The sequence below is a fragment of the Spirosoma luteum DSM 19990 genome, assembly GCF_000374065.1.
GTDB lineage: Bacteria > Bacteroidota > Bacteroidia > Cytophagales > Spirosomataceae > Spirosoma > Spirosoma luteum.
The window spans coordinates 1-57,671 of sequence record NZ_KB893271.1; the positions used below are offsets into that span (position 1 = coordinate 1).

General features: G+C 50.3%; 51 protein-coding genes (1 of these 51 running past the window's edge). 33 read left to right on the top strand and 18 right to left on the bottom strand.

Features of this window, described 5'->3' with window-relative positions:
* Positions 1 to 83 precede the first annotated feature (83 nt).
* Positions 84 to 515, top strand: coding sequence for an IS200/IS605 family transposase (gene tnpA, locus B156_RS0119950; RefSeq protein WP_018619334.1), 432 nt, complete (start codon positions 84 to 86; stop codon positions 513 to 515).
* Positions 516 to 665: 150 nt separating this feature from the next.
* Positions 666 to 1,088, top strand: coding sequence for an Hsp20/alpha crystallin family protein (locus B156_RS0119955; protein WP_018621547.1), 423 nt, complete (start codon positions 666 to 668; stop codon positions 1,086 to 1,088).
* Between the two features lie 72 nt (positions 1,089 to 1,160).
* On the opposite strand, the gene B156_RS0119960 is transcribed toward B156_RS0119955, so the two are convergent.
* Positions 1,161 to 1,823 carry a phosphoribosylanthranilate isomerase gene (locus B156_RS0119960; RefSeq protein WP_040586063.1) on the bottom strand — a complete coding sequence of 221 codons (663 nt, stop codon included), beginning with the start codon at positions 1,821 to 1,823 and terminating at the stop codon, positions 1,161 to 1,163.
* 54 nt (positions 1,824 to 1,877) lie between these two features.
* On the opposite strand from B156_RS0119960, the gene B156_RS0119965 reads away from it, so the two are divergent.
* From B156_RS0119965 to B156_RS29535, 11 genes are all read left to right on the top strand, one after another.
* Entirely contained in the window at positions 1,878 to 3,143 is a 1,266-nt protein-coding gene (locus tag B156_RS0119965; RefSeq protein ID WP_018621549.1) for an MFS transporter, read from the top strand.
* Between the two features lie 157 nt (positions 3,144 to 3,300).
* Entirely contained in the window at positions 3,301 to 4,164 is an 864-nt protein-coding gene (locus B156_RS0119970; protein ID WP_018621550.1) for an SMP-30/gluconolactonase/LRE family protein, read from the top strand.
* Positions 4,165 to 4,679: 515 nt separating this feature from the next.
* On the top strand, positions 4,680 to 6,764 hold the full coding sequence (gene nadE, locus B156_RS0119980) for an NAD(+) synthase (protein ID WP_018621552.1): 2,085 nt from the start codon (positions 4,680 to 4,682) through the stop codon (positions 6,762 to 6,764).
* 200 nt (positions 6,765 to 6,964) lie between these two features.
* The gene (arr, locus tag B156_RS0119985; RefSeq protein WP_018621553.1) at positions 6,965 to 7,381 is read left to right on the top strand and encodes an NAD(+)--rifampin ADP-ribosyltransferase; all 417 of its coding nucleotides are present in this window, start codon (positions 6,965 to 6,967) and stop codon (positions 7,379 to 7,381) included.
* A gap of 124 nt (positions 7,382 to 7,505) precedes the next feature.
* Positions 7,506 to 10,790, top strand: a complete 3,285-nt coding sequence (locus tag B156_RS0119990; RefSeq protein WP_018621554.1) for a DUF1553 domain-containing protein — start codon at positions 7,506 to 7,508, stop codon at positions 10,788 to 10,790.
* A 6-nt stretch (positions 10,791 to 10,796) separates the two neighbouring features.
* Positions 10,797 to 12,311 carry a DUF1501 domain-containing protein gene (locus B156_RS0119995; protein ID WP_018621555.1) on the top strand — a complete coding sequence of 505 codons (1,515 nt, stop codon included), beginning with the start codon at positions 10,797 to 10,799 and terminating at the stop codon, positions 12,309 to 12,311.
* Positions 12,312 to 12,412: 101 nt separating this feature from the next.
* Positions 12,413 to 13,348: a ThuA domain-containing protein gene (locus B156_RS0120000; protein ID WP_018621556.1), complete on the top strand. Its 936-nt coding sequence runs from the start codon at positions 12,413 to 12,415 to the stop codon at positions 13,346 to 13,348.
* Positions 13,349 to 13,387: 39 nt separating this feature from the next.
* The gene (locus B156_RS0120005; RefSeq protein WP_018621557.1) at positions 13,388 to 14,824 is read left to right on the top strand and encodes a Gfo/Idh/MocA family protein; all 1,437 of its coding nucleotides are present in this window, start codon (positions 13,388 to 13,390) and stop codon (positions 14,822 to 14,824) included.
* Between the two features lie 82 nt (positions 14,825 to 14,906).
* The gene (locus B156_RS0120010; protein WP_018621558.1) at positions 14,907 to 16,286 is read left to right on the top strand and encodes a c-type cytochrome domain-containing protein; all 1,380 of its coding nucleotides are present in this window, start codon (positions 14,907 to 14,909) and stop codon (positions 16,284 to 16,286) included.
* Between the two features lie 106 nt (positions 16,287 to 16,392).
* The gene (locus B156_RS0120015) at positions 16,393 to 16,731 is read left to right on the top strand and encodes an L-rhamnose mutarotase (RefSeq protein ID WP_018621559.1); all 339 of its coding nucleotides are present in this window, start codon (positions 16,393 to 16,395) and stop codon (positions 16,729 to 16,731) included.
* A 72-nt stretch (positions 16,732 to 16,803) separates the two neighbouring features.
* Entirely contained in the window at positions 16,804 to 18,288 is a 1,485-nt protein-coding gene (locus B156_RS29535; RefSeq protein WP_018621560.1) for a tagaturonate reductase, read from the top strand.
* 49 nt (positions 18,289 to 18,337) lie between these two features.
* On the opposite strand, the gene B156_RS0120025 is transcribed toward B156_RS29535, so the two are convergent.
* The 5 genes from B156_RS0120025 to B156_RS0120045 form a co-directional block, all read right to left on the bottom strand.
* On the bottom strand, positions 18,338 to 19,450 hold the full coding sequence (locus B156_RS0120025; RefSeq protein ID WP_018621561.1) for a hypothetical protein: 1,113 nt from the start codon (positions 19,448 to 19,450) through the stop codon (positions 18,338 to 18,340).
* A 107-nt stretch (positions 19,451 to 19,557) separates the two neighbouring features.
* Positions 19,558 to 22,527 (bottom strand): S9 family peptidase, encoded by a 2,970-nt coding sequence (locus B156_RS0120030; protein ID WP_018621562.1) that lies wholly within the window; start codon positions 22,525 to 22,527, stop codon positions 19,558 to 19,560.
* A 235-nt stretch (positions 22,528 to 22,762) separates the two neighbouring features.
* A complete protein-coding gene (locus B156_RS0120035) occupies positions 22,763 to 23,680 on the bottom strand; it encodes an NAD(P)/FAD-dependent oxidoreductase (protein ID WP_018621563.1) in 918 nt (305 codons plus the stop codon).
* Between the two features lie 113 nt (positions 23,681 to 23,793).
* A complete protein-coding gene (locus B156_RS0120040; RefSeq protein WP_018621564.1) occupies positions 23,794 to 24,327 on the bottom strand; it encodes an SRPBCC family protein in 534 nt (177 codons plus the stop codon).
* Between the two features lie 108 nt (positions 24,328 to 24,435).
* On the bottom strand, positions 24,436 to 25,506 hold the full coding sequence (locus tag B156_RS0120045; RefSeq protein WP_018621565.1) for a glycoside hydrolase family 130 protein: 1,071 nt from the start codon (positions 25,504 to 25,506) through the stop codon (positions 24,436 to 24,438).
* 279 nt (positions 25,507 to 25,785) lie between these two features.
* Between B156_RS0120045 and B156_RS0120050 the strand changes: the two genes are divergently transcribed.
* Both B156_RS0120050 and B156_RS0120055 read left to right on the top strand, forming a co-directional pair.
* Complete coding sequence (locus tag B156_RS0120050) at positions 25,786 to 26,046, top strand: hypothetical protein (protein WP_018621566.1); 261 nt, start codon at positions 25,786 to 25,788, stop codon at positions 26,044 to 26,046.
* Between the two features lie 74 nt (positions 26,047 to 26,120).
* The gene (locus B156_RS0120055; RefSeq protein ID WP_018621567.1) at positions 26,121 to 26,300 is read left to right on the top strand and encodes a hypothetical protein; all 180 of its coding nucleotides are present in this window, start codon (positions 26,121 to 26,123) and stop codon (positions 26,298 to 26,300) included.
* A gap of 52 nt (positions 26,301 to 26,352) precedes the next feature.
* Here B156_RS0120055 and B156_RS0120060 read toward each other — a convergent pair whose 3' ends face one another.
* A complete protein-coding gene (locus B156_RS0120060; RefSeq protein ID WP_018621569.1) occupies positions 26,353 to 27,684 on the bottom strand; it encodes an isochorismate synthase in 1,332 nt (443 codons plus the stop codon).
* 211 nt (positions 27,685 to 27,895) lie between these two features.
* Here B156_RS0120060 and corA point away from each other — a divergent pair, with 211 nt between their 5' ends.
* The 4 genes from corA (at position 27,896) to B156_RS0120080 (ending at position 32,834) form a co-directional block, all read left to right on the top strand.
* A complete protein-coding gene (gene corA, locus B156_RS0120065) occupies positions 27,896 to 28,846 on the top strand; it encodes a magnesium/cobalt transporter CorA (RefSeq protein WP_018621570.1) in 951 nt (316 codons plus the stop codon).
* A 92-nt stretch (positions 28,847 to 28,938) separates the two neighbouring features.
* Positions 28,939 to 30,084, top strand: a complete 1,146-nt coding sequence (locus B156_RS0120070) for a YncE family protein (RefSeq protein WP_018621571.1) — start codon at positions 28,939 to 28,941, stop codon at positions 30,082 to 30,084.
* A gap of 104 nt (positions 30,085 to 30,188) precedes the next feature.
* A complete protein-coding gene (locus tag B156_RS0120075; RefSeq protein ID WP_040586056.1) occupies positions 30,189 to 31,727 on the top strand; it encodes a TolB family protein in 1,539 nt (512 codons plus the stop codon).
* Positions 31,728 to 31,838: 111 nt separating this feature from the next.
* Positions 31,839 to 32,834 carry an aldo/keto reductase gene (locus B156_RS0120080; protein WP_018621573.1) on the top strand — a complete coding sequence of 332 codons (996 nt, stop codon included), beginning with the start codon at positions 31,839 to 31,841 and terminating at the stop codon, positions 32,832 to 32,834.
* Positions 32,835 to 32,917: 83 nt separating this feature from the next.
* On the opposite strand, the gene B156_RS0120085 is transcribed toward B156_RS0120080, so the two are convergent.
* From B156_RS0120085 to B156_RS0120095, 3 genes are all read right to left on the bottom strand, one after another.
* Entirely contained in the window at positions 32,918 to 33,637 is a 720-nt protein-coding gene (locus tag B156_RS0120085) for a YqjF family protein (RefSeq protein ID WP_018621574.1), read from the bottom strand.
* 58 nt (positions 33,638 to 33,695) lie between these two features.
* Entirely contained in the window at positions 33,696 to 34,418 is a 723-nt protein-coding gene (locus B156_RS0120090) for a 3-keto-disaccharide hydrolase (RefSeq protein WP_018621575.1), read from the bottom strand.
* Between the two features lie 249 nt (positions 34,419 to 34,667).
* Positions 34,668 to 35,276, bottom strand: a complete 609-nt coding sequence (locus B156_RS0120095; protein ID WP_018621576.1) for a hypothetical protein — start codon at positions 35,274 to 35,276, stop codon at positions 34,668 to 34,670.
* Positions 35,277 to 35,682: 406 nt separating this feature from the next.
* Between B156_RS0120095 and B156_RS0120105 the strand changes: the two genes are divergently transcribed.
* The 6 genes from B156_RS0120105 (at position 35,683) to B156_RS0120130 (ending at position 40,584) form a co-directional block, all read left to right on the top strand.
* Entirely contained in the window at positions 35,683 to 36,012 is a 330-nt protein-coding gene (locus B156_RS0120105) for a hypothetical protein (RefSeq protein ID WP_018621578.1), read from the top strand.
* Positions 36,013 to 36,201: 189 nt separating this feature from the next.
* On the top strand, positions 36,202 to 37,530 hold the full coding sequence (locus B156_RS0120110; protein WP_052635780.1) for a family 1 glycosylhydrolase: 1,329 nt from the start codon (positions 36,202 to 36,204) through the stop codon (positions 37,528 to 37,530).
* A gap of 12 nt (positions 37,531 to 37,542) precedes the next feature.
* Complete coding sequence (locus B156_RS31480; RefSeq protein ID WP_018621580.1) at positions 37,543 to 37,704, top strand: hypothetical protein; 162 nt, start codon at positions 37,543 to 37,545, stop codon at positions 37,702 to 37,704.
* An 86-nt stretch (positions 37,705 to 37,790) separates the two neighbouring features.
* On the top strand, positions 37,791 to 39,137 hold the full coding sequence (locus tag B156_RS0120120; protein WP_018621581.1) for a sensor histidine kinase: 1,347 nt from the start codon (positions 37,791 to 37,793) through the stop codon (positions 39,135 to 39,137).
* A gap of 181 nt (positions 39,138 to 39,318) precedes the next feature.
* Positions 39,319 to 39,732 (top strand): response regulator, encoded by a 414-nt coding sequence (locus B156_RS0120125; protein ID WP_018621582.1) that lies wholly within the window; start codon positions 39,319 to 39,321, stop codon positions 39,730 to 39,732.
* Positions 39,733 to 39,750: 18 nt separating this feature from the next.
* On the top strand, positions 39,751 to 40,584 hold the full coding sequence (locus tag B156_RS0120130) for a LytTR family transcriptional regulator DNA-binding domain-containing protein (protein WP_018621583.1): 834 nt from the start codon (positions 39,751 to 39,753) through the stop codon (positions 40,582 to 40,584).
* A gap of 15 nt (positions 40,585 to 40,599) precedes the next feature.
* Here B156_RS0120130 and B156_RS0120135 read toward each other — a convergent pair whose 3' ends face one another.
* Positions 40,600 to 41,088: a response regulator gene (locus B156_RS0120135; RefSeq protein ID WP_018621584.1), complete on the bottom strand. Its 489-nt coding sequence runs from the start codon at positions 41,086 to 41,088 to the stop codon at positions 40,600 to 40,602.
* Positions 41,089 to 41,332: 244 nt separating this feature from the next.
* Between B156_RS0120135 and B156_RS0120140 the strand changes: the two genes are divergently transcribed.
* Positions 41,333 to 42,574, top strand: coding sequence for a glycosyltransferase family 1 protein (locus B156_RS0120140; RefSeq protein WP_026260943.1), 1,242 nt, complete (start codon positions 41,333 to 41,335; stop codon positions 42,572 to 42,574).
* Positions 42,575 to 42,640: 66 nt separating this feature from the next.
* Entirely contained in the window at positions 42,641 to 43,369 is a 729-nt protein-coding gene (locus B156_RS0120145) for a DUF72 domain-containing protein (RefSeq protein ID WP_018621586.1), read from the top strand.
* 105 nt (positions 43,370 to 43,474) lie between these two features.
* Here the strand turns inward: B156_RS0120145 and B156_RS0120150 are convergent, their stop codons facing one another.
* From B156_RS0120150 to B156_RS0120170, 5 genes are all read right to left on the bottom strand, one after another.
* A complete protein-coding gene (locus tag B156_RS0120150) occupies positions 43,475 to 44,071 on the bottom strand; it encodes a cysteine hydrolase family protein (protein WP_018621587.1) in 597 nt (198 codons plus the stop codon).
* 158 nt (positions 44,072 to 44,229) lie between these two features.
* Entirely contained in the window at positions 44,230 to 44,385 is a 156-nt protein-coding gene (locus B156_RS31485; protein ID WP_018621588.1) for a hypothetical protein, read from the bottom strand.
* Positions 44,386 to 44,713: 328 nt separating this feature from the next.
* A complete protein-coding gene (gene glf, locus B156_RS0120160; protein ID WP_018621589.1) occupies positions 44,714 to 45,835 on the bottom strand; it encodes a UDP-galactopyranose mutase in 1,122 nt (373 codons plus the stop codon).
* A gap of 375 nt (positions 45,836 to 46,210) precedes the next feature.
* Complete coding sequence (locus B156_RS0120165) at positions 46,211 to 46,723, bottom strand: hypothetical protein (RefSeq protein WP_018621590.1); 513 nt, start codon at positions 46,721 to 46,723, stop codon at positions 46,211 to 46,213.
* Positions 46,724 to 46,734: 11 nt separating this feature from the next.
* Positions 46,735 to 47,886, bottom strand: a complete 1,152-nt coding sequence (locus B156_RS0120170; protein ID WP_018621591.1) for a zinc-dependent alcohol dehydrogenase — start codon at positions 47,884 to 47,886, stop codon at positions 46,735 to 46,737.
* 736 nt (positions 47,887 to 48,622) lie between these two features.
* Between B156_RS0120170 and B156_RS0120175 the strand changes: the two genes are divergently transcribed.
* The 3 genes from B156_RS0120175 (at position 48,623) to B156_RS0120185 (ending at position 51,391) form a co-directional block, all read left to right on the top strand.
* Positions 48,623 to 49,381, top strand: coding sequence for a succinate dehydrogenase/fumarate reductase iron-sulfur subunit (locus tag B156_RS0120175; protein ID WP_018621592.1), 759 nt, complete (start codon positions 48,623 to 48,625; stop codon positions 49,379 to 49,381).
* 460 nt (positions 49,382 to 49,841) lie between these two features.
* Positions 49,842 to 50,426 carry a hypothetical protein gene (locus tag B156_RS0120180; protein WP_245563791.1) on the top strand — a complete coding sequence of 195 codons (585 nt, stop codon included), beginning with the start codon at positions 49,842 to 49,844 and terminating at the stop codon, positions 50,424 to 50,426.
* A gap of 419 nt (positions 50,427 to 50,845) precedes the next feature.
* Positions 50,846 to 51,391 carry an RNA polymerase sigma factor gene (locus B156_RS0120185; RefSeq protein ID WP_018621594.1) on the top strand — a complete coding sequence of 182 codons (546 nt, stop codon included), beginning with the start codon at positions 50,846 to 50,848 and terminating at the stop codon, positions 51,389 to 51,391.
* Positions 51,392 to 51,521: 130 nt separating this feature from the next.
* Here B156_RS0120185 and B156_RS0120190 read toward each other — a convergent pair whose 3' ends face one another.
* On the bottom strand, positions 51,522 to 51,926 hold the full coding sequence (locus tag B156_RS0120190; RefSeq protein ID WP_018621595.1) for an Hsp20/alpha crystallin family protein: 405 nt from the start codon (positions 51,924 to 51,926) through the stop codon (positions 51,522 to 51,524).
* Between the two features lie 279 nt (positions 51,927 to 52,205).
* Here B156_RS0120190 and hemC point away from each other — a divergent pair, with 279 nt between their 5' ends.
* From hemC to B156_RS0120205, 3 genes are all read left to right on the top strand, one after another.
* Positions 52,206 to 53,132: a hydroxymethylbilane synthase gene (hemC, locus tag B156_RS0120195; RefSeq protein ID WP_018621596.1), complete on the top strand. Its 927-nt coding sequence runs from the start codon at positions 52,206 to 52,208 to the stop codon at positions 53,130 to 53,132.
* On the top strand, positions 53,129 to 53,566 hold the full coding sequence (locus tag B156_RS0120200) for a GNAT family N-acetyltransferase (RefSeq protein WP_018621597.1): 438 nt from the start codon (positions 53,129 to 53,131) through the stop codon (positions 53,564 to 53,566). The genes hemC and B156_RS0120200 overlap by 4 nt, the downstream gene beginning before the upstream one ends.
* Before the next feature lie 303 nt (positions 53,567 to 53,869).
* A complete protein-coding gene (locus B156_RS0120205; protein WP_018621598.1) occupies positions 53,870 to 54,610 on the top strand; it encodes a nuclear transport factor 2 family protein in 741 nt (246 codons plus the stop codon).
* Positions 54,611 to 54,661: 51 nt separating this feature from the next.
* Here B156_RS0120205 and B156_RS0120210 read toward each other — a convergent pair whose 3' ends face one another.
* Positions 54,662 to 57,671: the 3' portion of an AAA family ATPase gene (locus B156_RS0120210; protein ID WP_018621599.1), read on the bottom strand. Its footprint extends 80 nt past the window's final position; the window shows 3,010 of its 3,090 coding nt (coding positions 81-3,090); its start codon lies beyond the right edge, outside the window; it ends in the stop codon at positions 54,662 to 54,664.

A 57,671-nucleotide genomic window follows, 5' to 3' on the forward strand; every position in this document is an offset into this window, starting at 1 on the left:
TTTGACTTTTCACGTACGCTAGTTCAAGCTATGCCCTTTAGGGCAAGACTTTAGTTGCTACTCAATTTTGGTAATTTTGCTTGATGAAGCAGCAACGGTCTGGTAGTCATTCGGTTTATAATTTACAAGTCCATTTGGTGTGGAGTACTAAGTATCGCTACCATGTGCTGACAGGTGATGTACAGTTGCGTTGTCGGGACTTATTGCGGCAGACCTGCAATGTGCTGGACGTGCAGATTCTGAAAGGCGTTGTGAGTAAAGATCATATTCATCTGCACGTATCGTATTCGCCCTCGTTAAGTTTGAGCGATTTAGTCCGGCGGCTAAAAGGCCGCAGTGCGAAGTTGCTTTTGCACGAGTTTCCTGAACTGAAGCGTCGGTATTGGGGCGGTCACTTCTGGGGTGTTGGTTACGGTGCTTGGAGTGTGGGTAGTATCACCGACGAGTTGCTGCAATCGTATTTAGATCATCACAAGGATCATCCTAATGGGGATGAGAATTTCATTCTGGAGTAGGTCACTTAAAGTGGTATACCTTCAGTCGGCTTCAGCCGAAACAAACGAATTCCATTCGTTTTTAAACCTATGGACTTCCAGTCCATAGTCGTTTAGTTAAGGTGTATTGTGTTTGAACAGTAAACAACAATTTAGACATTAATAGAAATCATGGCAACCTTAGCTCGTTACAACCAACTCCCCGCTTTTTTTAATCCGCTCTACGGTCGTCCGGTAATCAATCGGTATTACAACACGACGCCCAATGTACCGGCTGTGAATGTAAAAGAGACCGAAACCGCATTCGTTCTTGAACTAGCCGCTCTTGGCCTGAAAAAAGAAGATCTGAAAATTAACCTGGCCAAAAATACCCTCACGATTGGATACGAGTCGGAGCAGAAAAACGAAGAAACGACGGACAAATTCACCCGTCAGGAGTTTTCCTTCAACTCGTTTGAACGGAGTTTCCGTCTGCCCAAAAACGTGAACGCCGACGAAATCAAGGCGGCTTACACCGATGGTATTTTGACAGTTGAACTACCAAAAATTGAAGCAAAAGAAGAAAAGTTAGTGAAAGAAATAGCCGTTGCTTAATGGCTTCTTTCCTTTATCAGAAAGCCCGCGCTACTCAGTGCGGGCTTTTTTGTTTTGCCGCAGGCCATGTATTTACCGGACCAACTGCATGAATGCTTCCAATTTGTGCGCATTCAGGTGCCCATTGGTACGAACGCCACTACAAATGTCGAGCCCATAGGGTTGCACGGTATCCAATGCCTCCTGCACATTTTCGGGATTCAAGCCGCCAGCCAGGAAAACCGGCACCCGCGATTGTACGACAATCTGCCGGCTCACCTGCCAGTTATGTACCCGTCCCGTTCCGCCCAGTTCCTTTATGGCAAGAGTAGGATTACCGGAATCCAGCAACAGGGTATCGACTCCGAGTTCAACTGCCTGTAGCGCTTCATCGATGCTTCGTTCGTCGATAATGTGAATGACCTGTACCAGTTTTATAGCGGGCAAAGCCGCCCGAAGCTGCGCGTAGGTCCCGGCGGGCACGGTGTCTACCAGTTGAATAGTATTGGCTCCCACCCGTTGCTGGTGCGCGATAATGCCGCCGACGGTACTTTCGCTAGTGAGCATAAACGTGGCTACGGGCGGAGGAGTCATTCCGGCAATCTCGGCCGCCACATCATCCGACACCACGCCGGGGCCACTGGGCATCTGGCCGACCAGCCCAAGGGCATCGGCGCCGAACCGGATGGCTAGCCGGGCTTCTTCCAGGCTGCTGATGCAGCAAATTTTAACCCTTGTCCGGAACGGAGGTTCCATTGTTTTCGGTTGAATAAGCAAAATATACGTCGTAAACATACGATTTGTGTCTGAATGATTCCACTGACCCCTCCTGATGCGTTTGCTTCGTTGCGCATCCCCGATTTTCGTTACTTCGTTATGAACAGTTTCCTGATCACGGCCGCGCTGCTGATTCAGGAGGTTACGCTGGGTTACGAATTATACAAAATGACACATAACCCGCTCGCACTGGGTCTGGTAGGTTTGGCCGAAGCGCTACCGTTCATTGCCATTTCGCTCTTTGGCGGGCATCTGGCCGACCGGCGCGATAAGAAACGTATCTTGCAATGGAGTCTGCTGGTTATCCTGCTTGGCTCCGTTATCCTGTATCTTGCCTTTCAACCGTCCATTGTCTCCGGCCTTTCGCAAACCACGCAGTTGGCTACTATCTACGGAACAATCATGCTGATTGGCACGGCCAAAGGGTTTTACTCACCGGCCAGCTCCTCGCTGAAACCGTTTCTGGTCCCCCGTGAACTATATACCAATTCGGCCACCTGGAGCAGTTCATTCTGGCAGGCCGGGGCCATTGCCGGGCCTGGTATCGCCGGGTTTTTGTACAGTTGGTTTGGCTTCGACAATACGTTGGTTTTCGTCATCATTATGCTGGCCCTCTGTTTCCTGCTGCTTTCGCTGGTTGAGAGCAAGCCCGTACCGATGAACAATCAGCCCGCCAGGAGTTTTCTGGAGAGCCTGAAGGAAGGCTTTCGCTTTGTATTCGACACCCAGATTGTATTCTACGCCATCTCGCTCGATTTGTTCTCGGTACTGTTTGGGGGCGTGGTGGCTATCCTGCCGGTTTTTGCCGAGGATATTTTAAAAGTAGGGGCCGAAGGACTTGGTTTCCTGCGGGCAGCTCCGTCCATTGGTGCCCTGCTGACAATGGCGTACATGACCAAGCACCCACCAACGCATAATGCCTGGCGCAATATGCTGTTAGCTGTGCTGGGTTTTGGGGTGGCTACGCTCGTTTTTGCGCTGTCCACTAATTTTTACCTGTCGCTCCTCATGCTTGCCCTGACGGGAGCATTCGACAGTATCAGCGTCATTATCCGGCAAACGATTCTACAGATTTTCCCCCCCGACCACATGCGTGGGCGTGTCGCGGCTGTAAACGGTATTTTTATTAGTTCATCGAACGAAATTGGCGCGTTCGAGTCGGGGTTGATGGCTAGTTTGCTCGGCACCGTGCCGTCAGTAGCACTGGGCGGTCTGGTTACGCTGGCGGTGGTGAGCTATGTATACGCCAAATCGAAGGCATTGTTTTCGGTTCGTCTGGACGATACTATGACCAGTTGATAGGTAAAACAGGTAGGTCTGCTATGTTGAAACGTGCGCTGTATATGGCTGCTTAGTTAGAAAGTCCGCATTTACTCTTTTACATAAACCTGAAACAGCTGATTGTCCGGTTGCTAGGCGTAGCCAATTGGCAAATGAATCGAAAACCAGTCAAACCATGAAACATCCGTACTTATTGATTACCGCCGTTTTTGCTGCTTTCAGCTTCATTGCCCTGACACCGGCCACAGCACCCAAGCCGATGAAACTGCTGAAAGCGTGGGAAACGGACACCACGCTTCGTACCCCGGAGTCGGTGTTGTACGATGGCCGCAACACGCTGTACGTAGCCAATATGGACGGACAGGCGGACGCGCTCGATGGCAGTGGCTTTATCTCGAAAGTATCCCTCGATGGTAAAATTGAAAACCTGCGCTGGACATCGGGCCTGAACGCGCCCAAAGGAATGGGTCTGTACAAAAAACGGCTGTACGTAACGGATGTGTACCGGTTGGTAGCCATCAATACCGAAACGGGGCAGGCTGAAAAGACGTGGGATGCGATTGGGAAAGGCTCCTTCCTGAACGATGTAACAATAGCAAAAGATGGTACGGTCTACGTATCGGATAGCCGCATTGATAAAATTTACCGCCTGAAAGACGACAAGTGGGAGGTTTTTATGGAGGGCGAACAACTCAATAAGCCCAATGGTCTGCTGGCCGTTGGTACCGGTAAACTCATGATAGGAAGTGGGAAAATCGGTGCGCTGCGGTCGGTGGATGTAGCGACGAAGGCTATCACCACCCTGGCCGACGGCATGGCCGCTACCGATGGTATCGTGCCCGAGGGCAAGGGTAATTATTTCGTTTCGGACTGGAACGGGCAGATTTTCCACGTCAATGCCGATGGGACTAAACAGCAACTGCTGGATACCCGCGCTGGAAAAGTAAACTCGGCAGACATTGAATACGTCGCGAAGAAAAAGCTGCTGGTTGTTCCTACGTTCTACAAAAACAGCCTGGTTGCTTACAAGGTGGAGTAGGGGATTGTATTAATCGGGTGAATAAAGCAGAGTATGTCCCTCCCTCGCCAGTATAGGTAGATTCTTGTTGATTACGTCCCAGACCACTGTTAGATCGACAGCATCGTAGGCAGGACAAATTGTTCTGTATAGACCAACCCGAAGGCCTGCGCCCGCTTCGCCTGATTCCGTTTTAGAGTCTGCGTAATTTGGGGAAGGGTATGGGTTAGGCTGGAGTATCATGAATTTATACGTTGGTATCTATCATAGTACCTTTAACGCAGGGCTGCCAGACCGAACGGCTGGGTTTGAGCTGATGTATTGCCAGTGGTCGTTTATAGTCAAAGATCCCAAAAATTCTGCCCCTGGTATTAACCAGTATCCGTTTCAGTTTGTCGGCAACGATAGTGAATAAAACCCTTTTCCCCTTCATCTTTGTTATCCTGATAGTACAAGCAAGCATTGAGCTATGAGCAGCCAGCCACCGGCTGAAAAACCATTTGCTCATTCGCTCTTTCACTCATTCGTTATTAGAAATGAAACTTCTTAAAGTAGCCGCTGGCGTTCTTAACCAAATTCCCCTTGCCTGGGAGCACAACAAGCAAAACATTATCAACGCCATCGGGGAAGCGCAACGGCAGGAAGTGAGTCTGCTCTGTCTGCCCGAACTCTGTATTTCGGGATATGGCTGTGAGGATGCATTTTTTGCCCAGAATACGATGGACCAGTCCCTCGAATCTTTGCTGGACATTGTACCGTATACCAACGACATTACCGTAGCCGTGGGTTTGCCGATGCGCCACAACAATCGCACCTTCGACGTAGCCTGTCTGATGGCGAATAAACGGATTCTGGGCTTTGTCGTAAAACAATACCTGGCCAATAACGGCGTCCACTACGAATCGCGCTGGTTCCAGCCCTGGAATCCGTATCTGCGCGATGAAATCAAAGTGGGCGAATTCTCTTATCCGTTTGGCGACGTCGTGTTCGATTTATCGGGTATTCGGATTGGTTTTGAAATCTGTGAAGATGCCTGGGTGGCCAGCCGGCCGGGCCGGATGCTCTATGAACGGGGCATCGATATTATCCTGAACCCCACGGCCAGCCATTTCGCCTTCCTGAAATCGCAGGTGCGGGAGCGGTTTGTGGTCGATGCGTCGCGGTCGTTTGGGGTGAGTTACGTGTACGCCAACATGCTGGGCAACGAAGCGGGGCGGATAATATATGATGGCGATGCCATGGTGGCCTCCAATGGCGAACTGCTGGTGTCGGGAAACCGGCTGAGTTACGAAGATTTTCTAATCGTTCCGGCGGTGGTCGATGTGGAAATTACCCGCCTGAATCAAACCCAGAATCGGGCTAATCTCGCCCTAGTGTACCCAAATTTACGCGTGTCGGAGCGGTTCGACTGGCCCGATATTGCACCCGTTATCCAGAAGGCCGAACTCGAAGCCTGGGAGCGGGGCGGCTATCTGAAAGAAGAAGAATTTGCGCGGGCCGTAGCCTTGGGACTATTCGATTACCTGCGTAAAAGCCGGTCGCACGGGTACGTACTGTCATTGAGTGGCGGTGCTGATTCCTCGTCCATCGCGGCCCTGGTCTTTCTGATGATTCGGATGGCGGTGGAGAACATCGGCATCGACGGCGTGAAGAAAAAGCTTGGACATATCAACGCCATTCAAAAATGTAAAACGCCCGAGGAAATGATGGGTAAATTGCTGACCGTCATGTATCAGAGTACCGAAAACTCATCCGACGATACGTTTGGTTCGGCCAAAGAACTCGCTGATGACATTGGCGCAACATTCCTGAACATCAATATCAACGGCCTGGTGGAAACCTATCGCGGACTGATTGAAGGGCAACTGGGCCGGGAACTGTCGTGGGATACCGACGATCTGGCGTTGCAGAATATTCAGGCGCGGGTTCGGGTTCCGGGTATCTGGATGCTGGCCAACATTAACAACGCGCTATTGCTCAGTACGTCTAATCGCTCCGAAGCGGCTGTTGGCTACGCCACCATGGACGGTGATACAGCGGGGAGTATTTCGCCCATCACCGGTATCGATAAGCATTTTTTGCGGGGGTGGCTGCTCTGGCTGGAAACCGTTGGACTAAACGTCAAAAACGAGCAAACCCCCGCCGACCGGACGGGTGAAGTAATCAGTTCAATAGGCGATAATGACCTCATTAAAGTGAAAGGACTGCACGCCGTTAACAGCCTACAGCCCACAGCGGAGTTGCGCCCGCTGGACAGAAAACAAACCGACGAGGACGACCTGATGCCGTATGATGTGCTGAACTCCATTGAAGAGGCCGCTATCCGGGATAAGCAGCCACCGGTAGAGGTGCTTAAGTTGGTAGAAGTTCGGTATGCCAATGTGTATGACCGTGACCGGCTGGCTGGTTGGATCGAGCGGTTTTTTAAACTGTGGAGCCGCAACCAGTGGAAGCGTGAACGCTACGCCCCCAGTTTTCACCTGGACGACCATAACCTCGACCCCCGTTCCTGGTGTCGTTTCCCCATCCTGTCCGGTGGTTTCGAGAAGGAACTCGCCGAAATGCGCGATTGGGCCGCCGAACAGAAGCCAAACGGCCGAAAAGGCAAAATTGGGTTTTAGGATTGCCTGTAGCACATTAGGCTAAAGATTAGGATTTTGTGAAGGAGTAATGAAGCTGGTAACAAGGTGAAGGTAATTCGGCGGTTGTAAAGGCAGGAGGGTGGCTGGTGCATCTGAAGGCAGGCTTACATAGATTCCACGAAGAAACTTTTGCAGATAACGTAATGCTAATGGAAGCAGACAGACTTGGAGGTGAGTCAATGGGGGCTACCCATGACCTGGGTTCACAGACGTTCTATCATGGCACGAAAGCCAATTTGAAACCGGGCGACCTGATTGAACCCGGCTTTACCTCAAACTACGGTACTGGAAAGAAGGCATCTTATATCTATCTAACCGCCACCCTGGATGCGGCTACCTGGGGAGCCGAACTTGCCTTGGGCGAAGGACCGGGCAGAATTTATATAGTAGAACCGACTGGCCCATTTGACGATGACCCTAATCTGACGGACAAGAAGTTCCCTGGCAATCCAACAAAATCGTACCGCTCCCGAAACCCGCTTCGAATCTGTGGTGAGGTTACGGATTGGCAGGGCCATTCCCCCGATAAGCTCGAAGCGATGAAGGAACACCTTAAGCGACTGAAGCTACTTGGTATTGAGGCAATCGAGGACTGAGTTGACTATGACAATCAAGCTGACACGTCAAATGACAACAACGCCAGGTCGAAAAAGGTAGAATTATATAATTCCCGTAATTTGTTGTGCTTTATCTTTGTTAAGATGAATCAAACGAGTTGGGATGCGCTACGTAGGCTTTTTGTGCGGATTAGCATTTCTGGGGATAGTCAGTTGCCAGCCTGACCTTCCGCAGGAGGTGAACAGTGCCCTGACCTTGCTGCCCGCCGAGTTGGATTATAATCAGCACGTAAAACCCATATTATCGGATAAATGCTTTGCCTGTCATGGTCCAGACAAAGCCAAACAGAAGGCAGGTCTGCGCCTTGACCTGGCCAGTAATGCCTATGATGACCTGCCCGAAAGTCCCGGCAAAGTGGCCATCGACCCCGGCAGTTTGAGAAATAGTGAGGTATTCCGGCGCATCCTTTCTACCGACCCCGACGTGATGATGCCCACGCCCGAATCGCACCTGAGCCTGACTGCCTACGAAAAAGCGGTGCTGGTCAAATGGATTCAGGAGGGAGCCGAATACAAACCTCACTGGGCGTTCGTAAAACCCGAAATGCCAAAAACCCCGTCCATCGATAACGAAGACTGGGCCGTAAACCCCATCGACAATTTTGTAGCGGCCAAACTGGCCGAGAAGAAACTACGTCCGGCCCCCCAGGCCAGTCGCGAACTCCTCATCCGGCGGGTAACCTTAGACCTCACCGGCTTGCCGCCTACACTGGCGGAAATCGATGCGTTCCTGGCCGACAGGAGTGATAACGCCTACGAAAAATTAGTGGACAGGTTGCTCAAGTCGCCCCACTACGGCGAACGTATGGCCGCCGACTGGCTCGACCTCGCCCGCTTTGCCGATTCGCACGGCTACACCGTCGACCGGCTGCGCGATATGTCGCCCTACCGCGACTGGGTCATCAACGCATTCAACAAAAACCAGCCTTACGACCAGTTCATCCACCATCAGTTAGCCGGTGATCTGATGCCGGGCCACGAGAGGCCGGGCCACGACAGGCCGGGCACGAATGGGGCAAAGCCTACAAAAGCGATGCTAGTTGCCACGGCTTTCAACCGCAATCACCAGCAGAACCTGGAGGGGGGGATTGTGGAGGAAGAATTCCAGCGGGAGTATGTTTTGGACCGTACCAACACGCTGGGAGATGCATTTCTGGGCCTGTCGGTGGGGTGCGCCCGGTGCCATGACCACAAATACGACCCTGTTTCGCAGAAGAATTACTATCAGTTATCCAGCTTTTTCAACAACGTAGAAGAGGCCGGACAGATTTCGTGGGATGATGCCATGCCTTCACCTACCCTGTTGCTGCCCACCAAAAAGCAGGAGCAGTTAATACACTTCATCCAAACCAAGATTAGTCAGCAGAACACACAGGTAGCAACAGTCCAGCAGCAGGGAGCGGCCGATTTCAGGCAGTGGCTGGATAAGGGCGAATATGCTGCATTAAAAGATGAAAGCTTCCCCGCAAAGGGACTAATGGCCCGGTACACCTTTGAGGGTAAGAAGCTGTTTAACGAGGTCACCCGAAAGGATACGGCCCAGACCAAACGCGAAACCGGCAAAGAACCAGAACAGTGGACTACCGGCCACCACGGGCCGGGCCTGAAACTCAACGGCGATGCCTGGCTGGACCTCGGTAAAGTCGGTATTTTCAGGAAGTCAGAGCCGTTTACGGTGGGGCTTTGGGTAACTATTCCGAAGGACATGACCGAAGGTGTACTGTTTCATAAATGTCAGGCCGAACGGCTCTACAACTTCCGGGGCTACCACGTGTACCTGCGAAACGGCAAACTGGAACTCAGCATGGCGCACGTAGCACCGTCTAACGCCATTACCAAAATTACGACCCGGCTCGTTCCCCGCGACCAGTGGCTGCAACTCACTATTACGTCCGATGGGTCGGGCCGGGCAGCCGGGCTGAGGTTGTACGTAAATGGTACCGACCAGCCCATGCGAACCAACATGGACCAGCTGACCAAAGATATTCTGTTCGACAGTACAAAAGTTAAACCTGAACCGGGTTTGCAGATTGGCGGCTGGTATCGCGGGACGGGTTTTAAAGATGGTATTATCGACGACATCGTAGTCTATAACCGGACCCTCACGCCCTACGAGATTGCCGTTCTGGCCGAACGTTCTAACTGGCTTGCCATAGCAGCTAAACAGCCCGCCCAACTTACCCCCACTGACCAGAAAATTCTGAGCGATTACTACTTCTCCGCCGTTCATGCGCCTACGCTTCTGGCCCGAAAAAAACTGACGGAAACTCGCAACGTGCTGGCCGACAGTACGGAGAAAGTACAGGAACTGATGGTGATGCGTGAGTCGGCTACGCCCAAACAAACCTATGTGCTGGAACGGGGCGTTTACGACTCGCCAGGCGAAAAAGTGTACCCTAACACGCCGGAGCGTATTTTTGCCTTTCCGGAAAACCTGCCTAAAAATCGTTATGGGCTGGCGCAGTGGCTTACCGATGCTGATAACCCGCTTACGGCCCGGGTAGCCGTCAACCGCTACTGGCAACTGTTTTTTGGTACCGGCATTGTCAAAACGACCGAAGACTTCGGCAATCAGGGCGAACTGCCCTCGCACCCCAAACTCCTCGACTGGCTGGCCATCACCTTCCGGGAAGGGGGTGGTTCCCGGTCGCATGGATGGGATGTGAAGCGGTTGGTGAAAATGATGGTGATGTCGGCCACTTACCGGCAGGACTCCCGCGCCAGTCGCGAGTTGCTCGAAAAAGACCCGCAAAACCGGCTGCTGGCCCGCGGCCCATCCCGCCGGCTGTCGGCAGAAATGATGCGTGACAATGCTTTAGCCGCCAGTGGGTTGATTAATTACGCTATTGGCGGGCGTAGCATCAAACCGTACCAGCCCGACGGGTTATGGCGCATCAACTCAGCTACTTACAAACCCGACAGCGGGGCCATTGTCTATAAACGGAGTGTTTACGTGCTGGTCAAACGCTCGGTACCGAACCCTACGCTGGGCACGTTCGATGCACCATCGCGGAGTTTCTGCACCGTCCGACGGCAGAAGACCAACACGCCGTTGCAGGCGCTGGTTACGCTGAACGACCCTACGTTTTTAGAAGCGGCCAACGTACTGGGCGAGCAGATGACCCGCCAGAAAGACGAGAAACAAGCTATCATGCTGACCTATCGAAAGCTGACCGGCCGCCGACCCACCCGCCCTGAAGTAGACCTGCTGACCAAAATGCAGCTCGCCCAACTGAAGCGTTTCAGCCAGGCACCCGGCAAAACGAAAGGCTGGCTGGCAACGGGTCAGTACAGAATAGACAGTACACTAAATGCCGCGCAGGTAGCCGCCAACGCCGTAGTAGCCAGTACCATCATGAACTCCGACGCAACCCTTACGAAACGCTAAACGCTTATGGAACAGCACCACGACGATGAGTTTCGGGTTAATACACCGGATTTCGCCAGGCTCAATGAGAAACTGGACCGGCGACGGTTTCTGACCAAAACCACGCTGGGTCTGGGTGCGCTGGCGGCTGGCACGCTGTTCGGTGGTCAGCGGCTGTTTGGCGGGGCCGCTGCCAAAGCGCCTGATGAACTTAATGAAGACACGCAGGAAGCCATCTTGCGCGCTCTGCCACACTTTGCGCCCCGCGCCAAACGCGTGGTTTACATGTTTATGAGCGGAGGGCCGTCGCAGTTTGAAACCTTCGACTACAAACCAAAACTGGCTAACATGTTTGGTCAGCAACTGCCCGATTCGGTGCGGAAGGGGCAGCGGCTCACGGGCATGAGCGCCAACCAGAGTAGTTTACCCATTGCGCCGTCGGTGTACAATTTTAGCCAGTACGGCAAATCGAATACGTGGGTGAGCGAACTGTTGCCCCATACGGCAAAGGTGGTGGATGAGTTGTGCATCATCAAATCGCTGTATACCGAGCAGATAAACCACGATCCCGCCATCACGTTTTTTCAGACGGGTAATCAACTTCCGGGTCGCCCGTCTATTGGCTCGTGGGTGAGCTACGGGCTGGGTTCCGACAATGAGAACCTGCCGACGTTTATCTCCATGATTTCCAAAAATGGCAACGGTCAGCCCCTATACTCGCGGTTGTGGGGCAGCGGTTTTCTGCCCACACGCCACGAGGGTGTTCAGTTTCGGTCGGGAAAAGACCCGGTGCTGTTTCTGAATAATCCCGAAGGGTACGACGGCGCCGACCGGCAGGAAATGCTTACCTACCTTAAGCAGCTCAACGAGCTACAGCAAAGCGGCTTCGGTGACCCTGAAATTGAAAACCGCATGGCGCAGTACGAAATGGCCTACCGGATGCAGACTTCCGTGCCGGAGGTAATGAGCGTGGCGGGCGAACCCGACGAAGTGTTTGACCTTTACGGCCCCGACAGCCGGGACCCGGGTACGTACGCGGCCAACTGCCTGCTGGCGCGCAAACTGCTGGAAAAAGACGTGAAGTTTGTGCAGTTGTACCACCAGGGCTGGGACCAGCACGGCGGCTTGCCGGGTGGCATCAAAAACCAGTGCAAAAATGTAGATCAGGCTACCGCAGCCCTTGTTACCGACCTGAAACGAACGGGTTTGCTGGAAGACACACTTGTAATCTGGGGTGGTGAGTTTGGCCGGACGGTTTATTCGCAGGGGAAGCTGACTAAAGATAACTACGGACGCGACCACCACCCGCGGTGTTTCACAATGTGGATGGCCGGGGCGGGGGTGAAAGCTGGTATTAGCTACGGCGAAACCGATGATTTCAGCTATAACATTACGAAGAATCCGGTGCACGTCCACGATTTTCAGGCTACGCTGTTACACCTGCTGGGTATCGATCATGAGCGGCTCACCTTCAAAAGCCAGGGCCGGCGTTTCCGCCTGACCGATGTACAGGGTAAGGTAGTACATGATCTCCTTTCCTGATGCCTACTTTGAAGGCCGTTATGACTGTATGGGTAAGGTATTGTGATCAAATTATTCGAGCTTGTTTGAGTAAATCGGGAGCGAAACTGACTATACTATACATGAAGAAGACCAGCTTACTCATTCTTACTGCCTGCACCGTACTGCTCAGTGTTTTCGCTCAGGCACAGAGCCTGGATGGTTTTGCAGCCGATGCTGTCTGGAAGGCAAAAATCGAACAGATAGCCCCGGCAAAAACCACGTATCCTGCAAAGAAGAAGCACAAAGTTTTGCTCTTCTCGCTGTTTACCGGCTTCGACCATTGGGTAGTGCCCCATACTAACGCGGTTATTGAGATTCTGGGCCAGAAAAGTGGTGCCTTTGAGGTTGTTCAGAGCAATGATATCAAGCTATTCCAAAAGGATAAGCTGAAGGACTTCGACGTGGTCGTGCTGAACAATAACTGCTCAATTGGTACCAACCGGGATTTGTTTCGGGATAAACTGAGCGAAGATAAATCACTGACCGAAGCCCAGGCCATTGCAGGAGCTAAAGAACTGGAGCAGAATCTGCTGAATTTTGTCCGAAAAGGGGGTGGGCTTATGGCTATGCACGGCGGTATTGTGATGCAGAACAAGTCGGCTGACTTTAGCGAGATGATGGGCGGCAGCTTCGATTACCACCCTAAGCAGCAAATGCTCCACGTAAAACTCGTCAACCCGCAGCACCCGCTTGTGCAGGCTTTCGGAGGTGAGGGTTTTGACCATATTGACGAAGCGTACATGTTCAACATGGCCTATAGCAAGCAGAATTTCCGGCCCCTGCTTTACCTCAATACCAGCGAAGTAGAGGGATTAAAGGGCGAAAATCCTGAACCGGTAATATATATTTCCTGGATTAAGCGATACGGTAAAGGACGTGTTTTTTATACCTCTCCGTCCCATAATGCCCAGAGTTTTGACAACCCCAGGCTGCTACAGTATTTTCTGGACGCCATGCAGTATGTGGCGGGCGATGTGAAAGTAGACGATTCCCCCATTGGCAATAACACACCCTAATCCTGACTGATACTCCTGAACCAATAAACGGATAAATCCATGAAAAAAACAGACGAAACAACGGACCAGAGCCGCAGGGCATTTATTAAGTCAACCGCTGCCGGCACTGCCGGTCTCATCGCTACAACGGGTTTCCCAACCATTGTGCCATCGAGCGTATTCGGAAAAAATGCCCCCAGCAACAAAATCAACATCGGCCAGATTGGTTTTGGCCGTATTGCCTCCGGCCACGACCTGCCCGAAATACTCAAGAACGAAGTTGCCCGCGTCATAGCAGTAGCCGACCTTGATAAAAACCGGCTGGCGATGGGCAAAAAATGGATTGAGAAAAAGTACGCCGACAAAACCGGCAAGGATAACTACGTCGACGTGCAGATGTTCGACGATTACAAGGAACTGCTGGCCCGTAAAGACATCGACGCGGTCATTATCAGCACCCCCGACCACTGGCACGCACAACCCGCTATGGAAGCTGCAGTGGCTGGAAAACACATTTACATGCAGAAGCCTACTTCCCTTACTATTCAGGAAGGCCGTATGCTCAGTGATATGGTTCAAAAGAAAGGGATAAAGTTCCAGTTGGGTAGCCAGCAGCGTTCTGCCAGTCCCTGGCCGCAGTTCAAACGAACCTGCGAACTGGTCCGTAATGGTCGTATTGGTCAGCTCAAAAAGGTGTACGTGGGCCTGCCCGGCGACCCCGCTGGCGGGAGTACGGTTAAGACACCCGTGCCTACAAACCTTAATTATGATATGTGGCTCGGCTCCACGCCGGAGGTCTATTATACCCCGGACCGGGTGCATTCGCAAACCAGCATCAACGACCGGCCCGGCTGGTTACGCCTGGAGCAGTTTGGCGCGGGAATGATTACAGGCTGGGGGTCGCACCACGTAGACATAGCCCACTGGGGTATGGATACTGAATTGACCGGCCCCGTTGAACTGGAAGGGCTGGGTGCTTTCCCCCTGCCTGGTTCGGGATTATGGGATGTGCATGGCAACTTTCTGGTCATGGCGACGTACGCAAACGGGGTGGTGATGGAAATAGGGGGTAACAACCCCAACGGCGTGATGTTCGAGGGCACCGATGGCTGGATATTTGTATCCCGGGGTAATGTGGGCGTTACGGCTTCGGACCCCGGCGCAGCACAGTCAGCTAAAGAAAATGAGGCTTTCAAGGCAAGCGATAAGAAAATTCTGGGGTCGGTGATTGGCCCCGACGAAATTCACCTGTACGATAGTCCCGAACAGCACCGAAACTGGCTGGAGAGCATCCAGAACGATAAACAGACCATCAGTCACGTAGAAATTGCCCAGCGTTCCTGCTCGGCCTGCTTGCTCGCCCATACTGCTATGAAGTTGGGCCGCAAGCTGAAATGGAACCCTGAAAAGGAGCAGTTCCTGAACGATAAAGAGGCCAACGCTACATTGTCAAGACCACAGCGCGCCCCTTACGGTACTACGAACGTAAAAGGATAGTTGCTTTTAGCTGCCCCAACCTGTTGCTTCGGCTGAGCACCAGGTTGGGGCAATAGTTTGTGGTGAAGCTAATTCACCTGACATGATCCTGTTAACTATCACCACGTTTTTTGGGCGAATGCACCCATTGGTAGTGCATTTGCCCATCGGCTTTCTGGTTCTGGCAGCTCTGCTGGACTGGGCTTCGTATTGGCCGAACTATAAAAACGTTCAGGCTGCGGTACCGCTGGCGTTGCTGGCCGGGGCCATTTCGGCGGTGGTGGCCTGCGTGCTGGGCTGGCTTCTTTCTACCACCGGCGATTATGCCCCTATTCTGCTGGATAAGCACAAATATTCAGGGATTGCCCTGGCCGGAGTGGCACTTGTACTGTACGCCCTGACTACTCCAGCGTTTGTTCGCTACGTGGCTCTGCCCCGGAAGGTTTTTTCGGTCGCGTTCGTGGTCGTTTTAGGATTGATGAGTTACGTCGGGCATCAGGGAGGAAGCCTGACGCACGGCAGCGATTACCTCTCGCTGGCTACCCTGACCAAAACTGAGCGGCCTAAACCAACCCGTATAGAGCAAGCCTTTATCTTTGAAGATATAGTGCAGCCCCTGCTGGAGAAACGATGCGTACAATGCCACCGGGCGGGGAAACTGAAGGGGAATCTGCGCCTGGAAACCCACGGCGATTTGCTGGAAGGGGGCAAGCACGGCCCGGTCGTAGTAGCGGGTAACCTGACAAAAAGCGAGTTGTACCGGCGTATTACACTCGATCCTGCTCACAAGGAATTTATGCCGACTGATGGTAAAACTCCCCTTACCAAAACGGAGATTACCCTCATCAAGTGGTGGATTGAAAAAGCCGCTGCCGCCGGTACTATTAAACTGACCGAGGTGAAAGGGTATCAGAATGTGCAACCAATAGTGGCAAGCGTGCTGGGTTTTGCCGGGCCAACTGGTGGCATTGTTGCCGAAGAAGGTAATCGCAGTCGTCCTGTCAACCCAGACATTCCCCCGTCGGGCGATACTGCGCAGATCACGGTAGTCCGGCGAGAAGGCTTCGTTGTTCGGATAATGAACTACCAACCCCTGATGCTCGATGTAACGCTGCCCCCAAAAGCAGGCAAGTCGGGGGTCAATCTGTCTGTGTTGAAACCACTGGCCCGGCACATTATCTGGCTTAACCTATCCGACCTGAACCTGACCGATGGTCAACTTAGTATCGTTGCTACGTTCAGCAACCTCGAAAAACTCCGGGTGGAGAAAAATCCCATTAGTAACGAAGCCCTGAAAAGCATCTCGGGGCTGACACACCTGCACGCCCTGAATATTTACCGCACAAAAATTACTCCCACCGGTTTGGAAACGCTGAAGCACATGAAGCAACTTGAAAACCTATACGTCTGGCAAACGGGTATAACGGCCAGCGACGTGAAAAAGGTATTTGGCGACAGCACATCAATCCGGGTTGCTTACTGACGTATTTTTCTCTGGGCGTCAGGGTATCCAATCGATTAAAACTACTCTTAACTTTTTGTTGACAACGCGGCTGAGCCTGCGCTCAGTCGTCCAACTGACTCACCACATGAAACGCTATTGCCTCGCCCTCGACCTTATTGACGAACCAGCCCTGATTGAAAAATATAAATGGCACCACGCGCCCGAAAATCAGTGGCCCGACATTAATCAGAGTATCCACGATGCGGGTGTAGTCAGCATGGAGATTTACCTGTTTGGCAACCGGATGTTCATGATTATGGAAGTAGACGACACCTTTTCGTTTGAGCGGATGCATGCCATAAACCAGCATCCCAAATCGGTAGAGTGGGAAAACCTGATGTGGGGGTTCCAGCAGGCCGTGCCGGGCGCAAAACCCGGCGAAAAATGGGTGCTGATGGAGCAGATTTTCAATCTGCCAAAGTGAACCTGTTACCATGGCAGATGATGGACGTTCATAAACAGAAACAAATTCCTGATAGATAACACGTACCAATTGATGACTTACCTTACGACCAAAAATTACCCCCATCCAGAAGTACTTGATTACCCGGAAAAAGCACTGTTCTTCGGTACCGGTGTGTTACTTCGTGGATTGCCACTCTTTTTTATCGAAAAAGCCAACCGGCAGGGCGTTTTCCGTGGCCGGGTAGTGGTGGTAAAGTCCACGACGCGGGGCGACACGACGGATTTCGATAGGCAGGAAAACTGCTTCACCACGCTGGTTCGGGGTATCGAAAACGGGCGGGAGGTCAACGAAGTATCCATCAACTGTGCCATCAGCCGGGTACTGACGGCATCGACCGCTTGGGCACAGGTGTTGGCGGTAGCCGAAAGTCCGGCGTTGAGTCTGGTCGTTTCCAATACCACGGAAGTAGGTATTCAATACGTCGAAGAATCCATCTTCGCTACGCCACCCGCGTCATTTCCGGCTAAATTGCTGGCCGTTTTGCATAAGCGGTACGAGACTTTTAGTGGTGACCCGGAGAAAGGGCTGGTTATCGTACCCACCGAACTCATCTCCGAAAATGGGGATAAACTGCGGGCTATTGTGCAGCAACTGGCCCTATTCAATAACCTCAGTGCATCCTTTATCATCTGGCTCAACGAAGCCAATGATTTTTGTAATTCGCTGGTCGACCGGATTGTACCCGGGCTGGTTACGGGTGCGTTGAAAACAAGTATGGAAGCCGAGTTGGGTTACCAGGATGATTTAATGATCATGGCTGAACCGTACCGCTTGTGGGCCATTGAAGGCAACGAACGGGTCAGGCAGAAACTGACGTTTGCAGCGGCCGATGCCGGGGTTAAAATTGAGCCATCCATCACGAAATTCAAGGAGCTTAAACTGCGGCTACTCAATGCCCCCCACACGTTATGTTGCTCCATTGCCCATTTGATGGGGTTCGTTACGGTGAAAGAAGCCATGAAGAATGTGGAGTTCCTGGCCTTCATGCGAGGGGTTATGTTCGATGAAATTAGTCCCTGTCTGGGTGAATCCATTGAACAAGATGAGATTCATGCCTTTGCCAATGCCGTGCTGGATCGCTTCCGAAACGAGAATCTGGATCACAAATGGCTGTCCATCAGTATGAACTACACCGCGAAAATGGCCATGCGCTGTGTGGGGCTGCTTGAAAAATGGTACCAGCAGCATTCTACCGTTCCGGCACACATGGCCTTTGCGTTTGCCAGTTATCTGTATTTCATGCGGGTTCATAAAACGGACGATGGCTCGTACGCCGGGTTTACCAACGGGGCTTCCTATTCCCCCAACGACCCGGATGCCAACGTGTTGGCGTCGGCCTGGGAAACGGCTGCCAATAGTGATGAACTCACTCGTATGGTGTTAACGAACAGCGATTTATGGTCCGTAGACTTAAGTGCCCTACCTGGTTTTTCGGGGGCTGTGTCGCAATATCTGAACACTCTGCTGACGTCTGACTCCTTTACGTTACCCGACTTTACTCCGGCTGTTCACTGAAATTCATTCTGCTGAGGATAATTTTATCAGACCCCGATTAAATCAGGGTTCAATGAAGCGTCAGAATCATATACGCGGCCTGATTGGGCTGGCGGGTGCGGGTGCCAATGGTTGTTGGGACGCGGTCATCATCCGCAATTAACAGAAGCTGGTTGTTGGGCAGTACAGTAAGGTCTTCTGCTTTGTGCCCTATTGTGTGCAGCGGTTTCCCCTGCGAATCGCGGATGAGGGAAAAGGGTTTACCAGCGTATACATCGCTGAGGGGCGCGGCCCAGATAAAGGTATCCAGCTTGTTGTCGACTTCCTGCGAGGTAAGCATCCAGACGAGCTGACGGGCGGGGTCGTATTCCAGGCTGGACAAACCCAGCGGTTGTGGTAATGTGGTATCGGCTTTGGCAATCACGAAGTCGTTGATAACCTTCCAGTCATTCTCAAGCCGCATTCGTTCGCCATCACCCGTTTTATCAACCCGATATGAAACGCTCACTATCTGCGCCTGGTAGCTGAAATCCTTGTAATCTTTGCCCACCTCCCGAATTCCGAACAGTAACTGACGATCGGTAGCAGCCAGCCCTTCCACCTTGAAATACGGCATCCCGCCCGGAAATTCATTGTTCGCTAGTACTTTGGCAAGCTGTTGCCGATACCCCATCGAGGTTCGGCTGGTATCGTCGGGAGCCAGTACGTGCGGGTGTTGCTCATCGCCGGTGCGCCAGTACAGAATCGTGTTGTATCCGTCCCAGTCGCTGCTTCCGGGCTTTACCCGGTCGAAGGCGGTAGTGAGTAATACAAAACGCCGGTCGGGCGTCTGGGCAAAATCCTCGTACTTATGAGCTGCCGAAAAAACGGGCTGCGTCAGATAGGACGGGGGCTTTGTCGAGCCGCCCAGCGCAGTAGATGGCTTCATGAACACCGGACTCAACCCATCGGGCATGTCTTTATCATTGGCAATAAGGATATTTTTACCATCGAATGCCACCGCCGACGCTTCACACCAGACGGTCTGCCCATTCAGGCTCGTGCCCGGTGTAAAGCAATCGAGAAATCCTGCTTCTGTGAGGGTAGCAGTGGGCAGTGTTTTCGTAGCAGGAAGTTTCGCTGTTTTGCAACCAAAAAACAGCAACAGACTAGTTACCGTAACAAGCGATAATCGGCAGTACATAGTTGTTCAGATTTGAAAGGCCCTAAGAGAAAAGGGGCAAGATACATACTAGCTGTATTGCGCCTTTTCTCTTTGGGCATACTATCTTCTTTCTATTTAGTTATCGGCTATTTGTCCGATACGCCATACTTCATTTCGCCCCGGTCTTTCTCCACGGCGGAGCGGCCATCTTTCATCCAGACGGGTTCCGGTGCATCCTTGAGGTAATAATCAAAGAACTGGTACATACGAATGCTCAGGTCTTTGGCATTGTGCCGCCCGGTCAGGTTGTGGGCTTCGCCGTTGTATACCACCATCCAAACGGGTTTATTCAACCGGCGCAATCCCGTAAACAGCTCGATTCCCTGCTGATGCGGCACAGCCCCGTCGGCATCGTTACTCATGATGAGCAGCGGGGTTTCTACCCGGTCCGCGTAGAAAAGGGGTGAATTTTCGATGTAATTCATCGGCTTCTCCCAGAGCGTACCCCCAATCCGACTCTGTGTTTTTTCGTACTGAAACTGGCGTACCATGCCCGTTTCGCCCCGGATGCCGCCGTAGGCCGAGGTCATATTGGCCACGGGTGCACCTGCTTCGGCCGCCCGGAACAAATTGGTACGGGTAATGATAAACGCTGTCTGGTAACCGCCCCAGCTTTGGCCCTGAATGCCCAGTCGGTTACGGTCAACAAACCCCCGGTCCAGCAGGCTCAGTACGCCCGGAACAATACAGTCGTACGCATCTGGTCCCGGCTGCCCAACGGTGTAGACGATGTCGGGTACGAAAACCAGGTAGCCATTCGATACACAGTAGGGAATATTAATCGTGGAGCGACTGGGAGCCGGTGCCCGGTAGTCATTCAGAGTCTCTACGTTGCGCTCGTAGAAGTACGTCAGCATTGGATACTTCTTTGTGGGGTCGAAACCTTCGGGTTTGTACAGCAGCCCCTCCAGTTTGGTACCGTTGGTGCCCGTCCATTTTACCAGCTCTACGCTCCCCCAGCGAATGCTATCCTGTTGTGGATTAGCTTTGGTGAGTTGTTTTGGATTGGCCAGGGTAGTGTCTGTAATAAACAGGTTGATTGGTTCCTGAAAATTACCCCGGTAAAAAGTCATGGTCGGGGCGTTTTTCGCTTTGCTCAACCCGGAGTACCGGTGGTTGCTCTGCTTCAGAACCGTGGGAGCCAGTGCCGAACGCCCATTCGTGCTTTTTAAGATTCCGGTCGATTTGTCACTCTCCCAGATTCCGGTCAGGAATAGTGCGGCTTTGGGGTCAATGGCTTTCTCGGTGCTCAGACGGCCGCGGGTGTTGTCGTCGTCCAGTTCCGCGCGACGGAGCCGGACGTTATTTTTACGGCCCCAGCCAGCGGTCAGGTTAACGGGTTTCTCTTTGCCGGTGGGGTCAATCTGCCAGATGTCGTAGCGGTCATAAATCCAGACGTAACGGTCGCCGGTGGTCCAGCCCGCTGAGCCATAGGAGCCGGGAAGGCTGGGCGTATCGTGTTCTTCATCGAAAAACTTACTGGGTAGGCCACGGGTCAGGTCAATATGTTTGCCAGCGGCCACATCCCACGCCCGCCAGAGTGAATCGGCCTCATCGAACCAGTAAGCATACTGGCCGCCGGGCGATAGTTTCGGCTGCGAGGCCATCACATCACGGGCAATGCGTTTTTTGTCACCCGTCTGGCTATCAATCAGGTATAAGTCCGTGTGGCCGGGGTCCCAGGATGACTGCACTTGATAGGGCAGGTCGCTCAGGCCCAGCACATAACGCGTGGTGACTTCGGGATCAAAGGCAACCGTGGGAATCTCCCGGTTGGCCAGCGGAATGATTTTGCCGGATTTAAGGTCATAAACGGCCAGAAAACCCCGCTCCTTTTCTTCCTTGAGCCGCTTTTGCTGCATGGGCTGTAGCCGACTGTCGGTCCAGGTCCAGATGTCCATTTTTACCTTCTCATCATCGGGCGTCAGGGTGTCTTTCGTCGGTTTGGGTGGAATGGGCGAGGTGGAGAAATAAAGTCGGCTGCCATCGTCGGCAAACTTCGGTTCGCGGAACTCATTCACCGACCAGCCTTTGGGCAGGGCCGCCGTTGTGGTATCGGCAATAATAGTGAACGGAGATTCGGGGGCTGTTGCTTTTGCCCGTTTGCCTTTGGCCGGTGTAACTGGCAACCTATTTTTGTAATAGAGCGAAAAGACCTTTACGTCGGACCCGGCACTGTCGGCCGATGCCATCCAGGCCATTTTTTGCCCTGTTTTGTCGATGGCCAGTCCTTTGTAAATTTTACGCGTCGAACTGGTATCCACTAAACTTACCTGGCCATTCTCCGTATTGAACAGAAATACTCCCGGAATGGCGTTCGTACCCGCTTTCAGCGAATCGTTGGCTGATTCCCGGCTGTAAAAAACGGCTTTCCCATTGTCGGACATCACCATATTTGACACGTACCGGACCGTTTTTCGGGTGCCATCGGCCAGATTCAGCAGTGTCATATTATCACCCTTTATTTTCTTTATCGGCCCCTTCCGGGTGGCTACCGTTGTGGTCGAAACGGCGGGCGTTGGGGTAAGGGTGTCACTCTTTGACTGAGCCGGTGTTTTGGCCGCTCCCTTCTCTTTTTCGTCCTGACTTGTCTGAAGCACAGCCAGCCAGGAACCAGCCTCTTTCCCAAACGAAAACGACTTCACATTAGGAAGTTTCGTCGTTTTGCCGGTTGCCAGATTGAGGGCCAGCATGCTATCTTTCGGCATCTCGTCGGGCTTCTTCTTTTTGAGTTTAGCCTTCCGGGTGTCGGCAAGCGGTACTTTTAGACGCATCACCAGAAATTTACTGTCGGGCGTAAACTGCGCCATGTAGCCGCGCTGAAAAACGTAGCGCGTTGGGGTGCCGGTCGGACTGTTACTGACCACTTCCAGGCGGCCATCGCCTTCCTGCGGGTCAACCTGATAGGCCACCCAGCGGCCATCGTCGGAGATTTTTTCGGACCGTACCGCTTGCCAGCGGTCGTAATCGGATGCATTGAGCGGTCGTTTCTGAGTTTGCGCGAAAAGCGACGTTGAAACAAGCAGCGCGAGGAGAAATGGATACAAACGAGTCATTGATGAGTGAGATTGAGACTTACCAAACCACTAAATTACTCATCAAATCTCAATACTGACTGTAAATTCACCGCTATTCTGTTGAAGTAACTCTATTTCACCGTAGTTTATGCTAGGAAAAGCCTGAAAGGCCGATTTTTAAGGTAGCTTCTCACTACTACGCCTTTTATGTTCCAGCCACACACCCAGGTTATAAAATTAGTTTGTGGAGTAGGCAAAACAAGCCGTCAGGTGGCTAGTATACGGCTACTTCTTCGGTTACAAGTTCCCGATTGATGCCAGCCCCGGCCGCTACGCCATTCGCACTGGCAACCGCTAACTGACGCATGGGCGAACTGTTGTCGCCAGCGGCAAACAGGCCCGGCACATTGGTTTGGCCCACGATCGTAACTTGAATTAACCCGGTTGAGGTAAGTGTGCAGCCTAGCTGCTGGGCCAGGTCGGAGTGCTGCCGAAAAGGCACCGGAGCAAACAGGGCCGTCAGGTCGACCTGGCTGCCATCCTGCAACATAACGGCGTTCATCAAGCCCTGCTCGTGCTTAATCTGCGCAATCGGTGTCTCTATAATGGGCACGTTGAGCCGGCTTATCGTGCCGCGTTGGTCATCGGTCAGTGTAGCGCTACCATTAGTGAACAGGGTGAGGTTTTGACTCCAGTGATGGATTAAGCCCACGTAATCAGCTGTATGTTCGCCGGTTATCAGTACACCCAACGGCTGGTTGCGCACCTCGTATCCATGACAGTAAGGACAATGCAACACCGAAACTCCCCAGCTTTCGGCAAATCCATCGATAGGGGACATAATGTCCTCCAGACCGGTGGCTAGCAAAACTTTACGAGCCTTGATACGAGTCTGGCTGTCGGTGGTCAGGGCGAAGCCGTCGGCATTTTTCGATAACGTAGTAACCCGGCCGTTCAGGTACTGGACTGTTGGGTAGGCGAGGGCCTGCTCCCGGGCAAGGCTGGTTAGCTGAGCCGGTGTTTCGCCGTCACGCGTCATAAAACTGTGCGAGTGAGGGGTTTGACGATTGCAGGGCTTGCCGCTATCGACTACCAGCACCCTGCGTAATGACCGGCCTAATACCAGGGCGGCACTCAGCCCAGCCACACTGCCACCTACAATTACGACATCATACTCTGTTTGTGTATCCATCTAAACCAGTTAAAATAAAATGCGGGGGTTATATATGCAACATAGTTGCATATATAACCCCCGCATGCTGGAAAGGTTCCGCAAAACGGTATGACTCTGGTACATACAAAAGCTTACTCAGCTTCTGCTACTTTTTTGAGTGCCTCCAGCCAGCGGTCGGTAGCCTCATCCAAGTTTTTTTGTAAAACAGAGCCTAATACGCTTACTAGCCAGCCTTCCATGCTTTCTTCGACCCGCACTTCGGTCGTGCCATCGGTGAGGGGGTTGAAATGCCAGTTGTGAACCGCAAAAGCACCAAAAGCTTCACCCGACCAACCTAGGGCTTCCGGAGGTGTAACCGTGTGTAGTGTCGAATGAATAGCCATACCACTGGTGTTCCAGTCGAAGGTAGAGCCTGCCTGAAGTGGACCGTTTAGCTTAGCCTTGCTGATATCGGGTTGCCAACCGGCCCACTGGTCAATCTGGCTCATTGCCTGCCACACCCGTTCGGGCGGGGCTGCAATCCGGGTTGTTTTATCCGTGCTGGCCGGAGCATTGGGATTAAGCCTGGAAGACCCCGGACGTTTGATGAATTTTTCGGCGATGATAACGGCGGTTACGACGGTACCCAGCAGGACAGCCCCGTATAGTAATGGTTTCTTGTTCATGGATTTCAAATTGATTTACAAACAGTTAACTGGTTTTTAAACTTGGCGGTTATCACGATTAAGTTCCGGGTGGTATAGTAATCGTTCAATCACTTTTGTTTACGCTAGTCAGCGTGCGTCGGGCACTGTTACCAGTTCTGCCAACCCTACGCCCGAATCGGCGGCCCCATAATATACCCAGATTTGTCCCGCTTTTGGATGACCCTCCGGCCACTGAATCCAGCCGTTTGAGAAAACTACGTTCGGGAAAAAACCTTCGCGCTCCCAAAGTAACTCAGGCGTAAGCAGGGGCAGGGTCGAGCGGTCCAGAACGACCGACGGATCATTCTTATCCAGCAGGGCAAGAGCAAGTGCGTAGGCGTGGGTGGCACTGGCCCCGTGGTAGCAAACCAGCCAGCCCTCGTCGGTCAGCATTGGCTCCGGCCCGGCCCCAATCTTGGCCCCTTCCCAGGCGTATCGGTCATCCGTCAGTGCACGACCTCCGAACAGAAAGCGATGCTTTCCCCAGTGGATACCATCTTCCGACTCTGCCAGCCAAACGGATGGTTTGCCAATGTCCGACACCATTGGCCGGTGCAACAACCAGTATTTGCCGTTAATCTTTTTGGGGAATAAGGCTACGTCTTTGTTCGGTGGCGGTAGTATCATACCCACCCGCTCGACGTTTACAAAATCAGTCGTGACGGCCAGCCCGACGCCGGGTCCATGCTCCGACACTGCCGTGTAAGTAATCCAGTATTTACCTTCCAGAAACGTGATCCGGGCATCTTCAATACCAAATGATTCATCCATCCGGGCCGGAAACAGGAATGGTTTATCGTCAATAGTGAAGTGAATACCGTCCCGGCTGCGGGCCAAACGAAGGTGGCTCATTGACGTTAGGTAGGTGTTGCCTTCAATGGTAACGACGCGCGGATCGTAGGGTTGCGTTGGTTCTGGAAGGTACTGGATGGTGAGGGTTGGTACGCCTTCCTGGTCCACCAGCAGAGGAATCGCTAACTGCCCCAGCGTTGGGGTTGGGGCTTCGGCTACGCGTATCAATAGAATAACCTCATCGCCAAAAAGACAGGCTGCCGGATTGAAAGCCCCAAGCACAGTAAAACCGTCGATGGCTGGTTTTACATCGTTCGTTTTCAGAATAGGCTGGTTAACCAGTCGGCGGAGTTGATAATTTTTCATTGTAAAATAAACCCGTGGGGCTGGTGATTTCCTGGTGAGTAATTAGGGTAAGCCCTGTAACGCTGTGTCAACTGCCTGATTGCAAAGGTAAAGAGAGCAGGGAGCCGATAGGTACGAAAGAAAACAGCCTGATACCGGTATGATCAATGAATAAAATAACCATTAATTTGTTTCGCTTACGTTCACTGGATACCTATTTCCATTAGTTTTGGCGCAGGCTAAACCTTCCGGGAAATAGCCGAGTTATGACGATCAAACCAATTATACTACCTTTTAGCCATGATTTACCAGCCAACGTTTGATCAGGACGAAGACGTGCTGATGCTCAACCCCGATCCGGAAACAGCTTCTATGGACGATGATGAAGATGACTTCGACAACGATGGGGCAGAATTCGATGATTTGGGTTCAGGAGCCGCCAGTGGATACGGAGCCGATGATATTGACGACATCGACGAAGAGTTCAAAGACGATGATATCGACGACGACTTAGACGACGACATTGTGGATGATTTGGACGATGACGACGACAGTCTATAATATATTCTTTTTCGTGGAGTCAACGGGATCGACCATTAGCTGATTTACTGTACCCTTTAGCAAAACCACTAATTATGAAAAACTCGGAACAGAGTACCGATCCTGAAGATGAGCTGTACGTTACGACCGAAGACACCGTGACGGAAGGCACTGCACCCGATGCCGATACCCAGTCGTCGGCCGCCAGCGAAGCCGGTGATCGTATGGCAGAAGAGGGTTCCCGCGCCCCCAGCGCCCCCGCCGAAGGAGCTTAAAAAAATGATGAATTATAAATGATGAATGAGTTCACAAAACATAATTCATCATTTATAATTCATCATTCATAATTACCTTCAGTAGCGTCTGGCATTTCATTTCGGTTTCCAGCCATTCCCGCTCCGGCTCCGAATCCTCCGTTAGTCCGGCTCCGGCGTAGAGAGTAGCCAGCCTTCCTTCCAGCTTCATGCAGCGGATATGAACAAAAATGCCGGTTTCCGGCCCTTTGCCATCGGCATCTATATTCACTGGTCCCAGAAAACCGCTGTATAGTTCGCGGTCGTGGATTTCATGTTGCCGGATAAAGGCGAAAGCAGCATCGCGCGGGGTACCACAAACCGCCGAGGTAGGATGTAAAAGTTTCAACATCACCGTGCCCAGTTGTGGGTATCGTACTGCCTGGGTATCCACTGTGAAGGAAGTGCCTAAGTGCATCAGATTACCAGCCACAACGGTTTTTGGACCTTCTTCAATGTATTCGCGCAGCCTGATTTTTTTAAAACATTCAATAATGTAGCGGCTAACCAGTGCCTGTTCTTCAATTTCTTTCTGGGCCCACATCGCCTGAGTCGGGCGTTTCGACGTTCCGTCCGGATGCGTAGCCGACTGGGTGCCCGCCAGAGAAGCCGTTCTGAAAATACCGTCGGCATCCACGCTCACCAGTCGTTCGGGCGTGGCGCTAATCCATATCTGGCCCCGTTCCGGAATTGAAACCGCCGATACAAACGCGTTCGGATACGCTTTACAGAGTTTGTCGAACAAAGCAACCGCATTCGGTGCATCGGCAAACTGCACCCGCCTGGTGCGGGAAATGACTACTTTTCGCATCTCCCCCCGCTGTATCGCTTCAACGGCCTGGGTAGCGTTACGAACATAAATAGCCTCCGCTTCTGGATCGGATAAGGGCGTGGGCGGAGTCGAAACCGCTTGCGGATGGTCGGCATATCGAGGTGACCGATCGAGTGTTTTCCAAAATAGGTCAGCCTGTCTGGTAAAATCAGGGGAAACGTCGCCTGGCGTTGATTCGACCCGTGTGGTTACACTCTGGTCGGCTTCTGACATAACGGCCTGAATGTCGGCGCGTATGAACAGCGTACGGGCCGTATGACTCGCTTCATCCGATAGGGGGGCGAGGTTATCGAACGGACTAACCAGGAAACCCGCCGGTAATTCGTCAAAATCAGCCGATACGCGGGGCAGCACCTCATCGAAGGAAACGATCAGGTGTTTGTCCCGCTGGGCGGGAAGTCGCCACAAAGCAGCCGGAAGACCAAGTGTGAATGCCGTCTCCCACAGATCGGTGCACCGGGGTTCGGGTAACAAAGTGCCTGGCCCGGTAAAAGGCGCGGCTAAATCGGTATGACGCTGAGCGGATGAATACATAAAGCATAAACAGCCGGATTCGGGCTGCCTGAACAGATAACAAGTATGACTGCTAATTTGTGCTTGATGACCTAAAACACTTTTCCGGGGTTGCTGAGTATAGCTTAATCAGACAGGGCAATCCGGACACAATGGGAAATAACAGACTCTGTATTCGTCAGTGCCCGTATTTTCTGCGAACTTTACGGCTCGACAAACTACTCGTCATTGTATGATTCGTATCTTTCAGCAGGACGAAACCTCCGTTCGCAAAGTCCGTGATATTGACTCCTTCTCCCACTCAGCCCGTACCCTCTGGGTGGACCTCCAAAATCCAACGGCGGCCGAAATCAAAAGCGTGGAAGAGAAATTCGATGTCGATTTTCTGAGTCAGCAGGAGCAACTGGAAATTGAAAGTAGTTCGCGCTATATTGAAGAAGATGACTTTTTGATTGCCAACTCCAACTTCCTGGTACCCGACTCCGAGCATCGATATGCCAACGTGCCGGTTAGTTTTCTGCTCAAAGACGAAATGCTCTTTACATACCGCAATGCGGACCTGAAATCCTTTGCCGATACCGTCAAACGAATCAAATCTAAACGGGCGGTATTCAGTGACGGGGCACAGATTATGATTTCCATCTTCGAATCGCGGATTGATTATGATGCCGACCTGATCGAAATGGTATCGGGCGAAATTAAGGCCATAAACAAAATGCTCGACCTGGATGCTAATCTGGACAAGGAAATGCTGCTGAACATCAACGACTACCAGGAACTGACCATGTCTATCCGGGAAAACGTGGTGGATAAACAGCGGGTAATATCCTCCATGATTCGTTCCGATGGGTGGTTCAACGACCTGGAACAGCAACGGCTGCGAACCCTTATCAAAGACATCAACTCCCTGATTGACCACACCAACTTTATTTTCGAGCGGCTGGAATTCCTGCAAAACACCTACCTCGGTCTGATCGACCTGGAGCAAAACCGGGTCGTGAAGATATTTACCGTCGTATCACTGGTTTTCCTGCCGCCAACCCTGCTGGCCAGTATCTGGGGCATGAACTTCGACGTGATGCCGGAAATGCACTGGCAGTATGGCTATGCCTTCGCCCTGGCTATGATGCTCCTTTCCTCCGCCCTGACGGTCTTTGTATTCCGGCGCAAAAACTGGCTGTAGCCTTCGGGCATAGTATTTTGGGTAAGATTAGTTGCTGTTCTGCTTCATAAAGTATGGGCTGCTCCCATCGCAAACGATAAAGCGTATTACCTATGAAAGCCGGAAAAAACACCCTCTTACTACTACTTAGCTTCCTGGCTGTTGCTCTGACAACGGCCTGGATTTCTTCCCCCAACGCTACCCCGACCATTCCCAAACCCGCTCCCAGCGTACAACGATACCTATACGTAGTTACGCCGGGCGTACGTAATTACCTGGGCTATGGCGGGCACGGGATTCAGGTGTTCGACATGGCTACTAACCACCGGTTTGTGAAGTTCATTAAAACGGGTGGCTTTAGTAAAAATGGCAAACCGTCTAATGTGAAGGGTGTAGATGTGAGCGTGGCTTTGAACTGTATTTACATCAGTACGCTCGAAGCCATCCAGTGCATTGACCTGACCACAGAGAAACTCCTGTGGGAAAAGCAGTATGAAGGAGGTGTGGATCGTATCTCCATCTCACCGGATGGGAAAATAATTTATGCCCCATCGCTGGAAAAAGAATTCTGGACCGTCGTTGACGCTAGAACGGGGGATGTTATCAAAAAAATAGTGACTAACTCCGGGGCGCATAACACCATCTACGGACCTGATGGAAAGTACGTGTATCTGGCCGGGCTAAAATCAACCATGCTGAACGTGGCCGATGCCAAAACCCACACCATAGCCAAACAGGTTGGCCCATTTGGTGCCGACATCCGCCCGTTTACCATCAACGGGGCACAAACGCTGGTGTACGTGAATGTAAATGGGTTGCTGGGCTTTGAAGTGGGTGATCTGGTAACGGGTAAATTTCTACACCGCATAGTGGTAGAAGGCTTTAACATTGGGGAGGTGAAGCGGCATGGGTGCCCCAGTCACGGTATTGGCATGACCCCGGATGAGAAAGAAATATGGCTGTGCGACGGAGCCAATAACCGGGTACACATCTTTGACAATACGGTGATGCCACCCATACAGAAAACGTCTATTCTGGTGCGGGACATGCCCGGCTGGATCACGTTCAGCCGGGACGGTAAATACGCCTATCCCTCAACTGGCGACGTAATTGACGTAAAGACCCGAAAAATTGTTGCGACGCTGGAAGATCAGGATCACAACGCCGTGCAGAGTGAAAAAATGGTTGAAATTCAGTTTAGCGGAGGCAAAGCCGTAGCCGCCGGAGATCAGTTTGGTATCGGTCAGGTGAAAAAGTAGCCCACCCAGGTACCGTTGTGAATGGTAGAATAACGCGATTGTCACTTTTGTCAGTGAACCAACGCTCGGGTTGTTACCTGACCAGTTACTGATTTCTTACACAAATGATACACGTAAAACGTACTCTTCTGACCTGTTTGACAAGTCTGATGCTGACCGCCGGTTTCTCGGCACTGGCGCAAAATCCAAATCTGGGCATATTTGCCGGGCAGGGTGATATTGGCGATGTGCTGAAACCAGGCTCGGCTCGTTATAATGCCCAGAACCACACCTACGAACTAGCCGGTTCGGGCTACAATGTGTGGTTTGATCACGATGAATTCCATTTTATGTGGAAAAAGATGACCGGCGATTTTATCCTGTATTGCCGGGCGGAATTAGTGGGTAAAGGGGTTGACCCACACCGTAAAGTGGGCTGGATGGCCCGCACCAGTCTCGATCCTAAATCGGCCCATATTAACGCAGTGGTGCACGGCGATGGCCTCACATCCCTGCAATTTCGGAAGACGACCGGTGCTAATACTGAAGAAATTCGCGCCAAAATTACTCATGCTGATGTGATCCAGCTGGAGCGTAAAGGCAATACCTACACCATGCGGATGGCTAAATTCGGCGAACCGTTCGTAACCGAACAGGTAACTGACCTGAGTTTGGGCGATGAGGTATACGTGGGCTTATTTGTTGGGTCGCATAATAAAGACGTGCTGGAAAAGGGTGTTTTCCGGGATGTCCGCATCAGTGTACCGGCTACCGACGCCCAGGTTCCGTACCGTGATTATCTGGCCAGTAATCTGGAAATACTGGACGTATCAACGGGCAACCGGCAGGTTATTTTCAACCATCCCAAATCCATTCAGGCACCCAACTGGATGCCCAACGGGAAAACGCTGCTTTACAACGGCGATGGTAACATCTACACCTTTAACATGGCCAAAGGACAACCGACTCTGTTGAACACGGGTGAGGTGAAGAATAATAACAATGACCATGTACTGTCTTTCGATGGTAAAATGTTGGGCCTGAGCAGTGGCGTTAAGGAGTTGGGAGGCTCTATTGTGTACACCGTTCCGGTAACGGGTGGCAATCCAAAACAGATTACGCCCAAGGGGCCTTCGTACCTGCACGGCTGGTCGCCTGACAGGAAAACACTGGTGTTTACCGGTTCCCGCAATGGTGATTACGACATTTATAGTGTCCCATCGGCGGGTGGTCCCGAAGTACGGCTCACCGAAGCAAAAGGGCTTGATGATGGCCCGGAATATAGCCCCGACGGGAAATACATTTATTTCAACTCCGCCCGTACCGGTACCATGCAGCTCTATCGGATGAAAGCCGATGGCAGCGAAGAGGAAGCCATTACCAACGGCGAATTTCACGACTGGTTTCCGCACATCTCGCCCGATGGAAAATGGATTGTGTTTCTCTCCTTCCTTAAGGAAGAAGTAAAGGCAGACGAACATCCATTCTACAAACACGTGTACCTGCGAATGTTGCCCATATCGGGACAGGGAGAGCCTAAAGTAATCGCCTACATCTACGGTGGGCAGGGCACCATTAACACCCCTTCCTGGTCGCCGGACAGCAAGCGGGTGGCGTTTATCAGCAACACAGCGGAGAGCAGCATGAGTCCCGTTGAGAAATAAGGAAGCTAGTAGCAGCTCCGAAAATCAGTTGCCGGGCAACCGCTTAATGATAGTGCCAAAACCCTGATCATATACCAGCGGTTGTGACACTGTATTTTACCAATCAATTTTATGGAGTATAGAAAGTTAGGTGATTCAGACCTTACTATTTCAGTAATCACCTTTGGGGCCTGGGCGGCTGGTGGCTGGATGTGGGGCGGTACCGAACGGAGTGAAGCGGTGAAGGCTATTCAGGAGTCATACCACGTTGGTGTAACCTCCATCGACACCGCACCGATTTACGGGCAGGGCCTGAGCGAAGAAATTGTGGGCGAAGCCATCAAAGGTTTTCCCCGCGATAAAGTACAGATTCTGACCAAGTACGGGATGCGGTGGGACCTTGCCAAAGGGGATTTCGCCATGCACAGCAAAGACAATAGCGGCAGGGACATCGATATCTATAAGTACGCTGGAAAAGAAAGTATTATCGAGGAGTGCGAGAACAGCCTGAAACGCCTGGGTACGGATTACATCGACCTGTATCAGATTCACTGGCACGATAAAACGACGCCCATAGACGAAACGATGGAAGCCGTGACGCGGCTCATTGAGCAGGGGAAAGTGCGTTATGCGGGCGTTTGTAACTACAGCGCCGAGCTGATGCGGGAAGCGGCAAAGACTATCAACCTGGTTTCCAATCAGGTGCCCTACAGCATGGTAAAACGGGATATCGAAGCTGAAACGGTTCCGTACTGCATTGAACATAATAAAGCCATTCTGGCCTATAGTCCACTGGAGCGGGGGTTACTGACCGGTAAAATGAAACCAGGACACGAATTTGCTCAGGACGACCACCGGGCATCGCTCTATTTTTTCAAGGATGAAAACCTGAAACGTGTCGATGCCTTCCTGGATAAAATCAAGCCGATGGCGGATGATAAACAGGCAACGGTAGGTCAGTTGGTCCTGCGGTGGACGGTAGAGCAACCCGGCATCACGATTGCCCTGGTAGGGGCGCGGGATGCCACGCAGGCACTGCAAAATGCGGCATCTATGGACATAAAATTAAGCGCGGAAGAGATCGGTCAGATTACGGAAGAACTGAACAAACTGGAACTGGTCAAGTAGAGTGAACCGTCTGTGTGGTGCCGGTTGCTCACAACCGGTGCCACACAGACGGTTTGATAAAAGTGCGATGGGAGGGTGCCCCGTTATCGAATAGCCGCCCCCGACTTAATGACTACCGGTGAGCCTTCGGCCAGAAATACTGACGTGGGCGGGTGCTTGAAAAAAGGCGCAAACGCAGTACCATACAACTTGGTTATACTACAGCGAACATCGTGCGTATGTACCGGGTAAATCAGCCAGGGCGGGTGTACGACTTCGTATTCTGACGTACGATTCGAACCCCGGCGGGTATAGCCCCAGTAATGCTCCGTAATAAACGCTTCTTCGCTGGCTGGTACTAACGGGTGGCCGGTCTGGTCGGCCGTGACGCTGATGTGGTTCCAGTCCGAACCAACTTTCCACTCGTACCGAATTTGCTGTGTTTGGGCTTCCTGTTCAAACCGATGCCGCATGGGATGGGTAGCGTATGGTTCGCCGTAGAGGGTATTAGCGACCAGCGTAATGGCAAATTTTGGCACAATTTCTTTGATGAAGACAACGCCCCGTTTCCAGCCATCCGGCGTTTTTCGCCGAACGTAGAACCGCAGGTTGAATTCTTCAAATTCGGTGTGAAAAGGCACCGGTAGAACACCGAACATCTTTACGCGTTGAAAATAGAAACCAACTAAACTGCCGTAACAAACGCCATTAAACTCATCAAGTTCGGTGCCGTAAGGGAGCAGTGGCTCCAACACCCGGCGGTCAATTGCGTAGTTGGCAAAAATAAGCTTTCGCCATTCGGCGCTTAGAAAGGTGGTGGCCATTGGCAGGGGCTTAAACGGTTTGTTGGCAGTTAACAGACTGTTTAAGGGCAGTGTTACCCTATTTTTTGGCCAGTGGTTTTACCGAAACCTCTTTGAAATAAACTACGTCAGAATCGCCGTGATTCTGCAGGCCGATGTAGCCAGACACGGGGCGCAGGCCACGGTAAGGCTCGAAATCAAATTTACGGGCGGGAACGGCCTCGCCTTCCCGGTAGTCGGTCACTTTCACGCCATTTACGTGAACAAGCGTGCGGGTGCCATCCAGCGTAATATCCATTATGTTCCACTGTGGGCCGGGTTTCCCCGGTTTTGCCAGTGGTTTGGTCAGCGAGTAAAGCGTTCCGGTATAGTGATAGTCATCTTCCTTTGATGTTTCGGGGTGGTTATCAATCTGCACCTCGTAGCCGTAGTGAACGGGCATCCACTCTTCGTGCGGTTCAACGGGAATCCGGATAAACACGCCCGCATTGCTGTTTTCTTTCTGCATCCGGTACACTACATGGATGACGCAGTTACTAAATTTCTCCTTTGTCCAGTACAGCAGCCCCAGTCCACCGTGGCCCCGAATCATACCGTTTTCCACAGACATGCGCCCCTTACCCACGTGTTTCCAGCCGGTTAAATCTTTCCCATTGAATAGCTGTCGCCAGCCATTGGCCTGACCGGGTTCATCGCTGCGAGGCTCGGTAGCGCTATTAAAAGCAATAGCCGTCATTGGCCGACTCAGGCTGCCTGCCAGCAGAAGACTGATGCCGACCAGCCAGTTCGTTAGTTTTCTCATAGGATTGTGAAAATGGTCACTTTAGCCTCAAGCATGACACGGCAATGTACAAAGTGAATGCACTAGTACAGGACAATTTTCCTAATCTTTTGATAGGTGATGATAAAAATTAAGCTAGGTTAAATTACGCTCAACGACTTGTTAGACCACGATACTTTTTCATCCATGAATTTCGAGCAGACATGCTAGCCTGGATTTGCTCTATCTCTGAAGGAATAATCCTGGATTTGCTGGGGACCAAAAGCTGATTTACAGGTGAACCAGATAATCGGTCAGGAGTTTCCACTGCATTTTTTGATAAAAAAGCCAACCCGCTTCCGCAATGAGTGTATTGATCAGGCCCCGTTCTTCGGCCTGAGGTTGTTGGTTGTTAATGGATTCCTGTTGGCCAATTTCAAACGCGCTGATTGTACAGCCGGATACGTCGACCCGAAAGATGCTGCGCGCGTGTTCAGTGAAAAAATGCTCAATCTGATTCGGGTTATCTGCCAATGGGTCCGGGCAGGGTTGAACCGTAAACTCAGCTCGTGTTTCGCCTGTCTCCCGGTGAATGACCTGTACCCAGTTTTCTGGCGTTGGACCAGGTAAATTAATCTGGATGAAATCCCCGATTTCGGCTGGTCCAGCGGGTTTGGGCCTGCCAACCGGGTCATACAGCATGAAATCAGCGGAAAGGCCGGAAAGATTCGACCATTCGTTCACATTCAGCAGTTTGGCTACCGACTTGGCAAAGGCTTCTACTGCCGCTGATTCGTCTGGATACGTATGGTGACTTTCATAGATCTTATCCTTAGTAGCCTCGCCCTGAACGACTTTACTTTCGTGTTGAATCTGCTCAACAATAGCCTTGAGTTTCATAGGGATTCATGTGTTATAATGTGCCTTACCCGTCCTGGAGAGACAATTCTTTATTTCAGAATAGCAGGGGTTCGACATGGCGTAACCGCCACTTTTGCAAGTATATTTTTATACAAACCCACTGAGTCACTGAGTTGATTTAGCTTGATGACCGTCCTTCCAACGTAAACTGGCCTATCAACGGCAGGAGAATGGGAAGTGAGGGAACGGTACTCAATCTGCTGATCTGTTCCAAATCGGGGCCATTCCGGGAAGTAGATTTCACTGACGGAACTGCCTTTTTCGTATCGGGCTGGTTCGGGAAGCCGATTTATGACTGACGGTGCGTATCGATCTGACTGGAACCACTGCCTCACACCCTTCGTGTCTGTAAACACATCAGAGGGCTATAGGCTGTTTTTGGAACATGAAGTTTTTTGTTCCCTTTACCGTTGGCCGTCTACAAGCCGAAGAGACCTACGACCTTAGTAAAAGAAGGCTGGAGGAGATTGGTTTTCGGGTAAATGATGTACGTATTGAGCAGCTTCTCTACCTAAAAGAAGGCGAACTGATTAATCAGCAGGTTGGTGACGGGGCACCAAATGGAGAGATCATTGCTGCTATTCTCCACAGTGATGTAGGTTATTTTGTGTGTACGTTTACGTCGGCCGACGAACCGACCAAAGCAATCCCCATTCGGTATACGCAATTGATTACGGATGCCAGTATTGTGGCCGTTCGCTATTTTGATTACTAAGCATGCACGCTTTACCCATTATTAGTGTGCGGGTACCGTTTCCTCACTGGGTACAGCCTTAATCAGTCCGTTATCTATGCAGGCAGTAGTAGTATTGGCGAGTTGTCAAAGGTGGGCCAGTATAAAAAACGCTATGTACTAAACTGCCATTATACGAATGCATTGAGATTCCATCTGAACTAATTTCTTATGTCATACCCAATACATGGAGATCATATGCCACTAACCAGGCCTGTAAATCTGGAAATATGGGGTGGCATCGAATGTACAGTAAACCGGGTAAATAATGAGTATCAGGATCAGGTAAGACGAAGTGGCCACCATAACCGGGTGGAGGATATGGATTGTATTACTTCGCTGGGTATCAAGTCGATTCGGTACCCCGTATTGTGGGAAAGAGTAGCCCCTGAACACCCGGAGCACTTGGATTGGAACTGGACCGATGAGCGGTTAAACCGGTTGCGAGATGCAGGAATCAACCCTATTGTCGGGTTGATTCATCATGGTTGTGGGCCCCGATATGCCACTTTCGACGGCCCGGCTTATGCAACCGAACTGGCCCGCTATGCCCGGCGTGTGGCAGAACGGTATCCCTGGGTGACAGACTATACACCCGTTAATGAGCCGTTGACAACGGCCCGTTTTGCCGGCTTGTATGGGCACTGGTACCCACACGGACAGTCTGATGCGCATTTTGTGCGGTTGCTGCTACGGCAGGTGCAGGCTACAATCCGGGCTATGGCCCAAATCCGGGCCGTTCAACCGGCGGCACGACTGATTCAGACGGATGATTTAAGTTATGTACATAGTACGTCTGGCGTTCGTTATCAGGCTGATTTCGAAAATGAACGGCGCTTTCTAACCTGGGATCTACTTTGTGGGTGTGTCGTGCCTGATCATGCCCTCTGGAATTACCTGCTGGCGTCAGGTGCTACGGAAGCGGAGCTGTGGGCCTTCGTCGAAAATCCGTGTCCGCCTTCGATAATTGGTGCGAATCACTACGTGACCAGCGAGCGCTTTCTGGATGAGTATACCACAGGATACCCCGACTGGATACCTGGCACAAATGGAACGCATTATTATGTCGATACGGAAGTGGTTCGGGCGTCTCCTGAGCAGCGGTTGGGTGTAGGTAAACTGTTGATGCAGGTTTGGGAACGGTATGGGCTACCAATCGCGGTGACCGAAGCCCACCTGGGCGATTGTGTGGAGGAGCAAAAACGTTGGTTAGGTGAAGTATGGCGGCAAGCCGAAGAGGCTAAGCGCGCTGGCGCCGATGTGCGGGCCGTTACGGTCTGGGCACTATTCGGCTTGTACGATTGGCACTGCCTGCTGACGCGCCAGGAAAATAGATATGAACCTGGCGCATTCAATGTTAGCAGCGGTCGGGCAATCCCTACGGAGCTGGTTGAGATGATCGTTCAACTGGGAAATGGAAGGCCAGTAGAAGAATTGATGCCGCCGGGAGAAGGCTGGTGGCAAATGAAGCAGGAGGCTTGTCATCCGATGCTTGTTTAAAGCTACTTAAAAATGCTTACCCTAAAAATAGCTATCAACCTTACGTTAACAGCGGTAAAACAAGGCAGCATCGCCGGAAAATTAATCGAGAGTAAACTGGCCGATGTCAGTTTGTCATTTGAACAAGCCACTTTTCTGCCGGTTAATTCAGGGCGCCTAAAAATAAGCTATTGACTGTCTATCAATTATCGTTCTGTATGCCAGACTTCACTGTTTTCTTAGGGAAACCAACCAATCGGTAAAAGGCCGGATATACGTCTATGGAACCCACTCACGCTGACAATCCTCAACCCTTATCGGCCATTACCGCCTATTTATTCGCGCAACGGGAAACCATCCTGAATAGATGGCGAACGGTTTGTCAGGAAGATGCCACGTTAGCGAAAGGCCTTACGCTGAGTCGTGAGGAGTTTAATGACTTACTGCCGCTGATTTTAGATATGCTGGAAGCGCGGCTGCTGGAGAAAACGCCCCAGGCGGATCCGGCTCTGACGGCCCAGGCGCATGGCCTGCATCGCTGGCAGAAATCGTTTACCCTGATTGATACGATGCGGGAGGTTTCCTACCTAACCCAAATTCTGTATAGCGAGCTTAAGCGCTTTCAAACGCTGTTTCCTCAAACAGATGCTCAACTGTTACTGGACGTTAACCAGCATATTTCTCAGATTATGCAGGAGGCTATGGAGGGCAGCGTCATAAAATATGACGAACTGCAACGCTTGGAGGCCATTCAACGGTCTGCTACGCTCCAGCAGGTTGTGGAGAAAATGACCGCCTTATCTCAGGAGCGGACCACTATCCTGCGGGCGTCTGCTCACGACCTGCAAGGGGGATTAGGTATTATCAATGGAGCCGCTTACATGCTGAAGCTGGAAGGGTTGCCTGATGACCAGCGGGAGCAGTATCTGGATATGTTAAGCCGTAATCTGGCGAGCGTTGAGGGGATGCTGACAAACTTAATGGACCTCTCCCGCCTGGAAGCAGGTGAAGAAAAACCGGAGTTTAAGTCCATGGACGTAGCACCTCTCCTGCATGAGATGGCCAGGAGTGGGCAGGCACTGGCGGCTGAACGAAAACTAGCACTCCGGGCCGAGGGCCCTGCTTCTCTACTCATTGAAACAGATCCCATCAAACTACAGCGGATAGTACAGAATTTATTGCTGAACGCTTTAAAATATACCGCTGATGGATTTATTTCGATTTCCTGGGCATTGGAAAATGATGCCCGCTGGATCGTGAGTATTCAGAATTCAGGACCGGGGTTGCCCTCCACGCTGGCCGGCGTATTGGGTGATCAACTCAAGCCGACCGTTGAAGCAACCAGTGTATTGTCCGTTGATGCAGCAGAGCCAGTGAGTGCTCTGCCGCTTAACGTGCCCACCGTTCCCCCGACTGAACAACTGAGTGAAAGGGGTCGGCAGACTTATCAGGGAGAAGGAATCGGGTTGCAAATCGTTAAGCGCTTGTGTGAACTACTAAGTGCCAGTATGGAAATTGAAAGCATTACAGGGCGGGGTACCTTGTTTCGTATTCGGCTACCCATACGGTACACCACTAAACAGATAGAGGGTGAACAAATCAATGCTGGTAAAGACCGGCAGGGTTAAAGTACGTACCATGATTTGTACTCGAAGGTCTGCGGAATTCTATACTGACGGTTGACGGTGAAACGGGCTGGTTATGCAGGTGAATTTTAAAATGGCTAGTAGGTGCTGTTGCCTGCCCGTAAAATGGCTTTATACGTTTGACTACTTATTAAAAAGTGTTCTGTAAGAACAATCAGCCTTCATGAATAAGCCATTGATTTACATAATCGACAACGAAGCCGACTATCTAAAACTGGTTCAGTACGTATTTGCTGAATCCTTTCCGGAGTATACGGTCATATTGTTTTCAAGCGGTGAAACAATGCTCAATAGCTTGCAGACGAGTTCAGAGCGACCGGCTTTACTGTTACTTGATTTGCACATGCCTGGTATGAGTGGTCAGCAGACCTTATTGCAACTCAAGGCCAGACAGGACTGGAAACAAATTCCGGTAGTTATGGTAACCAGTGAAACAGCAGAAGGCGAAATCCAGGCCTGTTACCAGGCCGGAGCGAATTCCTGTCTGGTCAAGCCTATGGGTATAGCGCCGATGAAGAAGCTATTTAAACAGGCTTGTGCCTATTGGATTGAAACTAACAGTTCCTTAATGCCTTGAGATGGGTGAAACAATCGAATGATTTCTTATCCAACGCTCATTCGACTAACAAAACGAAACGAAACAAACGTGCTACTCATTCACCAACTTCTTGAACAGCCATCTTTACTGGCCTATTTCATCGGAGCTGATAATTATGCCTGGCTTCAGTTTCGTAGTGGCGAACGACGATTGTTGGCCAAACCCTTGGTTTATTTTGAAGAGCGGCTGCCGACCTTTATTCGCATTCACAAAACAGCCCTTATCAACCCGACTTATGTAGCCTGTGTACACCAGCCTCCCCGGCCCAAAATGGCGGGATCGGTGCAGTTAATGGATGGAACCGAACTACCCGTGAGCCGTCGGCGATGGAGGGAAGTATCTCATTTACTACAAACCGATTTTGTTACGGTTGATATAGCCAAATCAGCGGAGTCCAGTCTGCCCAATGTGAGTCAGGAAGAGGTAACCTCACCACGTATACAGGCAATTATGGATGGTGATACGTTGCTGCTGACTGAGCAGTGCCTTCGTGAACTGACAGTACCCTACATGTTGCAGTCAAACAAAACAGGTGCTGAGTTGGCCTCTGCGTTGCTGCTTAGTCCTCCTGCCGAATGGCCCGTCCTCATTCTTATTGACTCACGCCGAAACCGGGTTGATGGGCTGCTGACTTTGCAATCAATTAAGGGCCATGCACAGTTGCGGGCAATTCCGGTAATTTATCTGGCATCGCCAAGCGAGAATATGATGCAGGCTTACCTAATGGACGCTAATTCCGTAGTAGTTGTCCCGGATGATCCAACGGCATTGGTTCGCATCCTGAAGCAGTTGTTCGACTATTGGTTAATGACCGCTCAGCTGGCGGCTTAGCTAAACTACTTGCGACTAAAACAAAGAAATCTCAATCTTGGGTAAGGTAACGGTTTCCCACCAGTACGTGCGCAGGCTTTGAAAATAACGCAGCCAATCGGCTTGCAGACGGGGTTTAACCACATAGGAAGAGCAGCCACGCTGGTAGGCTTCGGCAATATCGTGCTGGCTACTCGATTGACTTAACAGCACAACTGGAATTTTACCCATTGCGGCTGGCATTGCTTTAATCTGCTCCAGTATTCGCCAGCCATCCTGGCGCTCTGGCAGGTATAGATCCAGTAGAATTAGTTTGGGATAATTCCATTCTTCGGTGCGGCACTGGTCTAAAAAGGAAAGGGCTTCCGCTTCGGAGGAAACCAGCGCTGTTTTTACTTCCGGTAAACACTGGTCGATTGAATCTTTCATTAGTTGCCCCTGATCCGGATTATCTTCAATAATCAACAGGTTGGCATTTTTGAAGTTACCTCGAAGGACTGGGTTAGTAATCAATTGACTTTTCATGAACGTTGATTGGGTATGTTATCAATCAAATATACAAATATACTAACCAAAACACAACGCCTTACCAGGTGAACCGGTAAGTTTTTGGGTATGTCATTTTACTGGGTAAGCGGGCCGTTCCCTCACTCTTAAAGCGATGGAATCGTTAAAATTTTGGTTGGCAGGTTAGGCTTATATACACTCTTTACTATAAGACAACTACTCAATTAATAGGCTAACCCCTACGCGCTTAACTATCAATACTATGTCTGAACCAATCTCGACTTTACCATACAAGGCGAAATCAACCCAGGCCTTACTTCATGAATGGCCAACCCGATTGACTACCTCCACATCGGCCGGTAGGCCAATATCTGACCAGGGTTTTACCGATTTACTTTGCTTCGCGCACCTGCGCTGGAATTTTGTTTATCAACGGCCACAGCATCTGCTTAGCCGGGCGGCCAGCCAATGTCGGGTTTGGTATATCGAAGAACCAATCTGGCATGATACGCTCTTTCTCGACGTAAGGAAAGTAGCTGAAAATCTAACCGTCGTGGTGCCTCACCTACCCCGGGGAATCGATGAACAGTCGGCCATTCGGCTTCAGCGGCAATTAATCAATCAATTGATTGAGCAGCAAGCGATAACCGATTTTATTACCTGGTATTATACACCGATGGCACTTCCCTTTACGGACCATCTTAAACCCAGGCTGGTTTTATATGACTGCATGGATGAACTTTCGGCCTTTTTGGGAGCGTCCTCACAATTAATTGAACAGGAACAACGGCTTTTAAAAAAGGCTGATGTCGTATTTACCGGCGGGTACAGCCTCTACGAAGCTAAGAAAGAGCGTCATTCAACCGTGTATGCCTTCCCAAGTTGTATCGACTACAATCATTTTTGTCATCCCAGTGCTAGTGCCTCGCAAGCTGATTCAAACGATCCTGCCGATCAGGTAGCTATCGCTCACCCCCGAATTGGTTATAGTGGCGTTATCGATGAGCGCTTAGACCTATCCTTACTACGTGAGCTGGCCAACCGGCGACCCGACTGGCAATTTGTGCTATTGGGTCCAGTGGTTAAGATAGATCCGGCAACATTACCAGCCGGACCTAATCTGCATTATCTGGGCATGAAGGATTACAGGGAGTTACCTGCCTATTTTGGCAACTGGCAGGTCGCGATGATGCCCTTTGCAATCAATGAATCGACGCGCTACATCAGTCCGACTAAAACACCCGAGTATTTAGCAGCAGGATTACCGGTCGTCTCTACCCCCATCCGCGACGTAGTACGGACTTATGGTAACTGGAGCCGGGTCACCATTGCCGATACGGTATCTGCCTTTGAATCGGGCATCTCGGCCAGCCTGCATCGGTCCGTTGGAAGTGATGAATCTGAACTCAATCAATTTTTACGTGCGCAATCCTGGGATCAAACGTGGAAACAGATGCATTACATTCTAAATGAGCAGCTTGCCCCTGTGCTTCTGCAGGAATAAGGGTCGACTTACATCCACTCATTACGACTTGATTTCGTTCAAAATTTTGCACTAATTAAGTCCACAATGAGCGGTACAATACAAATCGGCACCTGTGGTCTAAGCGGTTCAAAGGCTACTTATGCTGAACTGTTTCCCAGTGTAGAGATTCAACTTACTTTTTATCAGCCTCCCCGGCTAACCACCCTGGAAAAGTGGCGAAACGAAGTGCCCGTTGACTTCGAGTTCGTACTGAAGGCCTGGCAACTTATTACGCACCCGGCAAAAAGTCCAACCTACAAACGATTAAAACGAAAACTATCCGAATCCGAACGATCAGAAGTGGGTTACTTTAAACCCACTTCGATTGTTGAAGAAGCCTGGCAAATCACGCTGGCCAGTGCCCGGAAGCTACGCGCTAAAACGATTCTGTTTCAATGCCCCGCTAGTTTTACCCAGACACCGGAGCACATCTCGGATATGGTTCGGTTCTTTAGCCAGATTGAACGCAACGGGCTAAACTGCTGCTGGGAGCCGCGTGGCTCATGGGACAAGGAAGTGGTGCAAACTTTGTGCGAAGACCTGGCCTTATGGCACGTTGTAGACCCGTTTGCCCAGTCGACAACGACACCGGAACAGTGTTACTTTCGGCTTCATGGCCGGCACGGCTGGCGGTATCAGTATGAGCCGGATGAATTAGCTGACCTGGTAGAGCTATTACCAACCGAAAAAACCGGATATGTTTTCTTTAATAATATCCACATGAAGCAAGATGCCCTGACGTTTAAACAGCTGTTCGAGTCCACGTCTGATTAAGCGAAACCTTCGCAAAATTCTTACGCCGAATACACTTATGTCCAAACTGCGTAAGGTAGCAGCCTTCAGAATGATTAAATCAGGGACGTTACTTTTCCGTGTTGGCTACAGGAAGCGTTGCAAATCAAGCTCGGTGGTGGGGGTTGTGTCAGCCCGAAGCACGCGCTGCATATAAGCCAGGCTAGACTGGGTCTGTTCCATACAGGCAGATGCCACGCAGTTTGATGGAACCGATATATCCAGGTCCCGTAGGTAGGCATCCTGCGCCGTAAACTGGACACAGACGTCTGTGCTGAGCCCCGTCAGAATTAAGCGCTTCGCACCCAGGTAGGTCAACAAAAGGGCTAATGTCGTTTCAAAAAAAGCTGAGTTCTTGGGCTTTAAAACGACATAATCAGTGGGTTCGGGTTGCAACAGCTTCACAAGGGGTTGACCACGCACGTTCGTCTGCAGGCAATGTTGAACCAGAACGGATAAATCCGAACGCCAGTGGCCAAAATTATCATTTGCATAAATGACGGGGATACGCAGGTCTTTTGCCTTCTTTTTTAACTCAGCAATACAACTTGCGGCTTCGATAGCGGGCTGTAGTATCTGTGGACCTTCAGGAAATTCCAGGTCATTGATCATGTCAATAATCAGGATGGCGACCGGGCATGTATCAGGGGCGTTTCCGTGTAAGTCAGAACTCTCTTTTTCCATTGGCTGGCACTGATATAATGGATTTGTTAGCCTATTTCGACGTGCAGAGTGGCTTTTTTACAATCGTTTCTTACCTGTTTTATTTTGGAGTCAGGGTAGAAGTTGGACAACCACTGCCTGGCTACCATCCGTATTGGACTGGTGCCAGGCAGAGAGAATCAGCGGTACATTTCAACCTCCAGCACCAATTGGCCATAGGCATAAGTACCCGTGCCCCAGGAACTATGTTCGGTTATAAATAAATTTAAGTCGGTTTGACCCCCTCCTCCCAAAGGAAGATTTTCAGTCAACTTAACCGTTTTTTGTGCATTCATGAGGAGTAAGAACGCATAGGGCACCCGAGTGTTGGCATCGTGATGCGATTATTCACCTCTCATCATGGAATGCATCTGCCGGTTTGAGTTCCGGCGATCCTTACTGATGTAAATAAACCAATAGTACACTGATTGAAACTCACTTTACCAGTCCAGATGCAACGGCTACTGGTTAAATAAACCAGTAGCCTGATAGCAGCCCGGCGGCAGTCCCTTGACCCGTCATAAAACTCACGCCAGCCCACAACAAGCTGACTTCCTGAGGGTAGCGATGTCGGGTGAAGGCTGTTTTCGCACAGAAACTTCTTCAGTCAAAAAAGGAAATGACTCAGTTCTGCACTACATCGTGGAGCGATTCCGCCCCGACCAGTTTTTTGTAGAGGGTTAATGCCTGGGCTACCACCTGGTCCATATTGTAGTAGCGATACGTTCCTAACCGTCCTACAAAATGCACATCCGATTGTGAATCCGCCAACTGCTTGTACTGCCGATAAAGGGCCGCGTTTTCGGGGCGTGGTACCGGGTAGTAGGGGTCGCCCTCATCCTGTGGGTACTCGAAAGTAAGGCTGGTTTTAGGATGTTCCTGCCCGGTTAATTTCTTGTACTCTGTAATGCGGGTATAGGCATGATCATTAGGATAATTCACCACCGAAACGGGTTGGTAATCAGCCACGTCCAGGGTTTGATGGTCAAACCGGAGGGATCGATAGGGAAGTTTGCCGTAACAGTAGTCAAAATATTCATCGACTGGCCCCGTATAAATCAATTGATTAAAGGTTACCTGATCTTTTACCTCCTTAAAATCGGTACCGAGCATTTGATGAATATTCGGATGGGCAACCATGCTTTCGAACATCTTTGTATAGCCATGCAGGGGCATATACTGAAACTCGTCGGTAAAATAGCGGTCATCCTGGTTAGTTCGGGTTGGAATGCGCGAAGTCACCATTTTGTCCAGCTCCGATGGGTCAACACCCCACTGCTTGCGGGTATAACCCCGGAAGAATTTTTCGTACAGATCGCGGCCTACCTGACTGACAACGACATCTTCGGAGGTACGAATGTCATCGACTTGTTCGCCAACTGATTTGAAGTACTCCGCCAGCTCTTCGGACGTAAACGTATACCCATAGAGCTTATTGACCGTGTCCAGATTGATAGGGATAGGGAGGAGTTGTCCGTCGACCGATGCCAGCACCCGATGTTCATAGGGCCGCCACTCGGTAAACTGCGACAGATAGGCAAATACATCGGGCGAGTTGGTATGAAAGATATGTGGTCCGTACTGGTGAATCAATATACCCGCTTCATTAGGGCAATCATACGCATTACCACCAATGTGAGGGCGTTTGTCAATTAAAAGAACTGTTTTTCCTGACTGACTAGCTAAGCGCTCGGCCAGCACACTTCCGGCAAAACCGGCACCAACTATGGCAAAATCGTATGTCATAAACTGAAAGTATACTATGAATTGTATAACTGATTTAACAATAACTCATCGAATAAGGGAAAGGGTTTTACTATTTTATGACCTGTGAGGGAATGGTGCCTCTCTGGTGGTCCTATATAGCTGGGGCAGTAGCTAGATTACCTGATTAAATTGGATCGTAAATTGCTGATCCATAGAGGTATAATACGCTAGAACCAGGCCATGTCCGGTTGAGAACCGGCGAAACCAAGCTGATAAAAATAGATAATAAAAAAAGCCGCGTCAGCGTAAACTGATCGCGGCTTCGAATTAGAACAACTATCTAATGAGCAGTGCTCACTAATCACTTCCCTTTACCTGGAGGATGTCAGGAAAGTCTTTCCTAGTAGAAGCAACTTATCGTTCTTTCTTTTTCGACAAAAGAAAAATCACAGCGGTGGTAACGGCAACTCCAATCAGCGCCTGTTGAATCAAGCCTTTCCGATTATATTTCCACGCTGCTTTCATGCCCTTCTCGGCAAAAATATTAGGCGTGCGACCCTGCTTAAAGTCATCCACAATACCTTCGATTACGTTAACCCGATCAGCAATCAGAAGGGGTAACCAGTGACCATATTCTGACTCACTGAACCGAAAGGCAAACCGGCGGATTTGTCCGCTAAGTCCAGTAGGTGGGGTAGACGTGCCAAATACCGCACTTACATTGGGCCGTTCGATGGATCGGAGTACTTCTACATCAATCGGTTGTTGCTGCGGTCGTTCCCAATTATAGCCATGCTGCTCTATCGGTTGGCCAGTGCCGTCAGTGCGGTGCCTGATAGGGTAGGTAGGATCATTTTCAGCATCCGCATCGATACCCCAGCCCAGAATGTGTGAATAGTCCTTCGCTTTTGTTTCTATCGTTTCCATAATACGTTGGTTTATCCTTTGGCTGAAGGAATGAGAACGGGTTTGATACAATTGTCCAGCTTGTTGGAAAAGATGTTGTAGGCATCCGCGACCTCTTCCAGTGGTACCCGATGGGTGATGATGGCTTTAGGGTTAAGAATACCATTTTGTATATGCTCAATCAGGCGCGGGAGCAGTCGTTTTACCGAAGCCTGATTAGCCCGAATGGTGATGCCTTTATTCACTACGTTGCCAATGGGGACCAGGTTATCAGTAGGGCCATACACACCCACAATTGAAACGATTCCGCCTTTCTTGACTGAGTTAATCGCCCAGTGAAGGGCCGTGGCGGAGCCGGCCTGTATCAATAACTTCCGCCCGGTAATGGTTTGCAGGGCACTGCCTGCCGCTTCTGCGCCCACGGCGTCAATACAAACGTCGGCTCCCAGCCAGTCGGTCATCTTCTTGATAAATACGACCGGATCATCCATTTCCTTAAAGTTGTAGGCCTCACAGGGAGCGTAATTTCGGACGAATTCAAGCCGGTAATCTACCTGGTCAATCACAATTACACGACCCGCGCCAAACAGCCACGAACATCTGGCGGCCATAATGCCCACCGGTCCTGCACCAAACACCACAACCGTATCACCGGGTTGAATACCACCCATTTCAGCAGCCTGATAGCCTGTTGGCACTACGTCGGTTAGCAGAACCGCGTCATCAGGGTCCATATCCGGAGGGATGACCGTTGGCCCAAAATTGGCGTAAGGTACCCGGACATATTCGGCCTGGCCACCATCATATCCACCAGCGGTATGCGAGTACCCAAAAATGCCACCCACAGCCGTTGCCTGTGAATTTGATTCGTGACAGTTACCGTATAACCCCTGCTGACAAAAAGTACATTTACCACAGGCAATATTGAAGGGAACCAGTACCTGGTCGCCTATTTTGAGTTTGTGGACTTCTGGACCAATTTCTTCGACCACGCCAATAAACTCATGGCCAAATGTCACCCCAACCCGGGTATCAGGTACGTTGCCATTGTATAAGTGCAGGTCTGACCCACAAATACAGGAGCGTGTTACCCGTACAATAGCATCCTCGGGATGCTTGATAGTCGGCATGGGCTTATGATCGATACGGACCCGTCGGGGGCCCCGGTAATTCATGGCTAGCATAGGCTAATCTGTTGAGTAAGTTCGAAGTTGAATGGCCACGTATAAAGGTGGTTGACAATACTAGCCAATAAACCTGTTGCAGGAGGTGTGAGTTATCTGTCGATACCATAAGTGAGGAAACGGGCTTTATCCTATTTTCTCTTCTATGAATTGGCTACTACCGGGCTCTGGCCTATTCGTAAGCTTATTCGCTTCAAGAGTGCATATCCCTAATGTATAGAACCTCCTAATCTGCGTGAATTGAGGCAGCTTTTGATCAGGAAAGTACCTGAGGGGAAAGTGGATTACCTGGGCATCGCTTGTTATCAGCCGTGTGAGTGAATCGCTTTATCAACCCAATGCTCCGTTTTGTTTGAGCCGAGTGCAAAGCGCTTAATTCAAAGAGTTTCCAGTGACAAATCGGCCAATCATTGGCTAACCACTTTCAGTTCAGTTGCTGCGAGAATTAGGTCTTCGTTTAGAAGTGTGCTTTAGCGTCATGAGCCGTTCCCTCATTGCCGCTTCCTGTTATCAATCATTTTTATGGAACCTAAGTAGTGTAAGCAATTACTGCTGGAAACAAACTATATGAAACCAGGTGATTGGTTGTTTCTCGGTTTGGCTACTACGACGTAGCAATAACAACCGACGAGCGGAGCAGTGTCATAGGCGACCAGTACAATCGCTGGTTGATGGTAGAGGCTGATCGGGCTACAAGGGGAAGTATAGTTTTTAGGCTTATCAATAGAGGATAGTTATGAACGTAACACTGAAAGTCTGGCGACAGAAAAATACCAGTACGCCCGGCAAATTAGTCCAGTACAACATGGCGAATATTGACCCCGACATGTCATTTCTGGAAATGTTCGATGTACTCAATGGCGAGTTGACGCACAAAGGTGAGGAGCCTATTGTCTTCGACCACGACTGCCGCGAAGGAATATGCGGGTCCTGCGCTATGTACGTCAATGGTCGGGCGCACGGACCGCAGACTGGCGGAGCCGTTTGCCAGCTGTTTATGCGGAGCTTTCGGGATGGGGAAACGATTGTGGTCGAACCCTGGCGGTCACGGGCTTTCCCAATCATCAGGGATCTATCGGTAGATCGGACGGCCTTCGACCGAATTGTACAGGCGGGTGGCTATATCTCGGTCAATACGGGGTCAGCACCGGATGCCAATGAGATTCTGGTACCTCGGCAAATTCAGGAATCGACCATGGATGCAGCGGCCTGTATTGCCTGTGGGGCCTGCGTAGCGGCCTGTAAGAATGCCTCGGCGATGCTATTTGTAGGGGCTCAGGTATCCCGTTTTGCTCTCTTGCCGCAGGGCCAGTCGGAACGCCGGGAACGAGCCGAGCGGATGGTTGCCCAGATGGACTCGGAAGGTTTTGGCGCCTGTTCGTTTACGGGCGCTTGTGCCGTGGAGTGCCCGGCCTCTGTACCACTGGAAACCATTACCCGGCTAAACCGGGAGTACTTAGGCGCGAAAATTATTTCTCCCGGAAATGACTCCTGATCAATAACTATAGTTCATACGGAGACTTTTACAAACGGCCTCAGGAATCAATACTATGTTTTATGAAACAGATTGAATCCGGCGTTTAATAAGGAGACCAGATAAGGGTGGTTGTGACTGGGGTTATTACCGGACTATAACTCTCAGTAGTAAATCACAACGCATTACCTATAGAATGGCATTGACTACCTTCCGCAGATGGAGCGGGGTTCCCCGGCCCGTCGACTTATTTTTTGGCGTTGCCAATAGCCATGTCTAATGTTGTTGGTTAGAGAGGTTCTTTCTGAAAGCTTTCTGTTTACTTTTGTACCAAGGTATCTGAGCGGGGCGTTTTGCAGTTTGGTCACTACAAAATTTCCTTCTTATCGGATGCCTTTTTCTATGGTCACCAGGTTTTCAGGCAGTTTCTCCGGGAGATCGGTAGAATGGCTATACCGACACAATTTTACCTGTAAAGTCCATGACCGCATTTCGTTTCTCAGTTAGCCTGCCACTGCTTAGCAATACTATATTCTTTCAATGCGTGCTACTGTTTCTTTCAATAGAGCATTTGCAGGCACAGCCAACTCCCGATTTCCGGAAAGTAAGGTGGAGTTTCAGTCGGTCACAGGTTAAAGAAGCAGAAATGCCCAATACCGCGTCCCGCAAAGGGGATAAACTGGTTTACAAAAGAATTTCCCTAAAGGATCGGCCGGTTGGTTTGGAATATGATTTCCTTGATGATCAGCTGCTGTCGGCTACTTACTATTACTATACCACTACGGGCATAACAGAAGCCGAGGTCCGGGCTACGGCGGCCGATTTTGAAGTCAGCTTAGAGGAAAAATACGGGAAAGGGAAAACGGGTATGGTGGGCACCATCCGGGAGCGGGTCTGGCTTACACCCCGTACCCGGATTAGCTTGCTGGTTGGCCAGATGGATAAAGGATGGTCGGTTGAGATCGTTTACCTCTGCCGGGTCTGTTCAGGTGATCCGGGCACGGGGGTTGTTGTACCAGGAGAAGTTACCCCCAATGTAACCAATAAAGAACTGGCCGATTTTTGACCAGATGCTATGTGTGAAAATGGTTAGGGGCCGTACTTTGTCCGTGCAAAACGTGAAGGGAAAATTGACCGAATCTCGTAAAGAACCCTACCTGACAGGATAAGAATTACTTGTGCCCGGAAGGAAACTGTCGGATACTACCCAAGGTGCTGAGAGGGTTTTGCCAGTTCACTATTAGTCAATTACTTATATTCACATCTTTGTATATTATATATTCTTTTTTGGTAATATCGTATATATAATAAGTATATTATTCTTGAAAGGTGAATCTTTCTATGTAGTCGAAACTGGGTTCTTTGGATACATAGCACACCGCCCAATAGATTTAAAGTCAACTTCTACAAATACCCAAAACCAAATGGCGGGAAAATAGTGTATATACATTAGTTTCGTAAACTAAATATATACGCTATTCCCACATGCAAGCTAACCTGAGCGACGAAGAAGTGATTCAACATTATTTTTCTACCCAACCTGATCATTGTTTTGAAGCCCTCTACAATCGGTATGTGAAGAAAGTGTACCGGCGTTGTTTATCGATGACTAATGATTCTTTGCAGGCCGAGGACTTTACCCACGACATTTTCATCAAAGTTTTCCATAAGTTAGATGGCTTTCAACAGAAGTCCAGTTTCTCAACCTGGCTCTATTCAATTTCCTATAACTACTGCGCTGATCAGCTAAGGCTGTCCAAACGCCTTCCGACCACCACACTCGAAGAAAACACCGACTGGTACAATTCCGATTCAATAGAGGCCCAGTTACGGGAAGAAACGCTGCAGGTAATGAAGCTGGCCATGGAGAAACTCTCGGCTCAGGAACGATCCCTGCTCCGGCTCAAATACGAGGATGGATTGAGTATAGAAGAAATTGCCAGTATGTATGATCTCAAAGAGAGTGCCGTAAAAATGCGCCTGAAGCGTAGCCGCGAAAAAATTCAACGGCTGTGTGCTAAACATAACTAGTGGCACTACTGACCTCAACACAGTACGTTACCCGTAAAGAAACAAGAAAGCCGCTCCCGTAAGAGCGGCTTTTTACTGATATATAGCGACAGGTCATAACAACCCGGTAGGAAAATTCACAGAAGTATACTCAGAATAAATTCTTGATATCAATCCGGCGGTGCAGGTGTTCTTCATATTTGAAGGGAAGCGTTACCACTACCCGACTCTGCTCGTGAACCGCTTCAATTTGGTCGGCATCAATAAAAGCCGGAATATCCAAAACCCGCAGGAACATCGGTACCGCTAACCGCTGGCTGATACCTTCCGGCTGATGGTCGGAATTACTAATTAACAGGGTATACAAAACGAGTTTGTTGCCTTCAACCAGCACGTTAAAGGAACTGGCTTTTACACCCGGAGCCGAAAGGGTAATTAACAAGTGTCCCTCTTCCCGCTCAACATTCATGGTGGTCTGACTTGACCCACCATATAGGGTATTCAGCAAGTCAATCTGCCCGCCTGTTCCCTGAAATACGTTTTCTATCGCCTTCATAGTGGATGTTGTTTACTATTCAATTTATTAGTTATTAGACAAACCTCGTGCCTAATGGATTAATGTTGCTTTTCCCGGCCAACGTGTCAGCCGAAAAGAGTTTTTTTTGTTCAAATATGCCGTTTTGGCATCACATGAGGCTATTATGACAGTACTACTCCTTATCTACGTTTAACCGATGGTGTTGCGATTTAGGGGCTGTATGTGGGTAGCTTTCTACACATTATCACCACACTTTCCGTTACCAGAAGCTTTTTCGTAGTGTATCTTTGTAGAACTATGCATATCAGAATTGGAACACGAAGTAGTCGGTTAGCCGTCTGGCAGGCCGAATACATACGAACGATACTTAAGAGCGGGGACGTCTCGTCGGAGTTGATCTTCATCGAAACGAAAGGTGATCTGGTGCTCGACCGGTCCCTGTCGAAGATTGGGAGCAAGGGCATATTTACCCAGGAACTGGAAGATCAGCTACGGGATGGCCGGATTGATATTGCTGTTCATAGTGCTAAAGATCTCCCATCAACACTACCACCCGATTTAGAAATCATTGCCTTTACCGAACGTGAACAGGCGAACGATGTGCTGGTTAGCCGGGATAAAACGTTGTCGCTCACCCGGGATACACCTTTCCGGATTGGCACTTCATCCACCCGCCGGGTAGCCATGTTGAAGCACTATTGCCCACACCTCACAACGGTTGATATGCGGGGCAATCTGCAAACGCGCATCCGTAAACTCGACGAAGGACATTGCGACGCGTTGATTCTGGCTTACGCTGGTGTACACCGGATGGGATACGATGACCTGATTGTGGAGCACTTGCCCGTAAATGAGTTTACACCCGCCGTGGGGCAGGGAAGTGTAGCCATAGAGACAGCTACTTCGCTGGACAGTCAGTTACGGAAAACCCTGATTCAGCTAATTAACCATGAACCTACCGCTGCCTGTTTACGGGCAGAGCGGGCTTTTCTCGCCCGGCTGGAAGGCGGGTGTAGTATACCCTCCTTCGCGCTGGCAAGCCTGACGGATGAGCAGACCGTCAGCCTGACGGGTGGGTTGGTTAGTCTGGATGGTTCCCAGTTACTGCGGGACACTTTTTCCGGCCCTACTCCAGAAGCGTTATCGTTGGGGCAATCGCTGGCCGAAAGTATTCTGGAACGGGGTGGCGACGAAATTCTACAAACTATTCGCGAACAGCCATGACCACTGCTATTGCCCAAACCGATGCCGAGATTCGGCAGTGTTTACCAGCTATGCTGGCTCTTAGGCAGCATTTGAACCCTGATCAGGCGTTTGACAGGATTCGTTTTCAGCAGGTAAATGATGGGTTTGTACTGGCCTATGTAAAAGGTAATGATACGTTGGAACCAGTCCCTGCCGTGGTCGGGTATCGGTACATGAATCTTCTGTATAGCGGCAAAACGCTTTATATTGATGACTTATCGACCCTGCCCAGTGCTCGCGGGAAAGGGTATGCCAGCACCCTGCTCGATTTTGTGATTAACGAAGCCCGAAAAGCTGGTTGCCAGTGTGTATCACTCGACTCTGGACAGAACCCAGCCCGATACGATGCCCACCGCCTGTATCTTAAAAAAGGGTTCAACATTACCAGTCACCATTTTAAACTGGATTTTTAAACTCGCTGGAGTTGGTCCAATCTTCTGACTTGCTATATTTACATTACTGAAAGTCAACCTACATACCGCCGACCTTTATTAAAAGCACTTATCAAGTAAGATCAGGTGTTTTTGATATGCTCTGATTCCCTTACTACAGAGCAATAAACTCATTGTTTTCCTTCGATGAGTGTCAGGTCAATTCTAGTCAATTTACTTCTTTGTACCGATGGAAATTCTATCGCATGTTCACTATGCTTTCGCGTAGTGCAGACGCTGTACATGCCAATCAATTATTCAGGAGACTTTCACATAAGCTATATCATGCAGCAGGAATCAATAAATAAAGCCATCATTCGTGATTTTTACCGGCGGGCCGTAGGTCAGGGTGATCTGGCATTTGCCGAAGAAGTTATTGCAGACGATTACAAGCAGCATAGTTCATCGGTTAACCCCGGAAAAGCAGGGTTGATGGAGGCTCTTGCTTATATGAAACAACTACCGAAACAGGATACTACAGCCAAACCCTTCCTGCGACTCATTGCCGAAAGTAATTACGTAGTTACGAATATGTCCTTTAACTGGGGTGGTCAACAGAAAGTGGTTGTAGATCTATTCCGGTTCGAGGACGGGAAAGTTGCCGAGCATTGGGATGCCATACAGGATCAACCCGAATTAACGGTTAATAATAACAGCATGATGGATGGGCCACCGCCTATCGAAGATGCTGAACAGACCCTTGTTAACAAGAAACTGGTCAGTGCTTTTTACGAACAGGTTTTCATTAATCATGACACAAGTGCCTGCTATAACTTTGTGGCGACCGATTTGATCCAGCATATTCCCGAGATTGATAATGGCCTTATCGAACTAATGGATTATTTGCGGCAGCAGCCCAATCAATGGTCTATCGAGAAAGTACACCGAATTATTGGTGAGGGGAATTTTGTTATTGTACAATCGTCGGGGTATTGGGAGCAGAAACCAGCCATGTTTTATGATGTAATTCGACTGAATGACGGGAAAATAGTTGAGCAGTGGGGCGTTCGACAACTTATTGGGTAACCTTCTCTATCACACCGGAATGCGACATGTGCTCCGGTGTGATAGAGAAGGTTATTCTTCCCAGCTTTTTATAATACGACTGCCGTTCTCGGTGTTTTCGGCCCGGATGTAGTTGTCGACTTCGTGCTGTAACTCTTCCACATGCGATATTATACCGACTACGCGGTTCTCGGTCCGGAGGGCTTTCAGGGTTTTAAAAACGGTTTGCAAGGCGTCTTTGTCGAGCGTACCGAAGCCCTCATCCAGAAAGAACAGGTTCTGCTTCGCTCTTGTCAGATGCTGGATGTTATCGGATAAAGCCAGTGCCAGCGACAACGCTGCCTGAAATGTTTGCCCCCCCGATAGTGTTTTGACGCTTCGCACCTCCCCACCGTTCATAAAATCACGTACCTGAAACCCGTTTCTATCGTCTAATTCGAGTTTGAGCTGGTTGTTGGTGAGTCTGAAGAAGCGATCATTGGCCGATTGGCACAGGTTATTTAGGTATACGGAGGAAACGTAATCAACGAAGCCCTGCTTTCGAAACAGGTTTTCCATCTCTTTCAAATCCTGTCGTCGAAGGTCAAGTTCGTCATACCGTTTCTGGTGTTTCTGCTTCTCGATCCATTGTTTTTCCAGCGTTTCCAGCCTATTGGCGGCTTTGCCTAAGTCTTTATTCAGTTCATCCTTCTCCGCCCGAACTCCTCTCAATTCTTCCTGAACCGCATTCAACTCAGCCAGGTCGAAGGGTTGCTCAGCTAGCTCAGTCTCCAGGCTGGAAACCTGATTCTGGAGATTCTTTAGTTTGTCATAGTAGCTATCTACGCGCTTTTTTCCGTCTTCAACATCAAACCCAGCCCGCAAAATTTGCTCGACCTGCTCCCGGATTAGCCCTGCATCGGCCAGATTTTTTGTCAAAATGATTTCTTCATTTGCTCGTTCATTGGCCAAATCAGCCAACTGCTTCGTCAACTGATCGACCTGCCCCCGGAATGTAATCTCATCTTTCTCGGCTTCGTTCTTCCGCTTCTCTACCTCATCGAACGTCGTTTTAGTCTGGTCGTATTGTTTCTCCAGTGACTCCCGTAGGTCGGCTATGTGTTTCAGATTCCAGTTGGCAACCTCGGTCAGTGGGTAATGTTGCAGGGATTCGATCTGCGAACTAATGTGTTTCTTACGCTCGGCTATTGTTGCTTCGATACCGCTTATTTCCTTTCCCTGCTGGTTATACAGGTCTTCCGCTTTGTCGATTTGTACCGTCAATTCCTGAACGACTTCCTGCGCTTTGGCTAATCGTTTCTTCTGGTCATTTTCCTGGTTAATCGCTTCGGCCACGTTGCCCTCATTCTCTTTGGAGAACTCCGGCCATACGAACGTATCTTCGTGAGCCGTGAGTTGCTCAATCACTTCACCCCGTTCACGAATCAGTCGTTTACCATTTTCGTGAACACCACGCAGTTCAGTTTCCAGCCCTTTCACCGTTAGCCGAAGTGATGTCATCTCCTTTATCCGCTGCTTTACTTTCTGTAGTGCCTGCTCACTTTTCAATACGGCATCGCCAATGGCCGTATAATCCTGTTTTTGGGGATGATGCACTGAGCCGCATAACGGGCATGGCTTCCCATCGGTCAGCGAGTCGGCGTAGCGCTGCAATTCGTTCGTCAACAGCGTTTGTTGATGAATAAACGCCCGTTCCTGCTCAATTTTTTCCAACTGAGAAAGTGCCTCGGCTATGGTATCGGGTAGTACTTTGAGCGCCAGGTCTACCCATTCGGGGGGAAACCCGATTAGGGCGTCTTTTTTTCGTTGTTTAACCGAATCAAGGCTCTTCTCATACTGCTCAATCTGTGTTTGCAGGTCATCGGCCTGCTTTTTCATCGGCTTGTATAATCCAAACCAGTGCCTTACTGCATAGAGTCGCTCCAGATTCGAGTTACGTTCTACTAGCGTATCGATTGTGGTCTGATGTACTTGCCGGTCTGCCTTTCGCTCATCGATACCCGCCTTTTGGCTACCAAGGCGTGCTGTTAAATTAATAAGGTTTCGATTTTGCTGGTCTACCGATTCCTGGGATAGTCTGATTGTTTGAACGGTGTCCAGTTCATCGATCTGGTCCTGTAACTTTTCCCGATTCTCATAAGCCAGCTTCGCTGACGTATAACTTCGTTGTAAATCCGGTAGCCGACTCACTACAGTTGTAAGCAAACGCTGGGCCTTCTGCTGCTCTCCAGTAAGGCCATCGTATTTATTTGTCAACTTACCAAGAGCCGTCAAACTCGAATCAAACAGTAATCGACACTGCTCGTATTGAGTAATATCCTGTTGTATTTTCTGGTACGTCGGCTCCTGCGCTTCCCACTGTACCAAATCGATTCGGGCCGTAGCTAACGTTTCACTCTGTTTTTTTAATAATAGCAGTAGTTTCTCGACCGGTTCCAACTGGCTAATATGACCGGCCCGTTCGGCCACCGACTTCCGAATGGTAGCCACGTCAAGCTGAGCCTGTTCGATAACCTCCGGGGTTACCTCGTCCAGGGAGGCCATTAAACCGCTTAATTTGGAAAACTCATCGTCGTTGGCTTTACTCAACTTCCCAACCCGCCCCGCCAAATCATACTGATCCAGTTTGAACAACTGGTTCATCATTTTGGTCCTGTCCGTTGCACTCAGTTCCAGAAACTCCCGAAACTGATTTTGGGGGATGATGATTGTCCGTTTGAAATTTTCGTAGTCCAGTCCCAGAATCTGCTTCGATAAGACCGAAACATCATCTTTTTCGTTGCCAATCGGGGTCCAGTCATCTCCTTCCCATTTAAACATACGCCGTTCACCCGGACCAATTTCGTGGTGTTTCCTGGCGTGCCGCTTCGCTTCGTAAACGAATTTGTACAATTGCTCGTCGGGACCTGCCTGAAACTCAAAGTCGATAATCAAGTGCTTCGACTTCAAATTCATCATATTATACAGGAGTTTGTCCTGGGTATTCAATCGCTCCGTCTTTCCGTACAAGGCAAAGCTGATAGCTTCCAGCAAGGAGGTTTTGCCACTGCCCACCTTACCAAAAATCCCAAATACACTCGAT

Bases quoted from the DNA above. Each gene is read 5' to 3' on its own strand.
- nadE (WP_018621552.1), top strand. From the start codon at position 4,680: ATGAAACTTCTTAAAGTAGCCGCTGGCGTTCTTAACCAAATTCCCCTT.
- tnpA (WP_018619334.1), top strand. From the start codon at position 84: ATGAAGCAGCAACGGTCTGGTAGTCATTCGGTTTATAATTTACAAGTC.
- B156_RS0120070 (WP_018621571.1), top strand. From the start codon at position 28,939: ATGAAAGCCGGAAAAAACACCCTCTTACTACTACTTAGCTTCCTGGCT.
- B156_RS0120200 (WP_018621597.1), top strand. From the start codon at position 53,129: ATGACCACTGCTATTGCCCAAACCGATGCCGAGATTCGGCAGTGTTTA.
- B156_RS0120035 (WP_018621563.1), bottom strand. From the start codon at position 23,680: ATGGATACACAAACAGAGTATGATGTCGTAATTGTAGGTGGCAGTGTG.
- B156_RS0120090 (WP_018621575.1), bottom strand. From the start codon at position 34,418: ATGAGAAAACTAACGAACTGGCTGGTCGGCATCAGTCTTCTGCTGGCA.
- B156_RS0120205 (WP_018621598.1), top strand. From the start codon at position 53,870: ATGCAGCAGGAATCAATAAATAAAGCCATCATTCGTGATTTTTACCGG.
- B156_RS0120110 (WP_052635780.1), top strand. From the start codon at position 36,202: ATGTCATACCCAATACATGGAGATCATATGCCACTAACCAGGCCTGTA.
- arr (WP_018621553.1), top strand. From the start codon at position 6,965: ATGGGGGCTACCCATGACCTGGGTTCACAGACGTTCTATCATGGCACG.
- B156_RS0119970 (WP_018621550.1), top strand. From the start codon at position 3,301: ATGAAACATCCGTACTTATTGATTACCGCCGTTTTTGCTGCTTTCAGC.
- B156_RS31485 (WP_018621588.1), bottom strand. From the start codon at position 44,385: ATGAATGCACAAAAAACGGTTAAGTTGACTGAAAATCTTCCTTTGGGA.
- B156_RS0120055 (WP_018621567.1), top strand. From the start codon at position 26,121: ATGAAAAACTCGGAACAGAGTACCGATCCTGAAGATGAGCTGTACGTT.
- B156_RS0120190 (WP_018621595.1), bottom strand. From the start codon at position 51,926: ATGAAGGCGATAGAAAACGTATTTCAGGGAACAGGCGGGCAGATTGAC.
- B156_RS0120060 (WP_018621569.1), bottom strand. From the start codon at position 27,684: ATGTATTCATCCGCTCAGCGTCATACCGATTTAGCCGCGCCTTTTACC.
- B156_RS0120005 (WP_018621557.1), top strand. From the start codon at position 13,388: ATGAAAAAAACAGACGAAACAACGGACCAGAGCCGCAGGGCATTTATT.
- B156_RS0120140 (WP_026260943.1), top strand. From the start codon at position 41,333: ATGTCTGAACCAATCTCGACTTTACCATACAAGGCGAAATCAACCCAG.
- B156_RS0119955 (WP_018621547.1), top strand. From the start codon at position 666: ATGGCAACCTTAGCTCGTTACAACCAACTCCCCGCTTTTTTTAATCCG.
- B156_RS0120050 (WP_018621566.1), top strand. From the start codon at position 25,786: ATGATTTACCAGCCAACGTTTGATCAGGACGAAGACGTGCTGATGCTC.
- B156_RS0120150 (WP_018621587.1), bottom strand. From the start codon at position 44,071: ATGGAAAAAGAGAGTTCTGACTTACACGGAAACGCCCCTGATACATGC.
- B156_RS0120085 (WP_018621574.1), bottom strand. From the start codon at position 33,637: ATGGCCACCACCTTTCTAAGCGCCGAATGGCGAAAGCTTATTTTTGCC.
- B156_RS0120105 (WP_018621578.1), top strand. From the start codon at position 35,683: ATGAAGTTTTTTGTTCCCTTTACCGTTGGCCGTCTACAAGCCGAAGAG.
- corA (WP_018621570.1), top strand. From the start codon at position 27,896: ATGATTCGTATCTTTCAGCAGGACGAAACCTCCGTTCGCAAAGTCCGT.
- B156_RS0120135 (WP_018621584.1), bottom strand. From the start codon at position 41,088: ATGAAAAGTCAATTGATTACTAACCCAGTCCTTCGAGGTAACTTCAAA.
- B156_RS0119960 (WP_040586063.1), bottom strand. From the start codon at position 1,823: ATGGAACCTCCGTTCCGGACAAGGGTTAAAATTTGCTGCATCAGCAGC.
- B156_RS0120095 (WP_018621576.1), bottom strand. From the start codon at position 35,276: ATGAAACTCAAGGCTATTGTTGAGCAGATTCAACACGAAAGTAAAGTC.
- B156_RS0120010 (WP_018621558.1), top strand. From the start codon at position 14,907: ATGATCCTGTTAACTATCACCACGTTTTTTGGGCGAATGCACCCATTG.
- B156_RS0120025 (WP_018621561.1), bottom strand. From the start codon at position 19,450: ATGTACTGCCGATTATCGCTTGTTACGGTAACTAGTCTGTTGCTGTTT.
- B156_RS0120185 (WP_018621594.1), top strand. From the start codon at position 50,846: ATGCAAGCTAACCTGAGCGACGAAGAAGTGATTCAACATTATTTTTCT.
- B156_RS0120030 (WP_018621562.1), bottom strand. From the start codon at position 22,527: ATGACTCGTTTGTATCCATTTCTCCTCGCGCTGCTTGTTTCAACGTCG.
- B156_RS0120080 (WP_018621573.1), top strand. From the start codon at position 31,839: ATGGAGTATAGAAAGTTAGGTGATTCAGACCTTACTATTTCAGTAATC.
- B156_RS0120040 (WP_018621564.1), bottom strand. From the start codon at position 24,327: ATGAACAAGAAACCATTACTATACGGGGCTGTCCTGCTGGGTACCGTC.
- B156_RS0120075 (WP_040586056.1), top strand. From the start codon at position 30,189: ATGATACACGTAAAACGTACTCTTCTGACCTGTTTGACAAGTCTGATG.
- B156_RS0119995 (WP_018621555.1), top strand. From the start codon at position 10,797: ATGGAACAGCACCACGACGATGAGTTTCGGGTTAATACACCGGATTTC.
- B156_RS0120145 (WP_018621586.1), top strand. From the start codon at position 42,641: ATGAGCGGTACAATACAAATCGGCACCTGTGGTCTAAGCGGTTCAAAG.
- glf (WP_018621589.1), bottom strand. From the start codon at position 45,835: ATGACATACGATTTTGCCATAGTTGGTGCCGGTTTTGCCGGAAGTGTG.
- B156_RS0120165 (WP_018621590.1), bottom strand. From the start codon at position 46,723: ATGGAAACGATAGAAACAAAAGCGAAGGACTATTCACACATTCTGGGC.
- B156_RS29535 (WP_018621560.1), top strand. From the start codon at position 16,804: ATGACTTACCTTACGACCAAAAATTACCCCCATCCAGAAGTACTTGAT.
- B156_RS0120120 (WP_018621581.1), top strand. From the start codon at position 37,791: ATGGAACCCACTCACGCTGACAATCCTCAACCCTTATCGGCCATTACC.
- hemC (WP_018621596.1), top strand. From the start codon at position 52,206: ATGCATATCAGAATTGGAACACGAAGTAGTCGGTTAGCCGTCTGGCAG.
- B156_RS0120175 (WP_018621592.1), top strand. From the start codon at position 48,623: ATGAACGTAACACTGAAAGTCTGGCGACAGAAAAATACCAGTACGCCC.
- B156_RS0119990 (WP_018621554.1), top strand. From the start codon at position 7,506: ATGCGCTACGTAGGCTTTTTGTGCGGATTAGCATTTCTGGGGATAGTC.
- B156_RS0120125 (WP_018621582.1), top strand. From the start codon at position 39,319: ATGAATAAGCCATTGATTTACATAATCGACAACGAAGCCGACTATCTA.
- B156_RS0120170 (WP_018621591.1), bottom strand. From the start codon at position 47,886: ATGCTAGCCATGAATTACCGGGGCCCCCGACGGGTCCGTATCGATCAT.
- B156_RS0119965 (WP_018621549.1), top strand. From the start codon at position 1,878: ATGATTCCACTGACCCCTCCTGATGCGTTTGCTTCGTTGCGCATCCCC.
- B156_RS31480 (WP_018621580.1), top strand. From the start codon at position 37,543: ATGCTTACCCTAAAAATAGCTATCAACCTTACGTTAACAGCGGTAAAA.
- B156_RS0120000 (WP_018621556.1), top strand. From the start codon at position 12,413: ATGAAGAAGACCAGCTTACTCATTCTTACTGCCTGCACCGTACTGCTC.
- B156_RS0120180 (WP_245563791.1), top strand. From the start codon at position 49,842: ATGACCGCATTTCGTTTCTCAGTTAGCCTGCCACTGCTTAGCAATACT.
- B156_RS0120015 (WP_018621559.1), top strand. From the start codon at position 16,393: ATGAAACGCTATTGCCTCGCCCTCGACCTTATTGACGAACCAGCCCTG.
- B156_RS0120130 (WP_018621583.1), top strand. From the start codon at position 39,751: ATGATTTCTTATCCAACGCTCATTCGACTAACAAAACGAAACGAAACA.
- B156_RS0120045 (WP_018621565.1), bottom strand. From the start codon at position 25,506: ATGAAAAATTATCAACTCCGCCGACTGGTTAACCAGCCTATTCTGAAA.